The organism is Mucilaginibacter sp. 22184, from assembly GCF_052045695.1.
Taxonomy (GTDB): Bacteria; Bacteroidota; Bacteroidia; order Sphingobacteriales; family Sphingobacteriaceae; genus Mucilaginibacter.
The window spans coordinates 1,153,082-1,210,752 of sequence record NZ_JBQEPI010000001.1; the positions used below are offsets into that span (position 1 = coordinate 1,153,082).

Here is a 57,671-nt window from a genome sequence, read left to right on the forward strand (position 1 = left end):
ATACCTCGAAGGATAAAACCAAAATCCCGATGATCATCACCTATAAAAAAGGTACGGTACTGAATGGTCAAAACCCTACCTTATTATATGCCTATGGTGGTTTTGGTATCAGCTTAACACCTGCTTTCAGCACATCAAACATTATATTGCTGGAGCATGGCGGTATTTACGCCGTGCCGAACCTGCGTGGCGGCGGCGAGTATGGCGAAACCTGGCATCGCAAGGGCATCAAAATGAAAAAGCAGAACGTGTTTGATGATTTTATTGCTGCTGCCGAATACCTTATCAAAAATAAATATACCTCTAAGGAGCACCTGGCAGTATCCGGCGGTTCAAACGGTGGCCTGCTCATAGGAGCGATGATCACCCAGCGGCCTGATCTGTTTAAGGTAGCTTTCCCTGCCGTAGGCGTTTTGGATATGCTGCGTTACAACAAATTTACAGCGGGCGCGGGCTGGAGCTATGATTATGGTACCGCCGAAGATTCGAAAGAGATGTTCCAATACCTGTACAACTATTCGCCATATCATGCCTTAAAACCGCAGGAATACCCGGCCACCATGGTTACCACCGCCGATCATGACGACCGTGTAGTACCAGCGCACTCCTTTAAGTTTGCCGCACGCCTGCAGGAATATCAAAAAGGCACCGCCCCGGTACTCATCCGTATTGAAACCAAAGCGGGCCACGGTGCCGGGCAGTCAACAGCCCAGGTGATCAGCGGCCAGGTGGATAAATGGGCATTCATGTTCTGGAATATGGGCGTGAAATGGTAAGGTTGTGAGTAGTGAGTGAAAAAGCCGGGTATGTGCGGATCCCCTCTTGAGAGGATAATAGCACATGATCAGACAGAACAAGCTTTGTTAAAGAATAACAATGACGCAGAGCCGACTCACCCGATCTGCGCTTCGCTGGATCACCCTCTCTTCGCCTTTGGCGGAAAGAGGGTTGAGAAAAAAGAAATTAAAACCCCCTCTATGCGCGAAGCGGAGAGAGGGGTGACGAGCGCAGCGATGTCGGGGTGAGTCTATACTGCGTTCGACTCTTGTTGCATGGTTTTTCATGAGCGGGAAATTTGAAAAACAATATTTGAGGAACTAAATAATTTTATGAAGCATTTTTTTATAGCTGCACTATTATTCTGCAGCATTTCATCAACCTTTGCCCAATCAAAAAAGCAAAATATCAATGTTGTTTTTATCGGTAATAGCATTACGCAAGGCGTACAACTGGCTGATCCTGCTACCGAAGCGCCGCCAGCTACCGCGATCGCCTGGCTGCGTAAACAGACCAACCTGGGGACGGTTGATTTAGCAACCAGGGCCACAGCGGTTATACCACGCTTGATTTTTTACCCGGCACCAACACCTTTGCCCAGGTAGAGCAGGCCGCGGATGCTTTTACGGATAAGAAAGCCCTGCTCATATTCTCCATGAAACTGGGTACTAATGACAGCGCCATTCAAGGTCCTCATGGTTCGCCAGTTTCTCCGGTTGATTATATCCAGAATGTAAAAACGATAACGGAGAAACTACTGACCGATTTTCCGAAAGCTATCGTTATTTATCAGCATCCCCTTTGGTATAGCCCCAATACTTATAATGGTGCAAGGTATTTACAAGAAGGTTTATCCCGCCTGCAAAGCTATGTGCCTAAACTGGACAGCCTGGTATTTGCTTACGGCACCACCAACCCAAACCATGTTTTTGTGGGGGATAAAAAAGGATTCAACTATTTCAAGAAACATCACCTAACCGATCTGATACCTGAAAAGGGCAATCAGGGCACATTTTACCTGCACCCCAATAAACAAGGCGCCTTGGCTTTGGGTGAGTTCTGGGGTAAGGCGATTGAGAAGGTGTTGAGGAAGGTGGCTAAGTAATGGATTATCTTAAGTAATAAATACTATATCATGTCATTGCGAGCGCAGCGTGGACAACCGACCGCAGGGAGCACCGCCGTTGTTGGTGTTGTCACCAACAACAATCTGCACGAGTAATTAACCAGAACGTATAATGTTGGTGACAACACCAACATTGGCCGGAGGAACTTATAAAAAGTATTTTAAAGCCCTCTCCTTTGGAGAGGGTTGGGTGAGGCTTCGATACCTTCACCATTCTTTTTACAAACCATTTTTGCTTTTTAACCAAAGAGTACCCAACTTCGCAGTCCAAAGTTTACTATGATATCGCATTATAAAAAAATAGCCCAGGAGCTTTCCATTGCCGAAAAGCAGGTAAGTGCCACTGTTGAATTGCTTGATGAGGGCGCTACCGTTCCGTTTATTTCCCGCTACCGTAAAGAGGTTACCGGTACGCTCGATGAAGTACAGGTGACCGAGATCCGCGACCGTGTACAGCAACTGCGCGATCTGGATAAACGCCGGGAAGCCATCCTGAAATCGCTTACCGACATGGGTAAACTAACACCCGAACTGGAAAAGCAGATCAACGAGGCCGAAACTATGGTGACGCTGGAGGATATTTACCTGCCCTATCGCCCTAAACGCAAAACCCGTGCTACCGCGGCCCGCGAAAAAGGCTTGCAACCATTGGCCGATCTGTTATTGGAGCAAAACAAAGTCGACCTGGAAACCGCTGCAGAGGCTTATATAGATGCCGAAAAAGGGGTGAACAGTATAGAAGAAGCCCTGGCCGGTGCAAGGGATATCATCGCCGAAACCATCAGCGAAAATGCCGAGGTACGTACCCGCATCCGCGAGTTGTTTATTGAAAAGGGAACCTTTCAATCCAAAGTTGCCGAAGGTAAGGAAGAAGAAGGTATCAAGTATAAAGATTATTTCGACTGGACAGAGCCTGTAAAATCGGCACCATCACACCGTATCCTGGCTATGCGCCGGGGCGAAAAAGAGGAGATCCTGTGGCTGGATATTAAACCCGAGGAGGATGAAGCCATTGCCATACTGGAAGATACTTTTGTAAAAGGCATCAACCCATCGGCCGACCAGATTAAACAGGCCATTGCCGATGGTTACAAACGCTTGCTGAAACCATCTATGGAAACCGAAGTGCGCCTGGTTACCAAAAAGAAAGCCGACGAAGAGGCTATCCGTGTTTTTGCCGAGAATGCGCGCCAGTTGTTATTAAGCGCGCCTCTGGGGCAAAAACGGGTTATGGCTATTGACCCGGGTTTCCGCACGGGCTGTAAACTGGTTTGCCTGGATGAGCAGGGCAAGCTGCTGGAAAATACAGCTATTTACCCACATACCGGTGCTGGACAAGCTCGTGAAGCCGAAAAAACCGTTCAACATTTGTTTGAAAAATATAATATCGAAGCTATTGCTATTGGCAACGGTACCGCTGGTCGCGAAACGGAAGTTTTTGTGCGCAACCTGAATTTACCAGGCGCGGTGATTGTAATGGTGAACGAAAGCGGGGCATCTATCTACTCGGCATCTGATGTGGCTCGGGAAGAGTTCCCGGATAAGGATATCACCGTAAGAGGCGCGGTATCTATAGGTAGGCGATTAATGGATCCATTGGCCGAACTGGTAAAAATCGACCCAAAATCAATAGGTGTTGGGCAATATCAGCACGATGTGGATCAGAATAAACTGCAAACTTCGCTTGACGATACCGTAATGAGCTGTGTGAATGCCGTGGGTGTGGAGCTGAACACGGCATCCAAACAAATATTGGCATATGTATCGGGCCTTGGTCCACAATTGGCGCAAAACATTGTGGAATACCGCGATCAGAACGGTGCCTTTAAACGCCGTGATCAGCTAAAGAAAGTTCCTCGCCTGGGCGATAAAGCTTTTGAGCAGGCGGCCGGGTTTTTACGCATCCACAATGCCGAAAACCCACTGGATTCCAGCGCGGTGCACCCAGAACGTTATAGCTTGTTGGAGCAGATAGCCAAAGATATGAACTGCACGGTGAAAGACCTGATGGGCAGCGCTCCATTGCGCAAAAGCATCCCGCTGCAAAAATATACTTCAGAAACAGTGGGTTTGCCTACACTCAATGATATCATGGCCGAGCTGGCCAAACCCGGCCGCGACCCGCGCGAGCAGTTTGAGGCCTTTAGCTTTACCGATGGCGTAAATGCCATAGGCGATTTGAAAGTGGGTATGAAACTGCCGGGTATTGTAACCAACATCACCAATTTCGGCGCTTTTGTGGATATCGGCGTTCACCAGGATGGCCTGGTTCACCTGAGCCAGATCACCAATAGGTATATCAAAGATCCGAACGAGGTGCTGAAGGTACACCAGAAAGTAGAGGTTACCGTGACCGAGGTTGATGTGAACCGCAAGCGCATAGCCCTATCCATGAAAGAAAATGATAAGAGCGCCCCGCAGGAAAGGCGGAATAACGACAGAAAGCCTGCCGGCGGCAATAACAACAAGCCCGCTTATAACAAAAAACCGGCCCAGGAACCGGAAACTGATATGGCTTTAAAGCTGGCTGCTTTAAAGAGTAAGTTTAAATAAAGCAATAAAACAACGGCTGTCATCCTGAGCTTGTCGAAGCATAGTGGGTAGGGCCTCTGCGCCCTATCCTTCGACAAGCTCAGGATGACAGCCTTCGCTTTTTATATCAAGTAAAATTTTATTCCAAAGTGATCTGCCTCCTGATGCTTTCTTCAAGCGAGATGAAGGTTTCGGTGCGTTGAATACCTTTAACACCCTGGATCTGTTCGTTCAAAACCTCGCGCAGGTGGGTGGTATCATGGCATACGATCTTGGCGAAAATACTCCACTCGCCGGTGGTATAGTGCAGCTCAACAATTTCTTTTATAGTTTTCAATTGTTTAACAGCTTCGTTGTATTGCGAGCCCTTTTCGAGGTAGATACCCAGGAACGCTGTAATATCATAACCTAATTTCTGAGGATCTACTTCCAGGCTGGCTCCTTTTATTACACCCATCTCTTCCAACTTTTTCATTCGCACGTGTATGGTTCCGCCAGAAACGATTAACTCTTTAGCTATCTCGGTATACGGAGTAGTAGCATTCTTCATTAATATTGATAAAATCTGGATATCAAGATTATCAATTTCTAAATTTTGAGCTTTTCTGTGGGACATAAATTTGAATATCTATATTGAAATACAAGTTTAATTAAAATTTGAATAAAAATAAAATATTTTTGTTGAAATATTTGCAAGGAATTGATGGGTCTATTAAATTTGTATCAAGCAAATGACAATTGCTTTCTGTTCTTTAAACAAAAAAACAATGTTGGGTGGTGAAATTTTTGGCAGACACACCTCCTTGTCCCGGTGGCGGAGATCATAGAAAACCCGAAGCGGGCTAACTACTCTGTGGAGGTTCGAATCCTTCCCCAACAGCAAGTTCCTCAGCAAGTCGTGGAACTTATATCCTGTAGGATGGTGAAATTTTGGCAGACACACCTCCTTGTCGCGGTGGCGGAGAAATTGGGAAACTTTCAGCAATGAAAATAACCACTCCGTGGAGGTTCGACTCCTTCTCCTACAGCTCTTCTCATAATTTAGGTTTATAATTGGTTAGTAAAGGCCCCTGCCCATCAGGGGCTTTGCTGTTTTTAAGACTTTTTTGTAATAGATTCAAGAGATTAGAATCAAGAATTAAGACAAAAAAATAATACTTCACCTATTTTTATATTGAGCTCAGAGCATTTTTCTCTTGATTCCTGACTCTTATTTCTTGATTCTTTTCTATAATGTGTCATTTTTACGCATTGATATTATTATCTTAATATTTTTATGATAAATTTGATCGAATACTTATTATTGTAATCGATTGCGAAGCCCCTTGTTCCCGATCAATTAAACCCAAAAAAACCAACTATAATAGCACCATGAAAAAAATCCTACTTCTGTTTCTTACGGCTTGTTGCTGCATCACTTATCTTGCATTCAATATAGCCGGGCGCGGTAAACCCCGTGTGCTCATATTTTCAAAAACAATGGGCTACCACCATGCCTCCATTGATGCGGGTATCGCAGCCGTTCAGAAACTGGGAAGTGAAAATGGATTTGACGTGGATACTACTAAAGATGCCGGTATGTTTACCGATGAGAATCTTAAAAAATATGCCACCGTTATTTTTTTAAGCACCACCGGCGATGTACTCAACTACCGCCAGGAAGCCGCATTTGAACGCTACATACAAGCCGGTGGTGGTTATGTAGGTGTGCACGCTGCTACAGATACCGAGTACGACTGGGGCTGGTATGGCCGTTTGGCAGGCGCCTGGTTTTATGACCACCCGGGTATTCATGATAAAAGCCCTAACGTGCAGCCGGGTGTTTTAAATGTAGTTGATAACAATAATGCGGCCACCAAACACCTGCCCAAAGTATGGAAACATACCGACGAGTTTTACAGCTTTAAAAAAGCGCTGGCCCCCGATGTACACGTATTGGTTACTATTGACGAAAGCAGCTATACCGGAGGCAAAAGAATGGGCTATCACCCAATGGTATGGTACCATGATTTTGATGGCGGGCGTGCCTTTTATACCGAGCTTGGCCATACCGAGGAAACTTATAAAGATGCCGACTATCTTAAAATGCTGCTCGGCGGTATAAAATATGCCATCGGCGACAACAAAGACCTCAATTATTCGAAAGTTAAAACACAATTGCCGCCCGATGAAGACCGGTTTAGAAAAACGCAGTTATCAACAGGTAAGTTTTATGAGCCTACCGAGATGACTATCCTGCCCAATTTTGATATCCTGGTGCTGCAGCGCCGTGGCGAAATTATGTTGTATAACCACAGTACTCAAAAGGTAAAACAGGTAGGCGCTTTTGATGTATATTACAAAACCCTGCATACTCCCGGTGTAAATGCCGAAGAAGGGATGCTGGGCCTGGCTAAAGACCCTAACTTTGCCAAAAATCACTGGATCTATATCTATTACAGTCCGGCTGATAGCTCGGTTAATCGCTTGTCGAGATTTACTTTTGAGGGCGATACGATCACCAAAAAAACCGAGAAAGTAATACTGGAAGTAAAAGCTCAGCGCGAGATCTGCTGTCATACCGGCGGTTCTATCGCCTTTGGTCCGGGTCCCGATAAAATATTGTTCTTCTCGGCCGGTGATAACTCGACGCCATTTGACGAGAAAAAGCAGAAATATGTAACCAGTGGTTATGCGCCTTTAGACGACAGGCCAGGCCACTACCAGTTTGATGCCCGCCGCTCGGCCGGTAATACCAATGATCTGCGCGGTAAAATTATGCGTATCAAGATCAATGACGATGGTACTTATGATATTCCCAAAGGCAATCTTTTCCCGAAAGGAACGCCAAAAACCCGTCCTGAAATTTATGTAATGGGCGATAGGAACCCTTATCGTATCTCGGTCGATCAAAAGAACGGTAACCTGTACTGGGGCGAGGTTGGCCCCGACGCGCACAACGATAGTTTGGATACCCGCGGCCCAATGGGTTACGACGAAGTGAACCAGGCCCGTAAAGCCGGTAACTATGGCTGGCCGTATTTTGTGGCTGATAATAAGCCATACCATGTTTATGATTACGCCACTGGTACTTCCGGTGCAGCGTTTGACCCGGAGCATCCGGTTAATGAGTCGCGCAACAATACCGGTTTACGCGATTTGCCACCCGCGCAGCCTGCCTTTATATGGTACCCGTATGGAGCATCGGCAGAGTTTCCGCAGGTAGGTACAGGCGGCCGTAACGCTATGGCCGGTCCGGTTTATTATACCGACATGTATCCCGATTCGACACGCCTGCCCGATTATTATAACGGCAAATTTTTGGCTTATGAGTGGATGCGCGGTTGGATAAAAGCGGTTAGCATGACTCCGGAGGGCGACTTTGATAAAATGGAACCATTTTTCCCGAAACTGAAATCGAACTCTATGATCGATATGGAAGTAGGTCCGGACGGTAGGCTTTATGGTTTGGAATATGGCAGCGGCTGGTTCAGTAAGAACCCTGATGCCGGATTGTTCCGCATTGATTATATTAGTGGAAACAGGCCGCCGTCAATAGCTTTGGTGAAGGCAAATAAAACGTCGGGTAATTTACCCTTTGTTGTTAAATTAAGCGCCAAAGCAACTGATCCCGAAGGCGACAACATCACCTATTCATGGAATTTAGGTAATGGGGTTACTAAAGAAACCACAACTCCCGAATTAAACTATACATACACCAAAGCAGGCAGCTATAACATTACAGTTACCGCCAAGGACGTACACGGAGCCAAGACCAAAAGTACACCTATAAATGTATACGCCGGTAACGAAGAACCACAGGTAACGGTAAAGTTTACCGGTGGTAACAAATCTTTTTACCTTCCAGGCGTACCGGTTAAATATGCGGTTAAGGTAACCGATGGTACTAAAACAGCCAGTGTTGACCGTAGTCGCATTTTGGTGGCTGTTGATTATATTGATGATTATAAAAAGCCCGTATCGGCAACGCAATTAGAACAAACCACGCCGGAAAATAGCGGTAAAGCCATTATGCTGAGCATGGATTGCAAAAGCTGCCATAAAGAAGTGGGTAAATCAATAGGTCCATCATTTACCGAAGTATCGGCTAAATATAAAAAAGACCCGAAGGCGATGAACAAATTGATCCAAAAGGTAATCAAAGGCGGCGCCGGTGTTTGGGGTGAGGTGCCGATGTCTGCGCATCCAAGCATCAAGAAAGCCGATGTGGAGCAGATCATTACCTGGGTACTATCGATCAATAACCAAGGCAATAAAAAGAAATCATTACCAGCCGAGGGTAGCATCCTGCCAAAACCGGGCAGCAAGCAGTCAAACGCGACCATGGTATTATCAGCTGCTTATACAGATAATGGCGGTAAAAACATCAAAGCTTTAACTGGTCGTGGTGTGGCAACATTAAAGAGCAGCAACTATCAGTTTGCCGGTAACGAAAAAGTAAGCGGCTTTACCTCGTTTAAATACAACGGCATTAACCTGCTGATCATTCCGCAAAACGGTGGCTGGTTTGAGGTAGATGATATTGATTTAACCGGTGTACGCTCCGTAAACATGACCAACTTCTGGCAGGCACCACCAAGCACAAGTCTTGATTTTGAGGCCCGTTTAGATGCGCCCGATGGTGAGCTGGTAGGTAAAGGGAGCATGCCTGTACCTACAGCCGATCAGAAAGCCGGGCTTACCCATGTAACCATCAACCCGGTAACAGATGGCAAGATGCACAAGCTGTATTTTATTTACAAACCAGTAAAACAAGTGGCTTTAGTAGCTGGCGTAACAGGCTTGCAGTTTAACGCGAAGTAAATTCCCCGTACGTCATTGCGAGGAGGAATGACGTGGCAATCCCTAACTGTACAGGGCCGCTCTGCTAATCGGGGGTTGCCACGCTTCGCTCGCAATTGACGTGAAGTATAAATAAAAACAAAAGCCCCGGCAGGTTACCTGCCGGGGCTTTTGTTTTACAAAGAATGTCATCCTGAACTTGTTTCAGGATCCCACAGGGCCGTTATACATCATGTATGTAACCCTGCTGATGGGGTGCCGAAACAAGTTCGGCATGACTTCGGGTTTAAATTTTCTTTGTCATCCTGAGCGGGGCGAAGGATCTATTAACGGACTATGTATAACGGCTAACAGATGCTTCACTCCGTTCAGCATGACAAATTTATTGTGGATTAATCCTTAAAGTATCTTAAATCCTACACTAAGCGCCCAAAGATTCTGGCGTTTGGCAAAGCTGTCGCTCACCTTGGTTAGGCCGCCTTCGTAGCGCAAATCGGCTGTGATGGAGCCGATATCAACACCGGCGCCCACCTGGTAGCCGAAATTGCTTTTATTAAAATTATCGAAGGCTCCGCTCACGTTATTGCCTAAACTCACCTTGTCATCCAACTGGTAGGTGTAGATAGGACCCGCCATTACCCGAAAGTTCAGATCTTTCTGACCAAATGATCTGCCTATCAGCAAGGGTACGTTCAGGTTAGTGAATCGTACTTTACCATTAAAAGCGGTATTGTTATCGCTCGATTCAAATTTACCGCCTGTTCCGCTTAAATAAAGTTCGGGCTGAAAATACCAGGTATTACCTACACGGGCAAATAAACCGGCCTGGTAACCGGTAAGGGTCGACTCTTTTACATTATCGGTGCTGATCTTCGAAAAATTGACACCGCCTTTAATACCTAATGAAACCTGTGCTTTGGCCCCGATGCTTACCGCTATCAGTAGTGCCGTACTCCATAGTAATTTTTTCATAATCTTGATGTTGGTGATGCCGCATGAGTTTTGATTTACACACGCGACTGTTTTAAAATAAATTAGTCTATAAACGGCTTTTGTAACAAAAGCGTATACATAACTTATCAATTGACGTGCTAAAAGGTTAAATGTTGCTTGTGGAATTTGGTTTTACACCCTTCTGTAGAGATGCATATTTGTGTCTCCCGGTTTGTAATAAGGCTCATTTGGTAACCAGACGCAAGTATGCGTCTCTACAGATGAAATTGATTATTGGTTTAAATATCCCGGAGCAATTTGGCCAGAATGTCAACACTTAGCTGCAGATCTTCAACGGTAGATGAGGCAAAGCCAAGCCGGATAGCATTGGAGCCGTTGCTCTCTCCTTCAATAAATAAACCCTTTTTTAAGGCCCTTTGGGATAGTGCTGCCAGGTCAATCCGGGGATCAAATTGTGTCCACACAGCTAATCCACCGTCGGGTACTTTAAATTGTACATAATTGTGCAGTTGGCTGGTCATCAGATCGCAAAAAACATCGTGCCGTTGCCGGTACACTCGTAACGATTTGCGCAAATGGCGCTGAATGATGCCGTTTTGTAACAGCTCGGCTACCGCGCTTTCCAGTAAAGCATCACCCTGACGGTCGATAATACGGCGCAGGCGGGCCAGGTGTGTGATCACATTTTCGGGGCCGACAAGATATCCCACCCGGATAACTGGCGATATGCTTTTTGAAAAAGAACCGCAATACAACACCATACCTGCTTCATCGGCGCTGGCAAGCGGCATCAGCGGCTTGTTTTGATAGTGAAAATCGTAGTCATAATCATCTTCAAAAATAATAAAGCCATGTTTTTGAGCTAGGGCCAGCAATTGTATCCGGCGATCGGCCCGCAGCGCTACGGTGGTAGGGTAGTGGTGATGCGATGTTACATAAACCATGCGCACCGGTTGTTGGCGGCAAAGGCGGTCCAGCTCGTCTATGTCCATACCATAGTCGTCAACCGGTATTTTGACCAGATTGGCTCCTGCCTGTAAAAAATTCATTTGCGCGCCGGCCCAGCCCGGGTCCCCTGCTACTACGGTATCGCCAGGCTGCAGCAAGCCGGTACAGGTTAAATACAAACCCATCACCGTTCCGCGTACAATAAGAATATTGTTGGGCGTAATACGCAAACCCCGTGTTTGATTAAGGTACACAGCCAGTTCTTCGCGCAGCCAGGCCGTACCCCGGGTATCGCCATAACCCAAGCGGATATACGGGTCGCCGGTTAATAGTTGTGTACGGTATGCCCTTGACAGATCAAGTACCGGCGCCAGGCGAGTATCCGGAAAGCCATCGTCAAGGTGAAGAGGGGTATTCAGGTTAGCTATTTTGCGATTCAAATGCGGAGCACCATGAATGGCGAAACCAGCCACTTGATTGGTGTTTGCTGAAACGGAAACTAAAGGCTGTGGCTTAAAGGTGGGCAAGTGCCGGGCTACAAAGGTACCGCTGCCGGTTTGGCTTTCGAGCCAGCCCTGCGCCAGTAATTCGTCGTAAGCGCGTATTACTGTTTTGCGATGGACATTTAACAAAAGCGCCAGCTGCCGGGTTCCGGGTAACCTGTACCCGGCTGGCAAAGTGCCTGCCTTAATCAGCGCCATTAGCTGGTTACCAATTTGTAAATAAACCGATTGGGCAGCGTTTTTATCAATATTTAGAAGCGATGAAAGTATCTGCATAACAAACTGGACTATCCGTTTTATAAAAATTGGATGATTATGGTGATCCAATAAACGTATAATTTTATAAAAAACAAAATGGAAGACAGATTAAAGAACGGTGGATTAGTGCGAATCCCCTCTGAAGAGGGGCGGAGGGGTGTGTTCATCAAGGCGAAAAAACGGTTAATAACACACCCCTGCCACAACTAAGGCCTACGCGCCCCCTCTCAAGAGGGGAAAAGATGGCGGAAATTTAAACAGATGGGCTATTGCCCGCTCAAGTGGGGATTTAAACAAACAAAAGTATGGTAACTCAGGAATCACATCTGCTTCAATTATACCCTACGGGGCTCCTGAAAGTGATCAGGAGGTGTTTAAATCCGGCAATAACCCTGGGTAAACGTATACTGGGAGAGCCTCCTCGTGGACAAAAGAGCATTAATCATATCCTCGCTTTCTGTAACCGGTAAGCGCGGCTGTTTATAAACAATTGATCATTAAAAACATAAATAAATAAAAACAATGGCAACCCAAAAATCACCTCTCATTCCAAGCCGGTCGGCCAAAAGGGCCAATTATGAACCGGAAACCATCCATAGTATATTAGACGAGGCGCTTTATTGCACCATCAGCTATTCGTTTGAAAACAAGCCGTTTTCGATTCCTACGGCTTTTGTGCGGTATGGGGATAAAATTTATATCCACGGCTCGGTAGGCAGCCACTTTATCCGCGAACTGGAAAAAGGTATCCCGGTATGTATCACCGTAACCCTAATGGATGCCCTGGTTGTGGCCAAATCAGCTTTTCACCACTCCGTGAATTACCGCTCGGTAGTGATATTTGCACAAGCCGAAAAGGTAGAAAGGGTGCAGGATAAGATAGAAGCCTTTAAATGGCTCACCGATAAAATTGTACCCGGCAGCTGGGATTACCTGCGGCCGATAAAAGAAAATGAAGTGCGCAAAACCACGGCTTTAGCTTTCAGCATCAATGAAGCATCGGCCAAGCTCCGTACCGGTATGCCGGTTGATGATGAAGAGGACCAGTCGCTGCCCATCTGGTCGGGCTTGATCCCGCTGCAAAACGGCCGTATGGCGCCCATAGCCGATGAGTTAAGCCGGGATATAGCGTTACCAGAGCATTTGGTTGGTGTGGGGATTTAGTTGGGAGACTGAATTTTTAAGTTCAAAGTTTATAGAAAAAAGCAGAAGCACGTGCGATTCCTTCCCTCGGGAAGGAGAGGAAGGGGTTTAGCCGGGTGACTCAAAGCCCGCTGCATACGACTCACCCCGGCCACGCTTTGCTGGGCGACCCTCTCTTCAGCTTCGCTGGAAAGAGGGTTGGAGCTCCCCGCGCGTCATTCCGAGGAGGAACGACGTGGCAATCCCCGATAAGCAGAGCGACTCTGTAAAGTTAGGGATTGCCACTCTGTGCTTCAATGACGCGCAGAAAGTATTCCCCTCTTTCCGCCAAAGGCGAAGAGAGGATGACCAAGCGTAACGATGGTCGGATGAGTAGATGAGGGCATTTCCACTTCCGCCCAAAATTTCGTATATTTATATCCAACCGGCAGCCCTGGTGTCTTTTACCAGGCATCCGGGCTGTTTGGTTTAAAGAAAAATAAGTCCAAAAACCGATCGTTTGGTGTGTAGTTATTTGAAAGTCAATTTTTTAATACTTTTTAAAGTTTTAAAAACATGCCAAAACAGCGCTGAAATTTGTTAAAAAGTGTTAAAATGGATGTTTTGAATAAATTTTGGGCCGTTTTTATGTCATTTTCGCCCCAAAATTTGTTAAAATTCAAGGTTTAAAAAGTTTTTTTGCAGCAACCTGTAGGCGGCTGACATTTTAATTTTGCTGCCGTGTATTTTTTATATTTTTGCTGAAAATAATTAATCATGGCTGAGATCAGTATCACCAACAAAGATTGGGAGCGCATCAAAATAAAGGTACAACGCAAATATAACCACCTTACCGACGAGCAATTGCAATACGCAGAGGGTCAGGAAGAAAGCCTGATAACCAGATTAATGGACCTGGTGAACCGCGACCGTAAGTATGTAGTGTTCACTTTAAAGAAAGCTTTGGTAAATATTGACAATAACCGGTTGTAAATAAGGCCCGGTTTGTAAAAAACAATAAGCTTTTTTGTATTTTTATAGGCTTAATGACGAAACAGGGTATGGCGATCAATAAAAGGTACAAAAAGATAGGTTTATTTGCCGGTATAGCATTGCTGGCAGGCGGTGGGCTGGCTTTTAATGACGACCTGTTCCAGATTTCCAAAAACCTGGATGTTTTTGCCTCGGTATATAAAGAGGTGAATATCAATTATGTAGATAACATCAATTCGGCCAAAATGGTAAAAACCGGTGTCGATGCTATGCTCGATGGGCTCGACCCCTACACCGAATTTGTTCCCGAATCGGAAATTGAAGACTATAAGCTACACTATGTAAGCACCCAGTACGGAGGCATCGGTTCCAGCATTTTTGCACGTAATGGGAAGGTGTTTGTATCTGATGTTTTTGCCGGTTTCCCGGCCCAGAAGGCCGATATTCGTCCCGGCGACCAAATATTGAAAATAAATGACATTGATCTTACAGGGAAAAATAACGACCAGGTAAGCCAATTGCTCAAAGGATCTAAAGGGGCTCCTATAAAATTATTAATCAAGCGCGATAATACGCCGCAGCCCTTTGAAAAGAACCTCATCCGGGATGAGATCAAACAGCCCAATGTATCCTACTTCGGTATGGTTGACGGCAACATGGGGTACATTAAGCTGGATAAGTTCCTGGAAAACTCTGCCGCCGAGGTAACCAACGCGCTTGTAACACTAAAAAAGAGTAACCCTAACGGTATCATACTGGATTTGCGCTCAAATGGCGGCGGCATATTGCAGGAAGCGGTAAAGATAGTGAACCTGTTTGTACAGAAAGATGTAGAGGTGGTTTCGCAAAAAGGGAAAATCAAGGATAAGAACTTTACCTATAGCACAGTAAATACGCCATTAGAACCCAATTTGCCTTTGGTGGTATTGGTAAATAGTCATTCGGCATCAGCCTCGGAGATTGTGGCGGGCTCTCTGCAAGATCTTGACAGGGCTATTATTATCGGCCAACGCAGTTATGGCAAAGGCCTGGTGCAGCAAACGTTTAATCTGCCTTATAACAGCCTGGTTAAAATTACCATTGCCAAATATTATGTGCCATCGGGGCGTTGTATACAGGCGCTTGATTATACCCATCGTAAAGATGACGGCAGCGTGGTAAAAGTAGCCGACTCGCTGATACATGAGTTTAAAACAAAAAATGGCCGCTCGGTTTTTGATGGTAGCGGCATTTACCCGGATATTTTTATCAAGCAGGAAAAATTTGCCAATGTAACCCAGGCCCTGGTAGGTAAATTGCTGATATTTGACTATGCTACCGTTTACCGAGACGCACACCCTAAAATAGCCGAACCTAAAGAATTTGCCTTATCGGATGCTGATTACAGCGATTTTGTAAAATACCTGGCCGATAAAAATTACAGCTATACCACCACTGCCGAAAAGGTGCTGGCCAGTTTAAAAACCGAAGCCACCAAGGAAAAGCAGTTTAACGATATCCAGGGGGAGTACGATATTTTAAAATCAAAGCTGTTAACCAGCAAAAAGAACGATCTGCAGCAGCACAAAGTTGAAATAAAACAAGTGCTGGAAAATGAAATAGCATCCCGCTATTATTTTGAGCGCGGCCGTTACGAAACTAATTTTAAATACGATAAAGAGCTGGCCCAGGCGGTAAAAACCATGCAGGACAAGGCTCAGATCGCATCGATACTAAAAGGCGAGGGTAACTACAAAGTGATCGGAAAACCCGTGCTGGCTATGGCCGGGAAAAAGGCCGCCGATAAGGATACTGACGACGATCAGTAAGCTAATTTATTGTTTGTCAATTTGTTGTGTGTTTGTAACTGATTAGTTACTACGTGGTACAGTGTACTGGCTAAACTTTTGTTTAAGCTTGTTGTCATACATACAAACAACACGAAAAACAATGAAAAAGATCATTTTAACAGCGGCTATATTGCTAAGCTGTTTATCAGTAAAAATAGCCAGCGCTCAAATAAGTTTAAATATAAATATTGGCAGCCAGCCCGAATGGGGCCCTACAGGTTATGACCATGCCGATTATTATTACCTGCCCGATGTCGACTCTTATTACGATATCAACGCTCATCAGTACGTTTACCTGAATAATAATGTATGGGTGCATGGTGCCGCTTTGCCAGCACGCTTTGGCAATTATGATGTTTATCATAGCTATAAGGTAGTGGTAAATCAGCCTACTCCATGGGTTCATAATGATGTGATCAGGAAGAAATATATAAGCTACAGAGGCCGTCATGATCAAACCATTATCCGCGACAGTAAAGAGGTTAAATACACTAACCACTGGAGAGGTGAGCGCGGAAATAGCCGTAAGGTGGTGGTGCATAGAACTGTACGCGACAATCGTGATGATGATCATCGCGACCACCGTGGCGACGGGCACAGGAACTAATTTTTATTAAATTTTATATACAAAAACGGGTCTGTTCTTATCAGCAGGCTCGTTTTTTGTGGTGTTACCTCCATAAGGTGTATATACCTGCCGGCAATATAATTTAAACTTTTTGCGATAAATAATGTCATACATTCAAACAACGTTATAAATTAGGTGATCATGGCCTGCTAATTCAGTTAAATGATTTTTACCATGATCCTTATCAACACTTAAAAGATCTATAATGAAAAAGCTCATTTTATCAGCAGTATTACTTGTAAGCTGCTTTGCCGTTAAAACAGCCAGCGCCCAGGTTAGTGTAAGTTTAGGCGTAAACATTGGCAGTCAGCCGGCCTGGGGCCCTGTAGGGTATGATTATGCCAACTATTATTACATGCCCGATATTGATACCTATTACGATGTACCTACACATCAGTATGTATATTTTGATAACAATGTATGGGTACACCGCGCTTATTTGCCGGTACGTTATCGCCACTATAACTTATATAATGGTTATAAAGTAGTGATCAACGACCGTAACCCATGGTTAAGGCATGGCTATTACAGAGATCATTATGCTGGCTATCGTGGCCGTCATGATCAGGTGATCATCCGCAACAGTCGCGACGCACATTATGCCAACTACTGGCGTGGTAATTATGCACGCAGAACGGCCTATGTTCGCCCGCACTATAATAACGGTAACCATTGGGGTAACCGGGGTGGTAATTGGGGCGGAGGTCGTGGTCACGGAAATGGTAACTGGGGTGGCGGCCATGGAAATCACGGAGGCGATCACGGAAACCACGGCGGCGATCATGGCAACCATGGTGGCGGTCACGGTCATCACTAATCCATCATATTCAATATATAATAGAAACGGACTTCCTTTTAAGGGAAGTCCGTTTCTATTATAGCCTACTCCCATGATACTAAAAATGCAGGATAACCTTAAAGCTCAAGTTTCGCCCCATATTGTAAATACCCATATGCCCGTTGGGCGATGCCTGGTAATATTCAAAATACTTTAGCCGGTTCAAATTGGCCTGGTAAGCGGTGTCAAATAAATTATCGCCCTGTATAAAAAATTCGTAAAAGGACGATTTTGCCTTTTCGGCTTTAATGGTGAAGCCCAGCCCTGCGTTAAACAGAGTGTATCCTTTGGTAAAAGTTTCGGTATTATCCAACGCATAAAAATGGTTCTGATCAGCATAGGCATCGGCCTCAATACGGGCATTTAGTTTGGTAAATACACCGTATGTTCCGGGTAAGGTAGCCCGCAACGCCGACCGTATATGCAGTGGTGGTATAAAAGGAAGATATTTAGCTGCTTCGCCATATTTATCTATCAATGGCTGGTTTTTGTTGATGCCGTTTACGTAGGACAGGCTATTGTCCAGCGCCAGCCATTTGATGCTTCGCGGGTGCAGGTTCAGTGTCAGTTCGGCTCCATATAACCGGGCTTTTGATTGCTGGTATTGATAGGTGCTGTTGCCGGGCACAATAATAACCGGGTTACCATTGGCATCGTTCAATTTGGCCTGGTAAATATAATTGTTGATGTTATTGTTAAATACTTCGGCAATGATATCCATATCGGGCAGGTAAGCAATAAAGCCAAGATCCTGCTGCAGGCTAAATTCGGGGTTAAAGCTACGGTTACCCAGGTAAACAATGTGCGCACCCGGATCAAGCCCGTTTGAGCCAATTTCGGTGATGTTTGGCGCACGGTAGCCCCGGGCAATATTGGCTTTGAGCAACAGACGGTCGCTGATATTATAGGTAAGACCTAAACTGCCTGAAAAACCCCGGTAATTATGTTTAAAAGCCGGGAATTGCAGACTAGCGCCTGCGGTATCGGGTAAATGTGCCTGCTTACCAAAGCCAGTTTGCGCATCTGTGCCCACATAAAAATTATTCCAGGTAACGTGCCGGGTATCGTACCGTAGGCCACCGGAGATATCAACACGACCAAAACTTTTCTTGGCGAACAGGAAGCCACCGGCATCAAATAAGTTATAATCGGGTATCGGGAAGTCAGTAGCGGCTTTACTGCGGTTACTTTGATACATGCCATTGATGCCCGCTGTGGTTTCAACTCCACCAAAAGATGGAAGGTTGTACCGTACATCATAATTAATGGTATTCAGTACCACATATAGCCCCGCCTGCTCGGGAACGGTAGGGTGATTATATTCCCGGCGAATGCTTTGCTGAAAGCCCAGCGAGGTATTGATGCTGCCCTCGCCGGTTTTAAAAGAGTTGGTGTTGTATACCCGGTAATGCTGTATACGCTGGTGTAAAGGGGTAATGGAATAAGACCGCAATCCATCATTGGAGACTATAGGGCGGTTTTTGATATCGTCGTTCCCGGCTTCATAGATCTGTTTGGTAAAGAGTCGGCTGAGTGAATCGCGGCTGCCATCGGGGATCTCCTGGCGGTTATCATACAATGTAGCGCCAATTTGGGAGTAGCCCCATGATTTATCAACCCGGGCGATGCCCGACAGGTTAAATTCACGGAAACCGGTGTTATACACAAAGCCGTCGATCTTGTTCTGATAATCGTGTGCTGTTTTGGCCGTAGCCCGGAAAGCATATTTCCAGTTATTCTTTTTATAAGATAATCCTAACGACGTACCGATCATGCCGTTGTTGGTATGGTAATCGGTTATGAAATCGCCATTGAGCTTGCCATCGTCGCCGTTGGGGATGTATGGGATCAGGTTGATCACGCCTGCCAGAGCATCTGAGCCATAGGTTAAACTGGCAGGGCCTTTTACCACCTCGGCACGACCAATACCATATTGATCTATCTCGATGCCGTGTTCGTCGCCCCATTGCTGCCCTTCCTGGCGTATACCATCGTACAAGGTTAAAACCCGGTTATAGCCCAGTCCGCGTATAAAAGGTTTGGAGATATTGGGGCCGGTGGTAACCGCGCTTACTCCGGGTACGCCCTTGATAATGGCATCGATGATATTGTTGTTTACATGTTGTTCGATCTCTTTTTTGCTCATTACGGCAATAGGTACCGGGTTGCTGCGCAGCTGTGTTGCCCGTGATACCCCGGTTACCACCACTTCATTGAGTTTGGATGGCTTTTCTTTCAGGCTTACATTTCTTACCGCAGGTTCATTATTGCTGATGGTGATGCTGAGCGTTTCGGCCTCATAACCTATGCTGGTAATGGTGATGCCATAAGTACCCGGTGGGATGTTTTTAATCTCGAAATAGCCCTTGGTGTTGGTACTTACGCCTTTACCAAGCCCTTGAATATTTACCGAAGCGTAGGATAGGGGCTCATTATTGGCGGTAACATGACCCTTTAGCACACCGTTTTGCGCAAAAAGTTGATTAGTTGTGAATAATATAAAAAGTAAAAATAGTGTTCGCATAGAATTTAAATTTATGCAAACATATTTAAATTATTTGACTAATAAAATACATAAAATTAGTTAAGACTAATTTTATGTATTAACGTTATGTTTTTTTATGTTTGTGTGTAATCATAAAGGTGGATGTACACATTATCAGAAGAGAATTACCTAAAATCAATTTACCGGCTTAGTCAGCAACCTAATTTTAAGATAACACCTACGGCCATTGCCGAGTCGTTGAAGAACAACCCTGCATCGGTAGTGGATATGATCCGCAAGCTTACCGAGAAGCAATTGATAGAGTACGATAAGAAAAAAGGCGTAAAACTAACTCCGGTTGGTTTAAAAGACGCTGTATTGATCGTTCGCCGTCACCGGCTTTGGGAAGTGTTTTTGCTGGAAAAATTAGGGTATCATTGGGACGAGATCCATGATATTGCCGAAGAGCTGGAACACATCAGTGATGCTACGCTGGCCGACAGGCTGGATAAATTTTTGGGTTTCCCTGAGTACGATCCACATGGCGACCCTATCCCCAAAGCAAACGGTAAAATCCCCAAACCCTATTCGGTAACCTTAGCCGACTTGAAAACGGGAGATACCTGCCGGGTGGCCGCCGTAAAAGATACCAGCAGCTCGTTTTTGCAGTACCTGCAAAAGTTGGATATTGGGATAGGTACCAGCATCAAACTGTTGGAAAAAATTTCGTATGATAATTCGCTGGTGATCACTATCAACGGTAAAGAAAATACCACTGTGTCACAAAAGTTTGGCGAAAATATTCTGGTGGACTGAGGCACTGAAAGCCCAAGGCGCAAAGCTTAAAGCAATATAACAAATAATAGAAAGGCCCAAAACAGAGCTTTGGGCCTTTTGCTTTCTGCTTTAAGCTAGCTATTGTGTCTTTCCGTTTATCTTGGCCGATTCTTCCAGTTCATTATCAACCTGGTCGTCAAAATACAGGCGGTATATTACCCAGTCGTTTTTTGGTTTGTAAAACATAAAAGTAAAACGTACCGGCTGATTCTGGTGTTTTACCAGGTAGCTGTACAAAACCAGGCTGTTTGATGCCTTCCGCTGAACAATAAGTTCTTTACCAATATACAGGCCGATCAAAGCGCGGGTGGTATCAATTTTAGCGATCAAACCCCTCAGGCTGGTCGAATCAACCAAAGGATTGGTTTTAAAAATGTTGATGATGGCTCGTGAAGTGCCATCTTTTTCATAAGTTTTAAAGAATTTGTCGATGTAAGCAGTCGCGCCGGTAACAGTGGCGGCAGGCGTTTTGGGGGCGCTGGTTGCAGTCGCAGTCGCAGTCGCTGGCGTTTGCGCGTAGGCGCTATTACAAATAATAAAAGCTATGGCTATTAGAAATATTGACTTTAATGTTTTAGGATTTAAGTATTGCATACCGATGATTTATTAGCTAAAATAAGTAATTAAATAATATCAGTCCTGCCTGATGGTAAAATGATGGTAAATTTATTGTTAGGAGACATGACAGACCCAGTGGTTTTGTTCCCGCGAGATTAGCGTAGCGTATCGCGTGGGTGATATGCGCTAAGTTTTCAGCTTACGTCATCAGCTGAAAGCTGAGCCATGAGAACTACGGGCTGGAAGTCAGCGGTAGCGTTAGCTGGCTTAAATTTAACCAAAAAGTGGGTTTACATGTAAACCCACTTTTTTATAGTAAAATAAAGTTAATTTATTGATAATCAATTATATAAATTAATGTAAACCGTAAAAAGTGTAAACCATGTAAACCCACTTTTTTAATAAAATGACCTGTTTTTTTTAAGATTACGCTTACTTGTCTTTTAAATTATGGGCCAATAAAAAAGCCTGCTACTTGTAGCAGGCTTTTTACAATATGGTATACTGTTACTATTTAGCAACATACATTACTTCTTTAACCGCTTTAATAACACGCTCCGGATTTGGCAGGTATTCCTGGATCAGGGTTGGTGCATAAGGCAGGGGAACGTCGCCACCCATGATGCGTAATATAGGAGCATCAAGGTAATCAAACGCGTCTTTTTGTACTTTAAAAGCAACCTCAGTAGCTATTGAACCCAAAGGCCAGCTTTCTTCGATGATAACTAAACGGTTTGTTTTTTTAACCGATTCAATCACAGTAGCATAATCGATAGGGCGTACAGTACGCAGATCGATTACTTCTGCATGGATACCTTCTTTTTCCAGTTCGGCAGCAGCTGCAATAACCACTTTCATGATCTTGCCAAAGCCTACTAAGGTAACGTCAGAACCTTCTTTAACTACTTTTGCTTTACCCAGAGGTATATAATAAGTTTCTTCAGGAACCTCGCCCTTATCGCCATACATTAATTCAGATTCCATGAAAATAACAGGATCCGGATCAAGGATAGCTGATTTTAATAAACCTTTAGCATCGTAAGGGTTTGATGGCACTACCACTTTTAAACCAGGACAGTTGGCATACCAGTTTTCAAAACACTGACTGTGTTGTGAGCTTAGCATACCCGCGTTACCGGTTGGGCCGCGGAAAACGATAGGAACCGAGAACTGGCCACCGCTCATTGACATGATCTTAGCTGCACCATTGATGATCTGATCGATAGCCACTAACGAAAAGTTAAAGGTCATGAACTCGATAACAGGGCGCAATCCATTCATGGCAGAGCCAATGCCGATACCGGCAAAGCCTAATTCAGAGATGGGCGTATCAATAACGCGTTTGGCACCAAATTCATCCAGCATACCTTGGCTTACTTTGTAGGCACCATTATATTCGGCTACCTCTTCACCCATCAGGTATATTTTATCGTCGTTGCGCATTTCTTCGACCATGGCCTCTCTTAGCGCTTCTCTGAACTGTATTTCTCTCATTATATTTATATAAAATGATGTTTTTTGCGACCGCAAATATAAACACTAATGTGTAAAATGCAATCCCTAAGGGGGTACAGATAAGGTTTTACCGCATATATTTTACAAAAATCAGTACATTGGATAAATAAACCTTGTACCAATGAAATTTCCATCGTTAAAAAGTCTTGCCCAGGGTGCCCTAGACACCATAAAGCGTTATCCTTTTGAAATTTTGTTTGCCTTTGTAGGCACCATAGCTGCTACCACCGAGATAGAGTTGAAACAACTGAGCAGGTTGAACGAAGGTTGGTGTATCAGATTGATAATGGTAGCCAATTTAGGGTTGCTATTGAGCTTATCTGCATCACTATATACTAAAAGTTTAGATTTAGCTGTTAACAGGCGGCGATTGATCAAATGGGGCGCCACTTTATTTGCTGCATCCCTTATACTGATCATCAACCCTTCCGTGCGTGAAGCTGATTACCTTCGGTTTTTTCTGATGAGTCTGGCTTTTCATTTATTGGTGGCTTTTGCCGCTTTTACAGGAAAGGGACAGCTACAGGGTTTCTGGCAGTTTAATAAAACCTTGTTTTTGCGATTTTTAACAAGTGTACTGTATGGCCTGGTGTTATTTCTGGGGTTGGCCGCAGCTATAGGCGCAACTAATTTTCTGTTCAACTTTAAGTTTGAGAGCGATACTTATGCCATTTTGTGGGTATGGATAGCCGGTATATTTACTACTATATTCTTTCTGGCTGGCGTGCCCGCTGAAACCAGCTTACTTGACAGCGATCACAGCTATCCGAAAGGACTAAAAATATTCACACAATATGTACTGATTCCGTTAGCAACCGTTTACCTGATCATTTTATTGGCTTATGAAATTAAGATCCTGGTGCAATGGAACCTGCCTAAAGGTCTTGTATCAAACCTCATTTTAGGTTACGCGGTATTTGGTATCCTATCGTTGTTACTGGTTTATCCGATACGTGAGCATGCTGAAAACAAATGGCTTAAAACCTTTTCGCGCAGCTTTTACTTTTTGCTGATACCATTACTGGGCTTGCTATTTGTGGCAGTAGGTGCAAGGGTATTTAAGTATGGCGTTACAGAATACCGATATTTTTTAATTCTGCTGGCTTGCTGGTTACTGTTTATATCGGTATACTTTTTACTGTTCAAAAAGCAAAACATTAAGCTGATCCCGGTTTCATTATGCATACTCACCTTATTGGCTATTTATGGGCCCCAGAGTGCGGTTTCGGTGAGTATGTATTCGCAAAGGCGTATTATTATTAAGTTTTTTGAAAAATATAAGGCGGTTAAAGATGGTAAGCTGATGCCGGTTGACAGCAATAAAGTGAACAAAATTGATGGGAGCCATGTGGTAGCTAATCTGGATTACTTTATATCTAAATACGATATTCTACCGCTTCAGCCTTATATTAATAAAGATCTTACATTGGTTACTGATTCATTGGGCAAAAAGAAAAGCCAGTTTTACCATGGCTCTGTAAGTGATCGTTATGAATTACGCAGCGATAAGGTGGAATGGGCCAAAAACTATTTAGGGCTGCATCGTTTTCAACCCTATTATCGGGGACAGGAAGACAATGTAACTGCGGTAAACGGATACACTTTTAGATCAAATGAAGATATAACGGTGATAAAGGGATATGACTTGAGCTTGGCTGCAGACAATTCAGCAGACACGGTTGTCAATAATTACAATGGAACTAAGATCACTGAGATCCATCCGGATACCCAGGAAAGAATCATCAAAATTGGTAATGACGTTTTCAGGTTTGACGTGGAAGCACTGGCGCGTAAACTGGTAGCTGATTCTGTGAAGATGGAAAAGTATCTTCAGCGTACCAATGAAAGCTATATGCCTAAAACGTACAATTTACCTCGTGTTATGCTTGCAGTTAATCAGGAAACAGCTAAGTACCAGGTGACTTTTATGGCTGAAAGTATACAGTATAATCCACAAGGAGGGAAAACATTGCATGTTAATTTTGCGCCGGGAACTTATCTGATCAAAATCAAATAGGGATTTTCTCTACAGATTATTCAGCATACCCATATCAAACTTGGGTTTGAGCGTATATTTCAGTTGTACCAATCCGCTGCTGAACTGCTCGCTGCCGAGCAATGTGAGTTCTGTGCGCTCTTTTAGATTGCTAAAAAGTGGTTTGCCCGCACCTAAAATTACCGGATGTACAGAAAGTAACAGTTCATTGATCATATTGTGAGCTATAAATGCCGATACCAGCTCAGCTCCACCAAATAGCCAGATATTTGCTCCTGGTTGATGCCTGATTTCATCTATACGCGTTTTAAAGTCGGCCTGAGTAACGATTTCGGTATTGCCCTCTACATGTGTTAAGGTATTGGAGAAAACGTACATTTTAATTGCTGCAAATACTTCCGGGCTATCGCGCATGAGCATCTCATAGCTTTTTCGTCCCAAAAATATAGCATCGGTACTGCCTAAAAACTCGGTCATGCCATAATCCTGATCGGCAAAGCACCAGTCGTACTCGCCATTGGGACCTTCAATATATCCGTCGAGGCTTAAAGCCAGGTTCAAAATTATTTTTCGCATGATAGTTTTTTAATGTAGTACAGATTTATTCGTCGTCCTGAACGCGGTTCTTTTCCTGCCATTGTTTGCTGAATGATTTCTCGGCAACATTGGGCATATCCCGCAGGTGCCCCCAGGTTTTTTTGAAGAAGGTTTTGAGCAGATAGTTCTTCATTTTGCCGCCAAAAAAATCCATGAGCTTGCGTTTGAGCATGCCCTTTTGCCATATGCTCCAGCCCCAACGTTCCTTATTGGTAACCAGGTGTTCTTTGACCGCGTCGCGCCGGTTAAGCAAAAGCATTTTATGGATGTCGATCTTAACGGGGCAAACTTCGGTACAACGGCCGCATAAGCTGGAAGCGTAGCTTAGATGCTTAAACTCGTCCATGCCGCGGGTATGCGGAGTAATAATGGAGCCAATAGGGCCGCTATAGGTGGTATTATAGGTATGGCCGCCAATATTTTTATAAATAGGGCAAACGTTTAAACAGGCTCCACATCGGATGCAGTATAAGCCCTGGCGCTGATCTTTTTGGGCCAGCAGGTTGGTACGGCCGTTATCCAACAATATTACATACATTTCATCAGGCCCGTCGGTTTCGTTGGGTTGGCGAGGGCCGCTTAAAATGGTATTGTAAACGGTGAGATTTTGCCCGGTTCCATGTGTCGATAGGATTGGCCAGAACAAGTCAAGATCGGCGATGGATGGTATCAGCTTTTCGATACCTACAATGGCAATGTGTATTTTAGGAAAGGTAGTGCATAGGCGTGCATTACCCTCATTTTCGCTAATAGCGATACTGCCGGTGTCGGCCAGTAAAAAGTTTGCGCCTGTAATGCCTATATCAGCCTGCAAGTATTTTTCACGTAATAATTCCCGTGCTTTTAACGTAAGCTGTTCCGGGGTGGCATCGATGGGGGTACCAAAACGTTCATGAAACAGTTTGGCAATGTCCTCTTTACTGAGGTGCATAGCCGGGGTAACTATATGATAAGGTTTTTGACCCAGAAGCTGCACAATGTATTCGCCAAGATCGGTTTCCAAAGATTCTATCTGGTTGCTTTCCAGGAATTCATTTAAATGAATTTCTTCGGTAACCATCGATTTTGATTTTACAACTGTTTTGGCGTTGGCTTTGCGGATAATGCTCAGAATCTCACGATTAGCTTCTTCGGCATCATTGGCCCAGATCACTTTGCCGCCGCGTTTTTGAAAGTTGGCTTCGAACTCCGGTAAAAATTTATCCAGGTTCTCCATTACCTTCCACTTGATCACGTGGCCCTTGCGTTTGGCATTTTCAAGATTGGTAATGCGGGAAAGGCCGCGCTCAACAGCAGTACTGTATTTATCAATGTTATTATTGATAATACGGCGGTGATCAACATCAAAGGCCTTTTCTTCAGAGGCTACCAAAAACTCTTCCGCAGTGCTTCCCATATATGCGAATTTAGTTTTTTTTTATATTGGTTGATTGTTGAGAGGTTGATTAAGTTTTTAACAAAACAAAAAGAGACGCAAATTTGCGTCTCTATATTTAGATTTTTGAACTCGATTATTACCTGGTTTCTTCAGATATCTTACCATCTACAACAGGGCGTTTGTCACGGTTTGCCAGATCCCAGCCGGTATAAAATACCAGTTGCGCGCGCTTGGCCAGTAATGGAAAGTTGATCTTGCTTACTTCATCACCAGGCTGGTGGTAATCAGCATGTACCCCGTTAAAGTAGAAAATAATAGGGACACCATGTTTGGCAAAGTTGTAATGGTCGCTGCGATAGTAAAAGCGGTTTGGATCTTTGGGATCGTCATATTTATAATCTAAGTGCAGCTTGGTGTAGGTATTATTGGCATTCTCTCCAATTTCATGCAGTTGGGAACTTAGCATAGCCGAACCGATAGCATATACATAATTAGCTGAATCAGGTTTACCGATATATTCTTCACCCACGCGACCAATCATATCAATGTTCAGATCGGTAATGGTGTTAGCCAATGGGAAAACCGGGTGCTCAGAGTAATACTCCGATCCCAATAAACCCTTCTCTTCACCCACGTTGCCTAAGAAAAGGATACTGCGGCGCGGGCCGTGTCCATCCTTTTTGGCTTGTGAAAACGCGCGGGCAATTTCCAAAATTCCGGTTGTGCCAGAGCCATCATCGTCGGCGCCGTTATTTACCTTATCTTTAGCATTTGGGTCGCGGTTTAAACCAATATGATCATAGTGAGCCGAAAATACCAATACCTCATCTTTCAGATCGGTACCTGGCATATAGCCCAGTACGTCAACCGCTTTTACATCTTTCTTTTCGGTATGGTAATTCAAAACCACATCGGTTTTTACCGATAAGGCAGGAGTAGCAGCCTCTGCAGAAGCAGTCTTTAATTGATCATATGTTTTACCGCTTGCTTTTACCAGTTCATTGGCCAGTTCGGTTGTGACGTTGACTACCGGGGCATTGGTATTTGACGATGGGGCATCATCCTTTTTAATGGTTAAACGCGCACTTGCTATACTGCTGCCGAAACGGCTTAAAGCAGCAGCGATGCCAGGATTAGCCGCCAGTATGGCTAAAGGTTTTTTGCTTTGCAGGTTTTTAATGATTTTGTTACGGGCAGCCGTCATCCGGTAGCTTGTATTGGGAGTGGAGCCAGCTTCGGGTTTGTCCTCGTTTACCCAAAGCAATATTTTTCCCGTCAAATCTGTCGAGCCGATTTCACTATCGGTTCCATAACCCACAAAAACCACAGTATTGGCGGTTAAGTTATTATCCGGATACGTTCCGGTAAGGTAAAAATCTTTGGTATAAGTAAATGCTTTTCCGTTAACCGTAAAGTCGGTTACTTTTAGCGCGTTTTCGGTAAGCGGTACATCCAGGAAATAGGACCCATTTACAGGAGCTTGCAAACCTAACCTTTTAAATTCAGCCGCGATATAATTTGCTGCTTTCTCGGCGCCGGGTTTACCGGTTTCACGGCCTTCAAAAGCATCGGATGCTATGATGCTCAGGTGCTTTCTGGCATCCTCGGCGGTGATCAACTTAGCATATTTTACGATAGTTGGATTTTGTTGTTGCTGAGCGCAGGCATTTAAGGCAAATGCCGATGAAAAGGCCCATAGGTATATTTTTTTCATGTTCAGGTTTGTAAAGAGTTTATTTTAATGGTTCATAGATCATAGTAAAATGAGGTGTGACTTATATCTTTTAGTTTTCGCCTTTGTCCTTTTGCCTTAATTAGCAGGAAATTTTACCCACGCGGGTAGCGTGGCGTCCGCCTTCAAATTCTGTACTTAAAAAAGCGGCAACAATTTTTCCGGCATCCTCAATGCTGATAAAGCGGGCAGGGATACATACAATATTAGCATCGTTATGCTTGCGGGCCAGCTCGGCCAGCTCAACTGTCCAGCAAATGGCGGCGCGGACGCCCTGATGTTTATTGGCGGTGATGGCTACACCGTTGGCGCTGCCGCAAACCAGTATCCCAAGGTCAAATTCGCCGCTTTCAACGGCCGAAGCAACGGGGTGGGCAAAGTCGGGGTAATCTGCCGAGGCGTTGGAGTAGGTGCCGAAATCTTTAATCTCGGCGGCTGATACAGCGTTCAGCAAAGCTTGTTTATAATCAAAGCCGGCGTGGTCGGCACCAATGGCAATCTTTAGCCCTTCTTTCATCAGTTAAATAAGTATTAAGTTAATGTACAAATGTGCAAATTATTTAGCTGTGCAAATGTGCCAATTTCACATAGTACGGTTTTTACAATAAGCCCTGGTCAAATGCTCTCCGGGAGGGAAGCGGATTTTGCCAGCACAGGCACTTTGTTTGCGTAAAAAGTGGGTTTACATGGGTTTACACTTTTTTGGGTTAACATGATTATATATTATTGATAATAAGATAGTTGTGTTTGTTTTTGTCATAAAACAGCGAATTTATGTAAACCATGTTTTTAAATAAAAAAAGCGGTCACTTAGTGGCCGCTTTTCTATATGTCGTGTATATATCTGATTTATGACATTACCTCTTCGTGGCGTTTCAGTTTTCTTTTCTCAACCAAACCTGCTACTATAATACTTACTTCATACAGTACAAACAGCGGGATACTTACTACGGTCATGGTTAACATATCAGGTGTAGGCGTTACTACTGCCGCTATAATGAGGATGATCACAATAGCATACCTGCGTGTTTCGCGCATAAACTTGGGTGTTAAAACACCAAGGTTTGATAATATATAAACCAGGATAGGCAATTGAAATACCACACCGGTTGCCAGCGTTAAGGTAGCAACTGACGATATGTAGGAATCAATAGAGAATAAATTCTGAATTTTTGTGCTTACGGTATATCCAGATAAAAAATTAATGGACATGGGCGTAATGACATAATATCCAAACATAATACCCAGAAGAAACAGCATACAGGCATAGAAAACAAATCCGGTAGCGGCTTTACGTTCTTTTTCATGCAGGGCTGGTTTTACAAAGCGCCAGATTTCCCAGATAAGGTATGGCACACCCAAAGTAATACCAATAATAAGTGCCGAATTGATCTGGAGCGTAAACTGCCCCGCCATTTCGGTATTGATCAGCTGAATGTTGATCTTATCGATACAAAATCCGGAGCGGTGTAAAGCCGCACCAATTTCACAAAGCATACGGTAAGTCCAGAAGGTTGGTCTGGCCGGGCCCATGATCACGGTATCGAAAATCCAGTCGTAAAAGTAAAATACTACAGCAGTAAATATCACAATAGCTATTGACGCCCGTACCAAATGCCACCTTAGCGCTTCCAAATGATCGAAGAAGGACATTTCTGCCTCCATCGTTTTGCCTTTGTCTTTAATGGCCTTAATTAATTTGTTATCGCTCATGGTTTATAAATACCGCTGTACAAACGCTATTGTGCTAAGTACGTTTTATTGTATGAAGATAGTTTGAATTTATTTTAAAATTCAAAGGTTTCCATAAACTTCGTGGTGAAATTACCTGCACGGAAGTTAGGGTCCTGCAATAATTTAAGATGGAAAGGTATGGTTGTTTTTACACCTTCTATCACAAATTCGCTCAGTGCGCGCTCCATCGTACTCAATGCTTCATCACGGGTTTGCGCTACGCAGATCACCTTGGCTATCATCGAATCATAGTTTGGCGGGATCACGTAACCGGTGTACACATGCGTATCGATACGCACACCATGACCACCTGGTGAATGGAAATTGGTTATTTTACCAGGTGACGGGCGGAAACCGTTAAACGGATCTTCGGCATTGATACGGCACTCTATGGCGTGCATGGTTGGCTCGTAGTTTTTACCAGAGATAGGGATACCTGCAGCAACCTTGATCTGTTCTTTGATCAAATCAAAATTGATCACCTCTTCGGTAACCGGGTGCTCTACCTGGATACGGGTATTCATCTCCATAAAGTAGAAGTTACGGTCTTTATCAACCAAAAACTCTACGGTACCGGCACCTTCGTATTTAACAGCTTTAGCCCCTTTTATAGCAGCTTCACCCATTTTTTTACGCAGTTTCTCGGTCATGAAAGGTGATGGTGACTCCTCAACCAGTTTCTGGTGACGACGTTGAATGGAACAATCGCGCTCAGAAAGGTGGCATACTTTACCATATTGATCGCCCACTACCTGTATTTCGATGTGGCGCGGATCCTGTACATATTTTTCCAGATATAAGCCGTCGTTACCGAAAGCTGCACCCGACTCTGCACGGGCCGAATCCCAGGCGTTCTCAAATTCTTCATCTTTCCAAACTATACGCATACCACGGCCACCGCCACCGGCTGTAGCTTTTAGTATAACAGGATAGCCTATTTTGTTAGCTATGCCAATACCCTGTTTTACATCGCTAAGTAAGCCTTCGGAACCCGGAACGATAGGTACGCCGGCTTTTTTCATGGTGTCTTTAGCTGATGCCTTATCACCCATCTGGTTGATCTGCTCGGCAGTGGCACCAATAAATTTGATACCATAATCGGCACAAATAGCCGAAAACTTGGCGTTTTCAGATAAAAAGCCGTAGCCCGGATGTATAGCATCGGCATTGGTCAGTTCGGCAGCCGAAATGATATTAGGAATACTTAAGTAAGAATCGCGGCTTGGCGGTGGGCCTATACAAACAGCCTCATCAGCAAAACGTACATGAAGGCTATCACGGTCGGCAGTTGAATATACAGCTACGGTTTTAATACCCATCTCTTTACAGGTACGGATAATACGTAAAGCTATTTCACCCCGGTTAGCTATTAATATTTTTTTAAACATCTTTTTTGTAAGGATTACACTGATTGTTTTATGATTACACCGATTATTCTATGATTACACCGATTATTTTTAACGGATTACACTGATTAATTTTTATAATCAATACAATCAATTGCTATCGGTAAAATCAATTTATAATCGGTGCAATCTACTAAATAGGTTCTACTAAAAATAAAGGCTGATCGTATTCAACCGGTGAAGCATTGTCAACCAATACTTTTACAATGCGACCTGAAATTTCAGATTCGATCTCGTTGAAAAGTTTCATGGCTTCGATAATACAAACAACAGAGCCTGTTTTTATTTCATCGCCAACATTTACAAATAACGGTTTATCAGGACTTGATGAGCGGTAAAAGGTGCCGATCATGGGCGATTTGATGGTAAGATACTTTGAGGTATCGGCCGCTGCCGGGGCAGCAGGAGTAGCCACGGGTGCCGCTGCCGGGGCTGCCGGAGCAACAGGTAATGCCGCTGGGGCGGTTTGCGCCGGGATGCTTGCATGGATAACCTGTGGTTGAACCTCGTTGGTTTTTATAGTTATCTTAAAATCTTTTTGCTCAATTGACACTTCGTTTACGCCTGATTTTGAAACAAAGCGAATAAGATCCTGAATTTGTTTAATATCCATACTTTGGGATTGAGTGGTTTTGGATAAAGTTTGTTTATCTAAGTTATTTGATAATGTGCAAACTGGCAATATGCAAAATTGCAGACTGCAAATGTGCAAATGTTTTTTTATGATTTAACTATAAATTATAGTAACATATTAAAATGAACAGATGTTTTTATTTTTTAATATGCGCGTTTAGTAAGCCCATTTTAAATAGACTGAACCCCAGGTAAATCCACCGCCAAACGCTGCTAAAATAAGGTTGTCACCTTTTTTGAACTTGCTTTCCCACTCCCACAAACATAATGGTATTGTACCATTTGTAGTGTTACCATAACGTTCAATATTGATGATCACTTTATCGGCGCTCAGGCCTGTGCGGCTGGCTGTGGCATCAATGATGCGCTTATTGGCCTGATGAGGTACCAGCCAGGCAACGTCATCTGCTCCCAGGCTATTACGCTCCATTACTTCGTGAGCTACATCGGCCATATTGGTTACTGCGAATTTAAATACCGCGGGACCTTCCTGGTAGGCAAAATGTTCACGGGCTTCCACCGTTTCGTGGGTCGCCGGTTTTACAGATCCACCAGCTTTTTGGTGCAGATACTGAGCTCCGGAACCATCGCTTTTAAGGATCGAGTCTAAAACACCATAGCCTTCGGTATTAGGCTCAAGCAATACCGCGCCGCAGCCATCGCCAAAAATGATGCAGGTAGCACGATCCTGGTAATTTACTATCGAGGACATTTTATCGCCGCCTATTACCAGTACCTTTTTATGTTTACCACTTTCAATAAACTGGGCTCCTGTAGTAAGGCCATAAATAAAGCCAGAACAGGCAGCCTGTAAGTCGAAGCCCCAGGCATTAACCGCGCCAATTTTATTGGCCAGGATATTTGCTGTTGCTGGAAAAGGCATATCGGGAGTAGTTGTGCAAAAAATAACCAGATCGATCTCATCGGCGCTTATGCCCCGTTTTTTTAACAACCCGTTAACTGCAGGAACTGCCATATCAGATGTACCCAAGCCTTCGCCTTTAAGTATACGGCGCTCCTTAATGCCTGTACGGCTTACGATCCACTCATCATTGGTATCAACCAATGTTTCAAGCTCCTGGTTGGTCAGGATATAGTCGGGAACGTAACCATGTACAGCAGTAATAGCAGCATGAATTTTACTCATCTTTTATTTTTTTACTGAAAAGCTTGTTTAATTTTGTCAACCAGTTTGCTCTCAACCATGTTTTTTGATAAAAGGATCATGTTTTTGATAGCTTCGGGACTAGAGATGCCATGGCCTACAATTACGGGGGCATTTACACCCAGGATAGGGCTTCCGCCGTATTGCTCATAATTGAACCGGTCAAAAAACTCATCTTTAAGCTGTTTTTTTCGTGTTATAACATAAAACGATTCGGCCAGCTTTAATATGACATTGCCGGTAAAGCCATCACATACGTAAACATCGGCCGATTCACTGAACAGGTCGCGTCCTTCAACATTACCTATAAAGTTAAACAGCGATGTTTCTTTCATTAATGGATAAGTAGCCTGGCTAAGGATATTACCTTTTTCTTCTTCTTCGCCAATGTTCATCAGCGCTACACGAGGATTGGTAATATCATATACCGATTGGGCTAGTAAGCTGCCCAATACACCAAACTGTACCAGAACATCTGGTTTACAATCGGCATTGGCGCCTACATCCAACAAAATACCCAAACCTCCTTTAAGTTTGGGTACAATAGTGGTCATAGCCGGACGAATAACGCCGGGAATGGTTTTTACGCTGAACATGGCGCCAACAAGCATAGCACCGGTGTTACCAGCCGAAGAAAAGGCCTGTATTTGCCCCTCTTTGAGCAATTGAAAACCAACCGAAATACTTGAATCCGGTTTTTGAACAATGGCTTTTGTAGGGTGTTCGCCCATACCAATCACTTCGGTTGTGTGTACAAACTCGAAATGGTCGGGGCTTACATTGTTTTCCTGAAGAATAGTGGCTGCAACTTCTTTATCTCCAATAAGCACCAGTTTTTGGTCGGCAGATAAAGCCTTATAAGCTTCGATTGCCCCTAAAACGGCTGCTTTGGGAGCAAAATCACCGCCCATAATATCTAAGCCAATCTTCATTTTCAGAAAATTAAACTTAGGCTACTGCTGCTTTCTCTATCAGTAATTTACCGTTGTAGTAAACGTTACCATCAACAGTATAAGCTCTGTGCGGTAAATGCACGGCACCTGTAGTTTGGCAGGTAGTTAAAGTTGGAGCTTCAGCTTTGTAGTGTGTTCTACGCTTATCTCTTCTTGATTTGGATATTTTACGTTTTGGATGTGGCATGATCCTGCTTTTTTATTATTTATTTATTTTTCTGAGCACGTCCCACCGTGGGTCTGTCTGCTCATTTTGTTCGTCATTTCCCGAAAGGTTATTTAACTTTTCGAGCATCTCTTTATCACAATAGGAGGTGTTACCCTCATTGCTGCACACCGATATAAATGGCATGGCAACATTTATGTATTCATATATTAACCCCGCTATATTGATCTCATGATCATTTTTATTCAGGGTGATGATCTCATCATCTTCGTCAATCACTTCATCGCTAAACTTAGCGATCTGCTGCTCGGTGATGTTCAGCGGTTGTAAATACTGGGCCAAACACTTGTCGCAATTGGCGTTAACCGTGCCGCTGATATGAAAATCCAGTATCAGCATTGTTTCCTGTTTATCCAATTCTACCCGGCACTGCAGATTGGCTTTTTTCACAAGCGAGTAATCAAACTCGTCAAAAAAAGCATCGTCAACAGTGTATTCAAACTGGTGTTTTCCCAGTTTAAGCCCTGTAAAAGGAATCGAATATGTTCTAAGCGATTTCAATGAGCAACAATTAGCCCGCAAATGTATGGAAAAATCCCATAACTGAAAACTGTTTTTTTAATTTGATTAGTGGTAAATTATAACACTAATTATTAAAGGTAAAGATAATACTTTAATGTACAAGGCTAATTATCAAAAAGAGGGCATAATATAAACCAAATACCGTTTTGGTATTTGAAAATTAAAGAGCCATTTTTAAGCTTAAAGCGCAAAGCCAAAGGCTTAAAGCTGCTATTTACTTTCGCCTTTTGTCTTTATCCTTTCACCTCCAATTATATTTTCAGCCTGATGTTGATCTTATCCAGCAAACCGGTGAGCCAAACCATTACAAATGCGAACAGGATACATTTGATCAATCCACCGGTGCCCTGGCTCAGGTATTCCGGATAGCCCAGGTTGCTCATTTCATACATAGGGTAAAATAAAAACGGTACAATATAACAGGTAAACGTATTGGTGCCGGCCGGCTCAATGATCTTGAACCAGTTGTATTTATGCTTAAAATCAACCACGTAAATAAAAATAGCGTACATGATTAAGCTGATACCCGTACAAATGAGTACCCATGAAGGGGTATCGCGTGCTTTGGAAATACCACCGCTAAAATAACGTACAATAAAGCCCATATTAAACATGATAATGGCAATCATGAGCAGGGCGGCCCACAATAACTTAAGCTCGTTATTAGCCTTAAGTCGCATATACAATACCGATACAAACACCCCGGCCATAGTAAAAGCCTGCATAGCGCCGTTGCCTGCTATCCAAACATATTTTTGCAGAGGAGCCAGGAAATTCAAAAAGCCGAAGTGAAAATCGATGTTAAAGAACATGAAGAATATCCATGCCGCTGCCTGGATCCAGAGATATCCTCCGGAGTAATAATAGATCAGCGCGCAAAGTAGGTACGCCCAGCCTATCAGCCCCAGGATACCCCACCAGGTAAAATGTAGCCAGGTATGCCCCGGATCGCTGGTTTTGTAGAGGATAGACATGGCCAGGAGCAAGGCTATGCCAAATCCTTGTAAAATATACCGTTTAAGATTGGAGGTATCTTTACCATAATCTAAAAAGATAAAAAAGAAGCTAAACGTAACCAGGCTTTCCCAAACGGGCTTGGGCAGCAGGGTAGTAACCTCGTTGTAGGTTTCCATGTTGGCATGATAAAAGCCAATGAATACCAGGGCGAAAGAGCGGGTGGCAATACGCCAAAGCAGTTTATAATCGCCTTTTTTAAGCCGGTTTTGAAATGCGAAGGGTATAGATAAGCCCACGATAAATAGAAACGCAGGGAAAATAGTATCGGCTAAGCCTAAAGCATCAACGTTTTCGCCCGCATGCTTGAGCCAGTTGGGTGTATTTGGAATACCGTCGAGGTCATTCACAAATATCATCAGGAACATGGTTACCGCACGAAAAGCGTCAATGGATCGGACTCGACTAAAAAAATCATTCATTAAAGTGGTAAATGCGATAACTAAGCAAATGTTTTAATCTAACGTTAATTAAATTGAAACATTATTATTACAGACCATATTTTAGTCCCTGTCGCGGCTCAGCTTAGTAAATACCAGCGGATTTTCGTTCAATTCCAGCGTTTCGCGGCGGTGTTTTACTATATGTATGGCTGTGAACAGGGCCTCGCGGAATGATATCTCCGAAGCCTGATTTTTACCGGCTATATCATACGCGGTGCCATGATCTGGAGAGGTGCGTACAAAATTTAAACCTGCGGTAAAATTAACTCCCGATTCAAAAGCTATTTGCTTAAAAGGAATAAGTCCCTGGTCATGATACATGGCCAGCACGGCATCAAATTGCAAATATGTTCCATTGGCAAAAAAACCATCGGCTGAGTAGGGGCCAAAGGCCATTATATCGTTGTTGCGGGCCTCTTCAATAGCTGGGATGATCACTTCTTTTTCTTCGCTGCCAATCAGACCATTATCGCTGGCATGAGGATTAAGACCCAGCACCGCGATTTTTGGTTTGCGGATCCAGAAATCATTCTGCAAACTATGGTTCATCAGCTTAAGCTTAGCCAGTATTTTTTCGCCGGTAATACTTGAGGCTACTTTACTGATGGGAATATGCCCGGTAACTACACCAACCCTCAAGGTATCGCTCACTAAAAACATTAATGATTCGGCAGCGCCGTCGCGTTGCTGCAGGTATTCTGTATGGCCTGGGAAGTTAAACTGGTCGTTTTGTATATTATCTTTATTGATAGGCGCCGTGATTAGGGCATCGATATATCCCTCTTTCAGATCAAAAGTAGCACGTTCCAGGGAAATGAAGGCATATTTGCCACCAGCCTCGGTCACCTGGCCCATCTCTATCTTTACATCCTCTTCCCAGCAATTGATCATATTAGGCTTTTTTGCCTGCGCTTGTGACGGATCATTAATAACATGAAAATTAAGCTCATTAACTTGGGTTGCGCGGCGGTGAAACGAGGCTACCTTGGTATGCCCGTATACAATGGGGGTACAATAATCGTAAATGCGGGCATCTGCCAGTGTTTTTATAATTATTTCTAATCCTATGCCATTTACATCACCTATGCTTATCCCTACTTTAATTTTTTCGCTCATGTTATTATGTATGATTACACTGATCATTACAGGATTTCACCGGTTTTTGGAGTGATTTCACTGATGCTGATCTGTGATTATTTTTTTTTATAATTTACGGTCCAGGCGTTACCTTTTACCCTTAACCTTTCAGCTTTTACCCGACTTTTTTACTGCAAATAAAAGATTTTAAGCTTATAGTTCCCGAATAAAGCACAAATATGCCTTAATTTGCTCAAATATTTGATTAATAATGACGTTGGTAAGGGCAAAAAAACATTTAGGGCAACATTTTCTGACAGATAAAAATATCGCTGCCAAAATTGTGGACAGCCTGAAACCCGATGGCCGTTATCAACACGTGCTGGAAGTTGGCCCGGGTATGGGTATCCTGTCTGACTTTTTATTGCAGAAGACCGAATACGAAGTATCCCTGATCGACATTGACGAGGAATCATACCAGTTTCTGCAAAAAAAATACCCCCATTTAGGTAGCCGCCTTATTAATGCCGATTTTCTGGAGATGGATTTTAAAGGCGTATTTAATGGTCCGCTGGCTATTATTGGCAATTTCCCGTATAATATTTCTTCCCAGATATTATTTAAAGTGCTCGATAACCGCCAGCAAGTGGTTGAGGTGGTGGGCATGTTCCAAAAGGAAGTAGCCGAACGCTGTACCGCCAAAGCCGGTAGCAAGGAATATGGTATTCTGAGCGTTTTTTTGCAGGCCTATTATAAGGTAGAATACTTGTTTACCGTGAAAGCCGGCGTGTTTAATCCACCACCCAAGGTGCTTTCGGCAGTGATCAGGCTCACAAGAAATAGCGCTGAAGCCCTGGACTGCGATGAAAAGCTTTTCTGGCAAATTGTCAAAGCGGGTTTTAACCAGCGCCGCAAAACGCTGCGCAATGCCATATCATCATTAATCAACAAAGAACAGATGGCAGGGAATACAACCCTCGATCTGCGCGCCGAGCGGCTCACCGTTGCCGATTTTGTAAAGCTCACCAATGAGGTGGCGACAGGGCGGAGTACTCAGTAATTTCTTTTCAAAAAAACTTTTTAAACCCCGGATTTTAACAAATTTTTGATCAAAAACTGGAAAAATGGATTCAAAAAAGTGCTGAAAAATTCTATTTCATCGCTTTTTAACAAATTTCAGCCCGATTTTGATGTGTTTTAAAAACTTTAAGAAGTATTAATTAGTTGTATTCAAAATAGGATGCTCGGGGGCTTTTGTTTCTTAACTGAACAGGCCTGCTCCCTTGAAAAAGAAAGCAGGCCTGTTGTGTATTTAAATATACACCAATTTTGTCGGATTTTGAAGTTCCGGGGAATCATAGGTACTACAACCTTAAGGCGCATACCTACGGCATGCTAAATGCTTATTGTTTGTTTTCTACAAAGCTTTTACTCCTACGGAGTAGCCCTAAATAATGATATTGCCAAAAGTTCCGTCTTCAGGGGGTTAGGGGGCTATCGGTATAACCACCGGGGTATCCTGCATTTTTTTGACCATCTCGGCCATGCGTTTAATGAACAGGTAGTTGGCTGTGCCGCCAATTACAGCGCCCACTACGGGTACCATTCTTTCGGCGGTACGGGTACCCAGTACCATCAGGAATTTTTCGGCAATGCCCTCCATCATGGTTTTGGATATGGCTACTCCGGCCTCTACCCGCAACGAGGTAGCTACCAGGCCCATGAATTCGTTAAATTCCATTTGATAACTACCCTTGTTATAATACATAATGGCCATAGTTACCCTAAATTGTTGCGTAATGAGGTTGGCAAAATCAAGAGGTAAACCGGCTATCAGCGTAACCATGCCACCGCTGCCGGCAACAGCACCCGAGCCCGCGGCCATTAGCGCGCACTGATTTATAAATTTATCCAGCCCCAGTTTATCAACCCCTTTTTTAATCTTAAATTGGTCAATATGATTAAATATCTGCTTAAAACCGTTGTCGGCTAGTTTTTCGGCCTGATGTTTTATATCGGTACCCAGTTTTTTTATCTTGATTAATTTCATCTCTGTAATTAGTTTTAAGTTGTGGGTATTGAGTTGCAGGAAAAAACTCCATGCTTAATACTCACAACTCCAGACTTATAAAGCCATTCCCGTGCCAGTTTTTAAAATTGTTCAAAATGGCAGGTAACTTAAATAGTCGCTGCAATTTTTCTGGAAGTGAGATTACAGAGCCGACTATTGGTCTGCGCTTTTTAATTCACACGTCATTGGGAGGGTACGAAGTAAGAGTCCCTCTAATCCAATAGCTATCGGATCTCCACAAAGGGGGAGACTTAAAAAAAATTAAAGCGCTCTTTTCCGATAGCTATCGGGATGGAGAGGGTTGGGTGAGGCTCTTGCTCCGTACTTCGCAATACAGCGTTCAATTCATTGTCTTATTTCGATGCCACTACCTGGCCTTTATCATTTAGCGTTTCTATAACGGGTTGGTTTTGCTGGTTGATATAAATTCGGAGGCGGGGCCTGCCTTTATCATCACGCAAAAACAAGCCTACTTCGCCTTTGGTATTTTTGCCCACAAAAAGCCGTTCGGCGGTTAATACCCCTGGTTGTTGCAGTTTTTTGATACCGGCAGCGTAGGCAGCAGCATTATTCAATTGCTTTAATGAATCAACATAGGCCACTACCTTAGCCGATGGAAAGTTGTCGTACTTATCCCACAGTTTTAAACCATAGCTGCGTTTCAAGCCGTCGGTATCCTTATCCTGGCTGTATTGGATCTGCATGATCTGGTCGTTCTGATACTGATCGACGGAATAGGTCATACCGGCGCTTTTTTTATTGCCATCGTACACCAGCCCGCCGCATTCATCGCCATCGTCATTAAAAAATATCATACCGGCTGGGCGGTCGCGTTTAGGTAGTTCTTTGCCGCCAATGGTTCCGGGGTGCTGACGATCGTGATTACTAATAGCCATGCGGATCTGGCCATTGGCATCAACAATATCGATACGTTCGGCGGTGATGTGTTTAAAATGTTCGTTGATGCTGGCAGTCTGTCTGAAAGCTGTCACTATTAATACCAATACCAGCAGGGTTAACATGCCTGAGTATATTTTTAATGCTTTAACCTGTTTTTGTAAGTTTTCCATAAAATATTGATTGCTGCTAAACAAATATATTTAAATGAGGGGAAATTGACTCGCCCGGTTTACTTGCGCTGTGGATTGTAGCGAGTGCAAGATCGGATGATGCAGAGTCGACTCACGGTCTACACTTCGCTGGACCACCCTCTCTTCGCCTTTGGCGGAAAGAGGGTTAAGAAATTCCCTCTATGCGCGAAGCGATGTCGGGGTGAGCCATTACCGGCGTTCAAAATACAGCATGCTCCATGTGCCTTGCAATTATATCCAAACTGTAAAAATCTATCGTACCATAAATAGCTGATGGTGAATAATGGTAGGTTTTGTAAATTTGCCCTTTCCTAATATTTCGAAATTGAAAAATAACATTCTTATAGTTGACGATGTGCATCCCATATTTATGGAGATGGCCACCGCCAAAGGTTACCAATGCGATTATCAACCCCTGATCAAAGCCGACGAAGCACTGCAGATCATAGGCGATTATGCCGGACTGGTGATCCGTTCCAAATTCAGGGTTGATAAACATGTGATAGATGCCGGGGCCAATCTGCGCTTTGTAGCCCGTGCCGGTGCCGGGATGGATAATATTGACGAAGCCTATGCGGCCGAAAAAGGTATCAGCCTCATCAACGCGCCCGAGGGCAATTCAGACGCCGTTGGCGAACATGCCATTGGTTTGTTGTTATCCTTAATGAACAATTTAAATAAAGGTGATGCTGAAATACGCGGCGGCAGCTGGCAACGAGAAGCTAATCGCGGCTTTGAACTTAAAGGCAAAACCGTGGGGATTATTGGTTATGGCCATATGGGGCATAGCTTTGCCCGCAAGCTATCGGGTTTCCAGGTAGAGGTGATTGCTTATGATAAGTACAAGACCGGCTTTAGCGATCGTTATGCTCGCGAAGTAAGTATGGAAGACATCGTGAAACATAGCGATGTGTTGAGTCTGCATATACCGCTTACGCCCGAAACCAATGGATTGGTGGATGATGAATACTTGTTCCATTTTAAAAAACCGATATTTTTTCTGAATACCTCGCGTGGTAAAACCGCCAAAGTGAGCGCTGTGCTGAATGCTATTAAACAAGGCAAAATACTGGGTGCCGGGCTGGATGTGCTGGAGGTAGAAAAATTCCCGGCCCTGGCCGAGCAGGTGTGGTTTGATGAGCTGCGTCAAAGCGGCAGGGTACTGCTAAGTCCGCATGTAGCAGGCTGGACATTTGACTCGTACCGCAAAATAAGCGAGGTAATGGCCGAGAAGCTGGTGGCTTTTTAGTCGATGGTCAATAGTCCATGGTCCATAGTAAAAGAAAACGTATGATTCTTTATGGTCATGGTCTATCGACTATGGACTAATTAACCATTGGTGCCGGTAAAAAAATTTGGATATTAAAATTTAAATAACTTATCTTCGTTAAATACAAAAGCAAGACTATGTAGGCTCGGGCCCATGTAGTCTTGTTTGTTTTTAGAGTCATTGCGTCCTTCTTAAAACAAGGGGGGCGGTTTTTTTTGAATGACCAACGAAGTGAACATTAAATAATTTATTGTTATGGCAGAGGTATCATACTTTACCAAAGATGGTTTAGAGAAATTAAAAGAAGAATTACAAAAATTAAAAACAACCGGACGTGCGGATATATCAAGAGCTATAGCCGAAGCCCGGGATAAAGGTGACCTTTCTGAGAACGCCGAATACGATGCTGCTAAAGAAGCGCAGGGTTTGCACGAAGCTAAAATAGCACAGATGCAGGAAACCCTGGCCAATGCGCGCTTGCTTGATGAGTCAAAACTGGATGTATCAAAAGTGCTGGCTTTATCTGTAGTAAAGATCAAAAATATTAAAAACGGAGCTACCATGAGCTACCAGCTGGTATCAGAAAGCGAAGCTGATATGAAAGCCGGTAAAATATCGGTAACATCACCTATAGCTAAAGGTCTGCTGGGTAAAAAAGTTGGCGAAACTGCCGAGATCACTGTTCCTGCAGGTGTAATTGAATTTGAGATACTGGAAATTAGCAGATAAGTTCATTGGTGAATGGTTGATTGGGTGAGTGGTTGATGAAGTTGTCTGAACCTTGATTTTTCTGATTAAGGGATTATCAGGATTTTTTAACTGCTAAAACTTAATTAACCATTTCAACCACTTACTTAATAAACCACGCACCAATCATGAGCATTTTTTCAAAAATAATAGCAGGCGAAATACCTGCGCATGTAGTAGCTGAAAGTAATGAGTTTTTGGCTTTTTTGGATATTAGTCCGCTGGCCGAAGGGCATGTGCTGGTGATACCCAAAAAAGAGGTTGATTATATATTTGACCTGGATGATGAAACCTACACCGGGCTGCACATTTTTGCGAAAATTGTGGCCACAGCGCTAAAAAAGGCTATCCCCTGTAAAAAGGTTGGTGTCGCGGTGATCGGGTTGGAAGTACCCCATGCCCATATCCACCTGATACCCATGAACCGGGTTGACGACATGAACTTTGCCCGCCCAAAGCTTAGCTTTACCTCCGAAGAACTGAGCGCTACCAAAGAAAAGATCAAAGCGGCGCTAAGGGATTAAGGGAATTGATGTGCGGATGTGCAAATGTGCGGATGTGCAGATAAAAAACCATTGTCATTCTGAGCGAAGCGAAGAATCTGATCTACAGTATGCAGGTCGGCGAATAGATCCTTCGCTTCGCTCAGGATGACAAACTTTTATAATCAAATTTAATCTCCCCTGCATTAATCTCACGAAAGCCTAAAATTATCAAAGATGAATCCACTGACAGCAGGCGAATTTCAAATTGACATTTTTCCTGATCCCGATTTTCGGCGTGACTCAATAGCTAATGTTCATGCGTATAATGCCGTTTATGTCAATGAGGATGGTTATCAATCTACATCAGCTTTTGGAATAAAGATTTATCAAGATGCTTCGCTTTTAAGCAGCGCAATTATAGGTTCATCCGGAGGTGCTACGGATATATATCCAAATTCGTTGATCGTTGAACCTGGCAGGTTGGTGATTTGCTGTTCGGACAGCGTATTTTGCCTAACTATACCAACTCTGTTGTTACAGTGGAAAACAAAAGCCGATTTTGCCACCTGTTTTGAAATATTCAAATACAAGTTGGATTATATCGTTCATGGCGAAGTAGAAATCAGTCGTTTAAGCGCAGATGGTGATTTGATCTGGCAACAGAGCGGTGCTGATATTTTTGTAACGCCTAAAAGCAATGAAGATGATTTTGTTGTTACCGACGACTATATTTTAGCCACCGACTGGGACAACAGAAAATATAGGTTTGATTTTGACGGGAACGTTATTCCGTGAACCTTTAAAAAAAACAATTGTCATTCTGAGCGGAGCGAAGAATCTATTCGCCGATTTACATGCTGTAGATTAGATCCTTCGCTCCGCTCAGGATGACAAACTTTTATATTGTAGGAAGATCATCATCCGCGCATCTACTTCATAATCCTCTTCGCATTATCCTTTACAAACGTATCCCAGCCGGAGTATGATTTTTTGCTGCCGGTTTTGCTGCTGCCCGTGGATATGCGTTGGAAAGAATGACAAACGGCAACGGCCAGGCCGTCGGTAGCATCCAGAAAATCGGGGGTTTCGCTAAACTTTAGTAGGGTTTGCAGCATGGCGGCTACCTGTTCTTTAGTGGCGTTGCCATTACCTGTGATGGATTGCTTTATTTTACGTGGCGCGTATTCGGTAATATCGATATTGCGCGTTAAGGCGGCAGCCATGGCTACACCCTGCGCTCTGCCCAGTTTAAGCATCACTTGTATGTTTTTGCCATAGAAAGGAGCTTCGATGGCCAGGCAATCGGGTTTGTAATTATCAATAAGGGCTACTGTTTTTTCGAATATGCGCTGCAGCTTGAGCATATGGTCATCCAGCTTCTCCATTTTCACTACACCCAGGGCAATGAGTTCAATTTTTGGTCCGGTTTCTTTCACCAGGCCGTAGCCCATTACGGCCGTTCCGGGGTCGATGCCTAAAATGATACGTTCTTTGGTATTTGCTTGCTGCACGTTTCAAAGGTAACTATATAGTAGCTAAAAGCGGAAGGCTTAAGGCCGAAAGCTTTTTTAATTTTCGGGGTTTAAAATGGCCATATACTCCGCCCTGCTGATCATGCGTGCGCCCATTGATTCCATATGATCGGTATGTACCTGGCAATCTACCAGTTTGTATAAGCCACTTTGGCATACATGTATCAGCGCCGTTTTGGAGGCATTGCTTAATTTGCTAAACATGCTTTCGCCGCAAAAAACATCGCCTACCTTTACGCCGTAAATACCGCCAACCAATTCGTCGTTTTGCCAAACTTCAACCGAGTGGGCATAACCTTCGGCATGAAGTTGGTTATAAGCCGCTTTCATACCGGCGGTGATCCAGGTGCCATCCTGTCCCTCGCGCGGAACGGTGGAGCAGGCCGCGATCACTTCGTTGAAACAAGTATCGGCAGTAACCCTAAACCTACCCGAGTTAAGTACCCGGCGCATGGACCGGGATATATTAAGTTCCTGCGGATAAAGCACAAAACGTTCATGCGGCGAATACCAGAGGATAGGGGTATCATCACTATACCAGGGGAAAATCCCATTTTGATAGGCCAGCAGCAGACGTTGGGTGGAAAGGTCGCCACCAACAGCCAAAAGCCCGTCTGGTTCTGCCAGATCGGGCTCAGGAAATACTAAACGTTTATCGAGCCTGAATATCATCAGGCGCAAATTTAAGCTTTGCGGCGGATCACCAGTTTTTTATTTTGCGCTTTGGCTACGGCATCCATATAAACCTGCATTTCGGTGTATTTGGCGGCTGGGATCAGCTGGTTGGTCAGGTTGAACTTAGCTGTACTGATCACCTGGTTTTTGGCGGCATCATATTTATATTTTACCTCGTAACTGCCGTAGGTAAACTTTAGACTTTGATCGGTGGGGAGCGTTTCCATCTCAAAACCGGTTGGAAGATCGATAGTGGTTACGCAGGTTTTAGCAACCGGCGCCGGGAAATAGTAATTGCTTTTTCTTTTCTCTTCGGCCGGCAGGGTAACATCCCAAAGCAAAAAGGCCATTGGGCGATAGAATTGCTTGTCGCCGGTGGCAATGTCACAAAACTTATCGTACTCCAGGTCAATACTTATTTCTTTAAAGCCTTTTGCATCATCGGCAGGCTTAAAGGTAAAAACCGAGGGTTGCTTTATATCCAGGTGTTTTAACAGATACTCCTTTTGTTCGTCGGCTTTGTAGGTGGGTAGCACATCAACAAACATGCTACGATACTCGCCGCTGCTTAAAATACCGATGTGGGCTTTGGCTCCGCCATCGGCATCCAGTACCAGGTGTACCTGGCTGTTCAGCTGGTTATCCTCGGGGGCGCTACGGGGCGTATTTACCAGTTTGCCGCCTTCGTTTGTGATCAACAGGGCATTGCGATTTTCGGTAAAGGGCCCCAGTTTGCCAAACGCGGTTGTACTGCTGGTACACTCCAGCCAGGTGGTATCATTTTTAAAAGGGATACACAATATGGCATGGTTAAATGAATTACTGGGAAAGGCCAGGCTGGCGGGTTCAGCATTGTAGCCAGCCCGGATAATAGCATAATTTGATGGGATATTTACCGCGCTGAGCAGGGCACGCATATAGTTGGAAAGCGCCTTGCAATCACCGTATTTCTTTTGATCAACAAAGGTAGCAGGGAATGGCTTGAAGCCCCCGATGCCTAACTGGATACCAACATAACGCATGCTTTTTTGCATATAATTATACAAAAAGCGGGCTTTCTCTTTATCGGTTTTGATGGTATCGGTCATCTGTTTTATCTGGGCTATGCGTTCGGGGCTAAGGGAAGAAACATCGTCATTTAATGATTTGATCCAGTTGCCGAATGATTGCCAGCTGGTAAAATCGCCGGGATAGCCGTAGCAGTTAAAGGTGTTTACCGCGAAGTTGATCCTGGGGATGATGGTCCAGCTTAAAACATGTTCCTGTTTTTTAATGGCCTTAAGGTTTTTAGCCGTCCAGGTATAGGTATCCAAGCCGTCGGCATTGCCTTTAACAGGTTTAATATTGGTATTGCTGGCCTGGTACCGGAAACCAACAGAGGGGTTTACCGAGATCTTACAGTATTCGTTTTGTACAGCTTGCTCCATTTTATCCTGCACATACCAGCTGTTCAGGCCAATAAAACTGCTTTCGTTTTCTTCATACTGAATTTCGATAGTTGTTGGATAGCTGGCTATAGCATGCTTGATAGCCAAATAGCGCTGATCTGTTACCATGGTTTCGTCATCAGCCGCCGAGCCATCGTACATATCACTTTTATGATATTTTTTAATCAGGAGGCCGGCAGCATTATAAATGTTTATTTCGATGCCGCTGTACGAGTCGTATTTTTTGTTGTAAGGCAACATAAAGATAGCATCATCATCGCCTTTGTCATTGAGTACGGTTACAATACTGTGCTCTTTGGTTGTTTGCCTGCCTGCTTCCTTTACTATGGTTTCACGTGCTTCGTACCGAATTACCACATTGGCATCCTCTTTTAACGAATCGGGTATGGTTGCGGCCACGTACAGATCTTTAGGGATGTTTTTATCCTGGCCGTAGCTGTGGCTATATATTGTGCATAAGGCTGCCAGGATTAGTAGCAGCCTGTGATATTTTTTTATAAACATGATTTATCAGCCTTTTTTAAGTACTACCTGTTCATTCAACATTTCGTACATTTTTTTACAGAATTCATGAAACTCCGGGTAGTTCTCTTTAAAGTACAGTGATTGTTTAAAATCAACATTGAGCCTGATCATGATAGAGCCATCCTGCTCGGCCACAATGCGCTTAAAAACAATGCTTTTATCTGGGATCATCATGGTGATGCTTTTAGGCATGGCGTCAATTTTATAACCGGCGGGCAGTTTAAATATGCCTGTTATAGCGTAGTTGTCGCGATAGCCAAAGTCGATATCGGTAACCCGGTTTTCGTTCAGGAATGGATTGGTTTTAAGATCGGTGAACAGGTTGGAGTTAAAGTAAATATAGTTCTCATCGGCCCCAGTAAGATCCAGGTTAAAGTCCATTTTTTGTTGTAGCGGCAACGTGTCAACCTCCATATTCTCGAACTTAACAGCTGCTATCTTCATACTATTGTTATCGTTACGCAAATAATCGATGTATTTTTTTTCGCCATCGGTTTTGTACTTCTTGATGCAGTTAATACGGTTATAAGCAAAGCTACTGATATCGGCAGTTCCGCTCATTTTGCCTTCAGGTTTTATTTCGGCATTGATGAGTACAACCTGTCTAACGGGAATTTTATCATCTAAAAAGGCGAGGTCATAAACCTGGTCGTCCTTATTGATATACAAGCCAAACGAGTTCAGATAGGTATTGGGTACCTGGTTGTAGATATTGTACTTGTTGGTAGCATCAAGCACGTAGTATTTATTGCTATCTACAGGAATATAGGCTACCGAGGTATTAAACTGGTAAAAACTTGGATAAGCCGGGTTAACGCGGCCATTACTGCGGGTACTTACCAGCATAGGATATACCTTGATACCCGATTTTTTGAGCAAATGGGTGAGTATAAGATTAATTTCGGTGGAGTTGCCTATCTTTTTTTCCCAGGCTTTTACGGTGCCGTCATTGGTGTAACGGGCATAGGAGTCGTTCCATTTAAGGGTGTTTTTAACCTCGTTAAATAAATAGGCTATCTTATCGTCATCGGTTTTCATGCTTTTGGCTTTGGCAATAATTGCTTCTTCGCCGGCAAGTTTGCGGTTTATCTGGCCGCCAAAATCTTCATCTTCAGACTTATTTTCGCCAACCTTTTTCCAGGTATCCTGGTAAGTATGTGTAAAGCCATTGGTTGGTTTAATACTTAATAGTTGAAACAGGATACGTTCTGAGTTATCATTACGGGAATTCATAAAAGGTTCGTCCTTTAATGATGGTATATTAGCCAGGGCCTGGATATGCGCGTTGCTTGAATTGGTTTTATCTACAACGTAAGGCGAGTGCACGTTAACCAGTTGTTTATAATATAAAACATCAGGTACATTGGTGCTTAGCTCGCTGTAGCGTGTAGGCAGATCGCTCTGAAAATACCAATCCGGGAAATCGCCAATAGAAGCAGATGTTAAGCGGTATTTATACTCCAGGATGGAGCCTGGTTTTACGTTAGGGAAAGAAAATACCATGGCCGAGCGGTATTTGTCCATCACTTCAGTAAATATTTGCTTCTTATCAACTTTTATAATTTCAGGAGCACCGCTGGCTGGGTTGATGGTTTGGGCCTGCAGGCCGGTAATATATTGAAGATGGTTGGCGCTGTAATATTCTATACGGATGTTGGCTTCTGATTTGCCATTATCGTTAAATACTTTGATGCGTTTATGCCTTTCGGTCACAATATTATAGGTTTGGTCAAAGTAAACCTCGGCTTTATCAAAAAGGATTTCGGCATTGGCATCCTTTTCAAATTCGCAGGCTTTAAGGTCCAGATCAGCTTTATCAACTTTGCCAAATGCTTGTGCGGTGGGTACAGGCGCGTGTGTTTGCGCTTGGGCAGCAACTGCCATACACCCTAAAAGGAGTAGGGTAAAGATCTTGTTCATGTGCTAAGGTTTAAATCGTCGTTACAAATAAGTTGCAGCAATTTAATAAAATGAAAATAAAAAAAACAATTTAATATATTTAATTGTATCCATTTGCCTTTTGATTAAAAGGTATAACTGGTAAATATGTAATGATTTGAAAGGCTGGCGCGTATAGTAAATAACAATAGTAATTTATATATTACTTTACTGTAATTTTGGCATCAGTAAACGGGGTATTTGCCCTGATATATGCTATGAGTTAAACTGGCATTTGGATTGATATACAATAATTAATGAAGCAAAAATTTTACGATACTGCTGTGAAGCAGGAAAAAGCTGTTCTGGTTGGTGTAATGACACCGCACGAAACCGAAGAACAGGAAAAAGAATACTTAGAAGAGCTGGAATTTTTAGTGGCAACAGCCGGTGGCGAAACCGTGAAGAGCTTTACCCAAAAGCTACAACGCCCCGACAGGGCAACTTTTGTAGGCTCGGGTAAGCTGGAAGATATTAAAGCTTTTGTTATAGAAGAAGAGATTGATATGGTGGTTTTTGACGATGAACTATCACCATCGCAACTGCGTAATATCGAGCGGGAGCTGGGGGTAAAGATCCTCGACCGGAATAACCTGATACTGGATATTTTTGCCAACCGGGCGCAAACCGCACAAGCCAAAACCCAGGTTGAGCTGGCCCAACTGCAATATTTACTGCCCCGCCTTACCCGTTTATGGACACATTTAGAGCGCCAGAAGGGTGGTATTGGTATGCGTGGCCCGGGTGAATCACAGATAGAGACCGACAGGCGTTTGATCCTGAATAAAATAGCATTGCTGAAAGAAAGACTAAAGCAGATCGATAAACAGAACGAAACACAGCGCAAAAACCGTAACCAGATGGTGCGTGCCGCCTTGGTGGGTTATACCAACGTAGGTAAATCAACCATCATGAACATGATATCCAAATCAGATGTGTTTGCTGAGAATAAGCTGTTCGCTACGCTAGATACTACCGTGAGGAAAGTGGTAATTGAAAATGTGCCTTTCCTGTTATCGGATACGGTTGGTTTTATCCGTAAACTGCCTCACCATTTGGTAGAGTGCTTTAAATCGACGCTTGATGAAGTACGCGAGGCCGATATCCTGGTGCATGTGGTGGATGTATCGCACCCTAATTTTGAGGATCAGATACGTACCGTTAATGAAACCCTGAAAGATATTGGCGCTATTGATAAACGAATGATCACGGTGTTTAATAAAATAGATGCTTTTAGGCCCGAAGAACACCAGATTGAACCGCAAACAGAACCGCTTACTTTAGAGGATTTTAAACATAGCTGGATGGCGAAGAATAATAGTCCGGCGATATTTATATCGGCTACCAAAAAGGAAAATGTCGACGAGTTTCGGGATTTGTTGTATAACGAAGTAAAGGCCATACATACCGAAAGGTACCCGTATGACCAGTTGTTGTATTGAGAACCGGTATAGTGATCTTTAAAAACTAATGATGGGCAAGAGTTTTGCATTAGCCATATTAGCCTGTATTATGATGCTTATGCATGCACGTGTAAATGCACAGGCACACAGCGGTATTGGCCTGGGCGCCGGTGTTAATGTGCCATTTGCATCAGGTTACAGTACCGGGGCTGATGTAAGCCTGCAGGGTAATATACGCCTGGGCAATAGATTTGCGCTGGTGCCCGCAATAGGCGCTAAGCAGATAAAAGGCGATGGGGCCATTATTCATGAGGGTTACCAGGGTTATAGCACCTATACCCGTGGCGATCTGGGCGGAATTAGCCTTGCACTTAGCGGCAAATATTATTTTACGCAACAATGGTTTGCAAGTGCCGGAGTTTTAGGGATCATTAATGCCGACAGATCCAGCAGCGGCGGTCTATTGGCTATAGGTTATCAGATCCCCTTTGATAATCAAAATAACGTAGAGTTTGATTTGAGTGGCAGCGTTTTAAAGTGGAGCCGTACAAGCGGCAGCACCACTGTAGCAGTGGCCGGTTTAAGAATTGCTTATAATTTCAATTTCAGAAAATAGTTACTTGCCAGATTATAGCTCCCGAGGGTAAAAAAGTGATGCCGAATTTATTTCGGCATCCAATATAACAGGTTGTAAGCGTGATGTCCACCCCTCTCGTGGAATCCTGATGGATAACAAAATAGCTGCATTTTTTTAACACCTACAAGATACAATATTCTGCTTTGTTAAAGATAAAGTGATTTAAGGTCATTTGGCAGATGGTTTTAGGCTCGATGAATCTACTTTATGCCATTGCGAGGAAGAACGACGAAGCAATCGCGAATAATGTAAGGTAACTTGTATTCTACGAGATTGCCGCGCTGCGCTCGCAATGACATATATCTAATTTTAGGCGGTAACAGTTACCAGCAATTCCTCCAGGCGTGCGTGCGAGTCCTGGACGCCTTGCTCCATGCCCGATTGCAGCATGCCGTCGCGATCAGCAACTGATTGAAATACGGATTGTGTAACTACCCTTGTCCGGTTATTGGGTAAGGCTTCAAATTTTGTAGTTTCCAGTGCTACATGCCCTGCTTCTGGTAAGCCTTCAAACTCAAATGTTTGGATAATGCGCTCGGGGGCGGTACTTTCATGGCAAACTCCATGAAAGCCATATTCATTTCCGGCCGGATCGGTATGGATATAACGATAGGAGCCGCCTGCTTTGGCTTCAAATTTTTCTATCCGCATGGTGAGGTCGCATTGGCCGCCCAACCATTGTAACAGTAATTCAGGGTCGGTATATGCTTTAAACACGAGCTCGCGTGGAGCCTCAAATTCCCGGGTGATGAAAATTTCCTGTTTGCCGGGTACGGCTGCGATGGTTGTTTTATTCTTTTCCATTTTTTTAATTTTTAATTGGTGCTTCTTTATTTTTTATCATTTGATTTATTTTCCTTTTGCATACGTGCCAGCAGGTCATCCATTTTGTTAAACCGTTCTTCCAGGCTCCGGCGGTATGGTTCTATCCATTGCGCCACCTCGTTCAAGGGTTCAAGCCTCACTTCACAATACCTTTCCCGACCGTTCTTTTTAACATCTATCAAGCCACATTCAATGAGGATTTTGATATGTTGAGATATGGCGGGCCTGCTTACCTCAAAATTGTCGGCAATGGCATTCAGGTTCAGGGGCTGCTGCATGATCAGGTTAATGATCTGGCGGCGGGTGGGGTCGGCTATGGCCTGGAATACATCTCTTCTGGTACTTGTCATGATATGTAAGCATTTGCTTACTCAAATATATATGTAAGTATTTACTTACGCAAATTTTATTTGAAATTTTTTTTTGAAGAAGGAAAATGGAAAGACGAAGTAAGGGTTGCTTACATAGCAAGTGGCGGGTGATAAAAAGCGCGTCGTTGTGAGCGCGGCGTGGCAATCCCCGATTAGCAGAGCGGCTCTGTATAGTTAGGGATTGCTTCATGCCTCGCAATGACGCGTGGAGGAGCACGTTGGGTAGGCCTCTGCGCGCAATCCTTCGACGAGCTCAGGATTACAGGCCATTTATTTGCAGGTAAAATTCCCCCTTCAGGGGGTTAGGGGGCTCAAAAACAATTCTTCTTCTATAGCTGGGATTGTATTGTTTTTGAGCGCCGTATCAAAAAGCAGATTAATGGCTTTGCGCCCTTCTTCGCCCAAATCAATGGAGTATTTATTTACGTAAAGTTCAATGTGTTTGTACATCACCTCTTCGCTCATTTCCTGGGCGTGAGAACGGATAAATTCCAAACCAGATTTTGGATTGGCAAAGGCAAACTCAACAGATTTGCGCAGTACCCGGTTCAGTTTATGCTGTACATCAACTGGTAAATCACGATTGGCTACAATGCCTCCCAAAGGTATGGCGCAACCGGTTTGTTTTTCCCAGTAATCGCCCAGGTCAAGGATCTTTTTTAAACCTTTATCCTGGTAGGTGAAACGGTTTTCGTGGATGATGAGCCCCACATCAACGCGGCCTTCCAGCACAGCATTTTCAATGTCAGAGAATACCAGCTCCACTTTATTGGTAGCATTAGGAAAAGCATAGCTCAATAAAAAGTTGGCGGTGGTGTATTTGCCGGGAATACCGATGGTGAGTGGTGAGTTGAGAGTGGTGAGTTGTGTGTGGAGTTGTTCGGGATGGTCCTTGCAAATCAGCATTGGTCCAACACCGTAGCCCAGTGCACTGCCTGAGTCGAGCAGTACATATTTATCGGCTACGTAGGCGAAGGCATGATAGCTTAATTTGGTTACATCCAGTTCGCCGCGAAAGGCTTTCTGGTTCAGGGTTTCCACATCATCATAAAAAACCTCAAACTCCAGGCCTTCGGTATCAATTTTATGGTGTATCAGCGCGTCGAAAATAAAAGTATCGTTGGGGCATGGCGAAAAGCCGAGTGTTAGTTTCATGGTAAGTGCGTGTTGCAGGTGCGAAGAGCGAGTGCGAAGAATGAAGCTATCAGATCAATCTGTCTCTGTCACTCACACTAACTTCTCACACCTCAATTTAATTATTAATGATCCGGCTAACCAGTTCGATGGCAAAGTTATTCAGATTTTTAATGGCAAGTTGTATGTCCCAGTTGTCGCGGTTACGTTTTTCTACATAATTTGACACTGACCTGATCTGCAGGCAGGGCGTATTGAACTGGCGGCAGCCATAAAAAAAGGCGGCGCCTTCCATGGTCTCTATCTGCGGGTTCAGCCTTCGCTGTATTTTTTGGATTGATTCCTCATTGCCATGAACGGTATTTACGGTAATGGCCTTTGCTTTAGCCAGGTAAAGGCTGCTGCACACCTGCTCCAGGGTAGTAGTTGGCTTAAAGGTGTTTTCGCCAAAGCCCAGAGTGGTGATGGGGATAAACTCCTGGTCGTCCTCGGCACCTGTTTCGGCAAAGGTATCTTCGGTAATTTCAACCACGTAGCCCGGGGTAATTTCGCGGTCGAAACTGCCCGCGATACCCAGGTTAATCACCAGGTCGTACTTGTGCATATTAAACTGCCGGCCCAGGGCAAAGGCGGTGGGCACCATGCCGGCGCCGGTTATCAATACATCAAGCTTATTTCCGAAACGATTTACTAAAGGTTCAACCTCAAAAGAGGTGGCTGCTACAATTAATATGAGCATATTGCATTTTTTTGAGTGCTAAGATAAAACAACTCGGCTATTTTTGTTTTGTATATTTGCACCCACGAATATTATGATGATACATATTACGCGCAAGGAACATTTTAATGCCGCTCACCGGATGTACCGTGAGGAATGGAGCGCTGAAAAAAATTTTGAGGTGTTTGGCAAATGCGCCAATCCCAACTGGCATGGGCACAACTACAACCTGTTTGTAACCGTAAAAGGCGAGGTTACGCATGCTACAGGCTATCTTATTGACCTGAAAGAGCTTAAAGGTATTATTAACGAGTATGTGATCGAAAAGCTCGATCATAAGAACATTAATAAGGATGTGCCTTTTATGGAAGGTAAAATGGCATCAACAGAATTACTATGCATTGAGATATTTAACCAGCTTAAAGCGCCTATTGAAGCGTATGAGGGTGTTTTTTTACACTCGGTTAAATTGTATGAAACCGAAAACAACTCTGCCGAATACTTTGGCGGATAATTTGATAAAATGATAGATAAAGAGAACCTCCCTCATCGCGATGATGATGACGATCTGGATGGCTATACCAAGGTTGACCGTTATAACCCCTCTTTGATCAAAAACCTTTCTGGCAACTACCTCGACGTTTTAAAGCAAATTGGTGAAAACCCTGAGCGCGAAGGTTTGTTAAAAACACCTGAGCGTATGGCTAAAGCTATGCTGTATCTTACCCACGGTTATGATCTGGATGCTAAAGAGATCCTGAACTCGGCCATGTTTAAAGAGGACTACAGCCAGATGGTAATTGTAAAGGATATAGAAGTATACTCCATGTGCGAGCACCATATGCTGCCTTTTTTTGGTAAAGCGCATATTGCCTACATACCCAATGGTTATGTGGTTGGTTTGAGCAAAATACCGCGCATTGTTGATGTTTTTGCCCGCCGCCTGCAGGTGCAGGAACGATTGACCAACGAGATACGGGATTGTATACAGGATACCCTGAACCCAATTGGCGTAGGTGTTGTTATTGAATGCCGCCACCTATGCATGAGCATGCGCGGTGTACAAAAACAAAACTCGGTAACTACCACATCGGCATTTACCGGCGAGTTTTTAAAAGAGAAAACCCGTACCGAATTTTTAAATTTGATATCAGCCAAATTGGGTTAAGCCTGGGATGAGAAGCAAGAGATAAGAATCAAGAACCAAGAGAAGATAAAAACAGGAGACCGGAGCTGGATAGCAAATCCGAATTCGAACATCCGACATCCGAAATAAAAAATGAAAGCATATATTTTTCCGGGACAGGGTTCCCAGTTTCCAGGTATGGGTAAAGATCTGTATGAACAATCAGAAAAGGCCCGTGCATTATTTGAAAAAGCTAATGAGATATTAGGGTTCCGTATCACCGATGTGATGTTTGATGGCACCGCCGATGACCTGGTGCAAACCAATGTTACCCAACCGGCCATTTTTTTACACTCGGTTATTTTAGCTGCGGTTTTAGGCGATGATTTTAAACCTGAAATGGTTGCCGGCCACTCATTGGGCGAATTTTCGGCCTTGGTAGCCGCAGGGGCCTTATCATTTGAAGATGGTTTACGTTTAGTGGCCGCACGTGCCAATGCTATGCAAAAAGCCTGTGAGCTGCAGCCATCAACCATGGCCGCTATTTTGGGCCTGGATGATTTTACAGTAGAAGATGTTTGCCAACGGGCAGCTGGTGTAGTGGTTACCGCTAATTATAACTGTCCCGGGCAGCTGGTAATTTCGGGTAGTATTGAAGGTATTGACGAAGCCTGCGAAAAACTATTGGCAGCAGGAGCAAAAAGAGCGCTGAAGCTTAAAGTTGGCGGCGCTTTTCATTCACCGCTGATGGAATCGGCAAGAGTGGAGCTTGAGGCTGCTATTGTGGCCACCGAGATCAAAGACCCTGTTTGCCCTGTTTACCAAAATATTGATGCCAAACCTTACACAGATACGGCATCCATAAAACAAAATTTAATAGCCCAGCTTACCGGGCCGGTGAGATGGACGCAAACCGTAAAACATATGCTGGAAGATGGAGCCACATCGTTTACCGAAGTAGGACCGGGCAAAGTGCTGCAGGGACTGGTAAAAAAGGTAGATGTGGCGGTGCCCACCAGTAGCGCGGTTTTACAATAAATATTTTGGTATCAGGTAGCGAGCGTATCAAGCATCAAGACTTTTACGGATTCTAAATCTGTATTTAAGAGGTTTTGATACTTGATACCAATTACTTGATACTAACTAAAACATACAGCAAATTTGACTACCGCAGGAAAAATACGCTTGTTGCTTACCTTAATAGGCCTTAGTTTATTAGCTACGGCCATTATTGTTCAAAAAGCGTATACGCCTGTAAACAACCTGGTAAAAGCCGGCACCACGCTGGAAGAAAACCTGCATAAAAAAGAAGCTTATGTAAATGCACTGATCAACAGTAAGCTGAATCTCAGGCTGTTTAAATACCTGCCCGATAATGAGCAGGATGCCCTTAATGATATTAATGAAATTACGGTTAACAACCGTATACCTTTTATTACACTGCAAAACAATAATTTACGGTTTTGGAGTGGTATAAGGGTTATTCCCGACAATTTTGGGGCTATAAAAGAGGGCCACTCCTTTATTAAGCAACCCAATGGCTATTATGAAGCGATAAGAAAAACCAAAGGCGATTTTTCCGTCATTTTTTTTATCCCGATAAAGATCAACTACGCATTTGAGAACCAGTATCTGCAAAACACCTTTGATAAAGATCTGGTTAAATATAACAATATTGAAATTGCTGATTTTGCCGATAACAATGTTTACGAGGTACATAGCAGCAACCATCATTATTTATTTTCTATAAAGTTAAAGGCCAATAGCATTAATTATGCCTTTGTTTATTATGAGCTGGCGTTCTGGATATTAACCGTTATGGTGCTGTGCGTGTTGATGCACAGGGTATGCAGCTATATTGCACTCAAAGGCTACGCGGTGTTATCCATCATATTACTGGCAGCGTTTATAGTGTTGTTCAGATATATTAATCTGCATTACAACCTACCCGATTTTGCCTATACCCTGTCGGTATTTAACCCCATATTTTATGCATCCAGTGTAGTATATCCTTCCCTGGGCGATTTTTGTATCAATATCATGTGCATATGCTGGTTTGTTACCTTTATATATCTGCAGAGGCGAAGGTTATTTACGGTTATACCCGGGAAGGT

Annotated in this window: 52 protein-coding genes and 1 tRNA gene (2 of these 53 running past the window's edge); 24 read left to right on the forward strand and 29 right to left on the reverse strand. The window is 43.7% G+C overall.

Annotated elements, in window-relative coordinates:
* The 4 genes from ACTJKG_RS04985 to ACTJKG_RS05000 all read left to right on the forward strand — a co-directional run.
* Positions 1-776, forward strand: the 3' portion of a protein-coding gene (locus ACTJKG_RS04985) for a prolyl oligopeptidase family serine peptidase (protein WP_440738509.1). Its footprint begins 1,348 nt before the window's first position; only the last 776 of its 2,124 coding nucleotides appear in the window; its start codon lies beyond the left edge, outside the window; the stop codon is at positions 774-776.
* A 333-nt stretch (positions 777-1,109) separates the two neighbouring features.
* Positions 1,110-1,382: a hypothetical protein gene (locus ACTJKG_RS04990; RefSeq protein ID WP_440738510.1), complete on the forward strand. Its 273-nt coding sequence runs from the start codon at positions 1,110-1,112 to the stop codon at positions 1,380-1,382.
* A 50-nt stretch (positions 1,383-1,432) separates the two neighbouring features.
* On the forward strand, positions 1,433-1,882 hold the full coding sequence (locus tag ACTJKG_RS04995; protein ID WP_440738511.1) for a hypothetical protein: 450 nt from the start codon (positions 1,433-1,435) through the stop codon (positions 1,880-1,882).
* 300 nt (positions 1,883-2,182) lie between these two features.
* Positions 2,183-4,456, forward strand: coding sequence for a Tex family protein (locus tag ACTJKG_RS05000; protein ID WP_440738512.1), 2,274 nt, complete (start codon positions 2,183-2,185; stop codon positions 4,454-4,456).
* A gap of 118 nt (positions 4,457-4,574) precedes the next feature.
* Here ACTJKG_RS05000 and ACTJKG_RS05005 read toward each other — a convergent pair whose 3' ends face one another.
* On the reverse strand, positions 4,575-5,051 hold the full coding sequence (locus tag ACTJKG_RS05005) for an Lrp/AsnC ligand binding domain-containing protein (protein ID WP_076373882.1): 477 nt from the start codon (positions 5,049-5,051) through the stop codon (positions 4,575-4,577).
* A gap of 152 nt (positions 5,052-5,203) precedes the next feature.
* Here ACTJKG_RS05005 and ACTJKG_RS05010 point away from each other — a divergent pair.
* Together ACTJKG_RS05010 and ACTJKG_RS05015 are read left to right on the forward strand one after the other, a co-directional pair.
* A tRNA-Asp gene (locus ACTJKG_RS05010) sits at positions 5,204-5,315 on the forward strand.
* A gap of 491 nt (positions 5,316-5,806) precedes the next feature.
* Positions 5,807-9,238 carry a ThuA domain-containing protein gene (locus ACTJKG_RS05015; protein ID WP_172333944.1) on the forward strand — a complete coding sequence of 1,144 codons (3,432 nt, stop codon included), beginning with the start codon at positions 5,807-5,809 and terminating at the stop codon, positions 9,236-9,238.
* 378 nt (positions 9,239-9,616) lie between these two features.
* On the opposite strand, the gene ACTJKG_RS05020 is transcribed toward ACTJKG_RS05015, so the two are convergent.
* Positions 9,617-10,189, reverse strand: a complete 573-nt coding sequence (locus ACTJKG_RS05020) for a porin family protein (RefSeq protein ID WP_172333943.1) — start codon at positions 10,187-10,189, stop codon at positions 9,617-9,619.
* A gap of 260 nt (positions 10,190-10,449) precedes the next feature.
* A complete protein-coding gene (locus ACTJKG_RS05025; protein ID WP_440738513.1) occupies positions 10,450-11,898 on the reverse strand; it encodes a PLP-dependent aminotransferase family protein in 1,449 nt (482 codons plus the stop codon).
* A 504-nt stretch (positions 11,899-12,402) separates the two neighbouring features.
* On the opposite strand from ACTJKG_RS05025, the gene ACTJKG_RS05030 reads away from it, so the two are divergent.
* The 5 genes from ACTJKG_RS05030 to ACTJKG_RS05050 all read left to right on the forward strand — a co-directional run bounded on the left by ACTJKG_RS05030 (position 12,403) and on the right by ACTJKG_RS05050 (position 17,269).
* Entirely contained in the window at positions 12,403-13,044 is a 642-nt protein-coding gene (locus ACTJKG_RS05030) for a pyridoxamine 5'-phosphate oxidase family protein (RefSeq protein ID WP_440738514.1), read from the forward strand.
* Between the two features lie 735 nt (positions 13,045-13,779).
* Positions 13,780-13,995: a hypothetical protein gene (locus ACTJKG_RS05035; RefSeq protein ID WP_172333940.1), complete on the forward strand. Its 216-nt coding sequence runs from the start codon at positions 13,780-13,782 to the stop codon at positions 13,993-13,995.
* A 53-nt stretch (positions 13,996-14,048) separates the two neighbouring features.
* Positions 14,049-15,803, forward strand: coding sequence for a S41 family peptidase (locus tag ACTJKG_RS05040; protein WP_172333939.1), 1,755 nt, complete (start codon positions 14,049-14,051; stop codon positions 15,801-15,803).
* Between the two features lie 121 nt (positions 15,804-15,924).
* Entirely contained in the window at positions 15,925-16,431 is a 507-nt protein-coding gene (locus ACTJKG_RS05045) for a hypothetical protein (RefSeq protein WP_440738515.1), read from the forward strand.
* 226 nt (positions 16,432-16,657) lie between these two features.
* Positions 16,658-17,269, forward strand: coding sequence for a hypothetical protein (locus ACTJKG_RS05050; RefSeq protein ID WP_172333837.1), 612 nt, complete (start codon positions 16,658-16,660; stop codon positions 17,267-17,269).
* A gap of 79 nt (positions 17,270-17,348) precedes the next feature.
* On the opposite strand, the gene ACTJKG_RS05055 is transcribed toward ACTJKG_RS05050, so the two are convergent.
* The gene (locus ACTJKG_RS05055; RefSeq protein WP_440738516.1) at positions 17,349-19,814 is read right to left on the reverse strand and encodes a TonB-dependent receptor; all 2,466 of its coding nucleotides are present in this window, start codon (positions 19,812-19,814) and stop codon (positions 17,349-17,351) included.
* 123 nt (positions 19,815-19,937) lie between these two features.
* Here ACTJKG_RS05055 and ACTJKG_RS05060 point away from each other — a divergent pair, with 123 nt between their 5' ends.
* The gene (locus ACTJKG_RS05060; protein WP_172333936.1) at positions 19,938-20,591 is read left to right on the forward strand and encodes a metal-dependent transcriptional regulator; all 654 of its coding nucleotides are present in this window, start codon (positions 19,938-19,940) and stop codon (positions 20,589-20,591) included.
* A gap of 99 nt (positions 20,592-20,690) precedes the next feature.
* Here the strand turns inward: ACTJKG_RS05060 and ACTJKG_RS05065 are convergent, their stop codons facing one another.
* Both ACTJKG_RS05065 and ACTJKG_RS05070 read right to left on the reverse strand, forming a co-directional pair.
* Positions 20,691-21,206, reverse strand: a complete 516-nt coding sequence (locus ACTJKG_RS05065) for a hypothetical protein (protein WP_440738517.1) — start codon at positions 21,204-21,206, stop codon at positions 20,691-20,693.
* Between the two features lie 474 nt (positions 21,207-21,680).
* Complete coding sequence (locus ACTJKG_RS05070) at positions 21,681-22,664, reverse strand: pyruvate dehydrogenase complex E1 component subunit beta (RefSeq protein ID WP_172333934.1); 984 nt, start codon at positions 22,662-22,664, stop codon at positions 21,681-21,683.
* Between the two features lie 142 nt (positions 22,665-22,806).
* Here ACTJKG_RS05070 and ACTJKG_RS05075 point away from each other — a divergent pair, with 142 nt between their 5' ends.
* Entirely contained in the window at positions 22,807-24,702 is a 1,896-nt protein-coding gene (locus tag ACTJKG_RS05075) for a DUF4153 domain-containing protein (RefSeq protein WP_440738518.1), read from the forward strand.
* A 9-nt stretch (positions 24,703-24,711) separates the two neighbouring features.
* Here the strand turns inward: ACTJKG_RS05075 and ACTJKG_RS05080 are convergent, their stop codons facing one another.
* The 13 genes from ACTJKG_RS05080 to pdxA all read right to left on the reverse strand — a co-directional run bounded on the left by ACTJKG_RS05080 (position 24,712) and on the right by pdxA (position 37,600).
* On the reverse strand, positions 24,712-25,257 hold the full coding sequence (locus tag ACTJKG_RS05080; protein WP_440738519.1) for a dihydrofolate reductase family protein: 546 nt from the start codon (positions 25,255-25,257) through the stop codon (positions 24,712-24,714).
* A gap of 25 nt (positions 25,258-25,282) precedes the next feature.
* Positions 25,283-26,674, reverse strand: a complete 1,392-nt coding sequence (locus tag ACTJKG_RS05085) for a LutB/LldF family L-lactate oxidation iron-sulfur protein (RefSeq protein WP_440738520.1) — start codon at positions 26,672-26,674, stop codon at positions 25,283-25,285.
* A gap of 118 nt (positions 26,675-26,792) precedes the next feature.
* Complete coding sequence (locus ACTJKG_RS05090; protein WP_440738521.1) at positions 26,793-28,370, reverse strand: M28 family peptidase; 1,578 nt, start codon at positions 28,368-28,370, stop codon at positions 26,793-26,795.
* 100 nt (positions 28,371-28,470) lie between these two features.
* Positions 28,471-28,905, reverse strand: a complete 435-nt coding sequence (rpiB, locus tag ACTJKG_RS05095) for a ribose 5-phosphate isomerase B (protein ID WP_172333929.1) — start codon at positions 28,903-28,905, stop codon at positions 28,471-28,473.
* A 332-nt stretch (positions 28,906-29,237) separates the two neighbouring features.
* The gene (gene tatC / locus ACTJKG_RS05100) at positions 29,238-30,101 is read right to left on the reverse strand and encodes a twin-arginine translocase subunit TatC (protein WP_172333928.1); all 864 of its coding nucleotides are present in this window, start codon (positions 30,099-30,101) and stop codon (positions 29,238-29,240) included.
* Between the two features lie 74 nt (positions 30,102-30,175).
* The gene (accC, locus tag ACTJKG_RS05105; RefSeq protein WP_172333927.1) at positions 30,176-31,510 is read right to left on the reverse strand and encodes an acetyl-CoA carboxylase biotin carboxylase subunit; all 1,335 of its coding nucleotides are present in this window, start codon (positions 31,508-31,510) and stop codon (positions 30,176-30,178) included.
* A 151-nt stretch (positions 31,511-31,661) separates the two neighbouring features.
* A complete protein-coding gene (gene accB, locus ACTJKG_RS05110) occupies positions 31,662-32,141 on the reverse strand; it encodes an acetyl-CoA carboxylase biotin carboxyl carrier protein (protein ID WP_440738522.1) in 480 nt (159 codons plus the stop codon).
* Between the two features lie 177 nt (positions 32,142-32,318).
* Positions 32,319-33,308, reverse strand: coding sequence for a beta-ketoacyl-ACP synthase III (locus ACTJKG_RS05115; RefSeq protein WP_172333925.1), 990 nt, complete (start codon positions 33,306-33,308; stop codon positions 32,319-32,321).
* An 11-nt stretch (positions 33,309-33,319) separates the two neighbouring features.
* The gene (gene plsX, locus ACTJKG_RS05120; protein WP_440738523.1) at positions 33,320-34,258 is read right to left on the reverse strand and encodes a phosphate acyltransferase PlsX; all 939 of its coding nucleotides are present in this window, start codon (positions 34,256-34,258) and stop codon (positions 33,320-33,322) included.
* A 16-nt stretch (positions 34,259-34,274) separates the two neighbouring features.
* Complete coding sequence (gene rpmF, locus ACTJKG_RS05125) at positions 34,275-34,466, reverse strand: 50S ribosomal protein L32 (protein ID WP_076373869.1); 192 nt, start codon at positions 34,464-34,466, stop codon at positions 34,275-34,277.
* 15 nt (positions 34,467-34,481) lie between these two features.
* Positions 34,482-35,006 carry a YceD family protein gene (locus ACTJKG_RS05130; protein ID WP_172333923.1) on the reverse strand — a complete coding sequence of 175 codons (525 nt, stop codon included), beginning with the start codon at positions 35,004-35,006 and terminating at the stop codon, positions 34,482-34,484.
* Positions 35,007-35,278: 272 nt separating this feature from the next.
* Positions 35,279-36,463, reverse strand: coding sequence for a DUF5009 domain-containing protein (locus ACTJKG_RS05135; RefSeq protein ID WP_172333922.1), 1,185 nt, complete (start codon positions 36,461-36,463; stop codon positions 35,279-35,281).
* 81 nt (positions 36,464-36,544) lie between these two features.
* Positions 36,545-37,600 carry a 4-hydroxythreonine-4-phosphate dehydrogenase PdxA gene (gene pdxA / locus ACTJKG_RS05140; protein WP_440738524.1) on the reverse strand — a complete coding sequence of 352 codons (1,056 nt, stop codon included), beginning with the start codon at positions 37,598-37,600 and terminating at the stop codon, positions 36,545-36,547.
* Between the two features lie 232 nt (positions 37,601-37,832).
* Here pdxA and rsmA point away from each other — a divergent pair, with 232 nt between their 5' ends.
* Positions 37,833-38,621, forward strand: a complete 789-nt coding sequence (gene rsmA / locus ACTJKG_RS05145) for a 16S rRNA (adenine(1518)-N(6)/adenine(1519)-N(6))-dimethyltransferase RsmA (protein ID WP_172333920.1) — start codon at positions 37,833-37,835, stop codon at positions 38,619-38,621.
* Positions 38,622-39,047: 426 nt separating this feature from the next.
* Here the strand turns inward: rsmA and ACTJKG_RS05150 are convergent, their stop codons facing one another.
* Positions 39,048-39,611 (reverse strand): hypothetical protein, encoded by a 564-nt coding sequence (locus ACTJKG_RS05150; RefSeq protein WP_172333919.1) that lies wholly within the window; start codon positions 39,609-39,611, stop codon positions 39,048-39,050.
* Positions 39,612-39,985: 374 nt separating this feature from the next.
* Positions 39,986-40,702 (reverse strand): hypothetical protein, encoded by a 717-nt coding sequence (locus ACTJKG_RS05155; RefSeq protein WP_172333918.1) that lies wholly within the window; start codon positions 40,700-40,702, stop codon positions 39,986-39,988.
* Positions 40,703-41,048: 346 nt separating this feature from the next.
* Between ACTJKG_RS05155 and ACTJKG_RS05160 the strand changes: the two genes are divergently transcribed.
* The 4 genes from ACTJKG_RS05160 to ACTJKG_RS05175 all read left to right on the forward strand — a co-directional run bounded on the left by ACTJKG_RS05160 (position 41,049) and on the right by ACTJKG_RS05175 (position 44,020).
* Positions 41,049-41,972, forward strand: coding sequence for an NAD(P)-dependent oxidoreductase (locus tag ACTJKG_RS05160; RefSeq protein WP_253952173.1), 924 nt, complete (start codon positions 41,049-41,051; stop codon positions 41,970-41,972).
* Between the two features lie 276 nt (positions 41,973-42,248).
* The gene (gene greA / locus ACTJKG_RS05165) at positions 42,249-42,722 is read left to right on the forward strand and encodes a transcription elongation factor GreA (protein ID WP_172333916.1); all 474 of its coding nucleotides are present in this window, start codon (positions 42,249-42,251) and stop codon (positions 42,720-42,722) included.
* Positions 42,723-42,865: 143 nt separating this feature from the next.
* Entirely contained in the window at positions 42,866-43,264 is a 399-nt protein-coding gene (locus tag ACTJKG_RS05170) for an HIT family protein (protein WP_172334434.1), read from the forward strand.
* Between the two features lie 195 nt (positions 43,265-43,459).
* The gene (locus tag ACTJKG_RS05175; RefSeq protein WP_440738525.1) at positions 43,460-44,020 is read left to right on the forward strand and encodes a hypothetical protein; all 561 of its coding nucleotides are present in this window, start codon (positions 43,460-43,462) and stop codon (positions 44,018-44,020) included.
* 134 nt (positions 44,021-44,154) lie between these two features.
* On the opposite strand, the gene ruvC is transcribed toward ACTJKG_RS05175, so the two are convergent.
* Genes ruvC through ACTJKG_RS05195 form a run of 4 tightly spaced genes read right to left on the reverse strand, consistent with a single transcriptional unit; the run spans position 44,155 to position 49,325 of the window.
* Positions 44,155-44,736, reverse strand: a complete 582-nt coding sequence (gene ruvC, locus ACTJKG_RS05180) for a crossover junction endodeoxyribonuclease RuvC (RefSeq protein WP_172333915.1) — start codon at positions 44,734-44,736, stop codon at positions 44,155-44,157.
* Positions 44,737-44,793: 57 nt separating this feature from the next.
* Complete coding sequence (gene aat, locus ACTJKG_RS05185; protein WP_172333914.1) at positions 44,794-45,429, reverse strand: leucyl/phenylalanyl-tRNA--protein transferase; 636 nt, start codon at positions 45,427-45,429, stop codon at positions 44,794-44,796.
* A gap of 11 nt (positions 45,430-45,440) precedes the next feature.
* Positions 45,441-47,384, reverse strand: a complete 1,944-nt coding sequence (locus ACTJKG_RS05190) for a DUF3857 domain-containing protein (RefSeq protein WP_440738526.1) — start codon at positions 47,382-47,384, stop codon at positions 45,441-45,443.
* A gap of 6 nt (positions 47,385-47,390) precedes the next feature.
* Positions 47,391-49,325 (reverse strand): DUF3857 domain-containing protein, encoded by a 1,935-nt coding sequence (locus tag ACTJKG_RS05195; RefSeq protein ID WP_172333912.1) that lies wholly within the window; start codon positions 49,323-49,325, stop codon positions 47,391-47,393.
* A 275-nt stretch (positions 49,326-49,600) separates the two neighbouring features.
* Here ACTJKG_RS05195 and hflX point away from each other — a divergent pair, with 275 nt between their 5' ends.
* Both hflX and ACTJKG_RS05205 read left to right on the forward strand, forming a co-directional pair.
* Complete coding sequence (hflX, locus tag ACTJKG_RS05200; protein WP_172333911.1) at positions 49,601-50,785, forward strand: GTPase HflX; 1,185 nt, start codon at positions 49,601-49,603, stop codon at positions 50,783-50,785.
* Positions 50,786-50,813: 28 nt separating this feature from the next.
* The gene (locus ACTJKG_RS05205; protein ID WP_172333910.1) at positions 50,814-51,362 is read left to right on the forward strand and encodes a hypothetical protein; all 549 of its coding nucleotides are present in this window, start codon (positions 50,814-50,816) and stop codon (positions 51,360-51,362) included.
* A 330-nt stretch (positions 51,363-51,692) separates the two neighbouring features.
* On the opposite strand, the gene ACTJKG_RS05210 is transcribed toward ACTJKG_RS05205, so the two are convergent.
* From ACTJKG_RS05210 to mqnB, 4 genes are all read right to left on the reverse strand, one after another.
* On the reverse strand, positions 51,693-52,187 hold the full coding sequence (locus tag ACTJKG_RS05210; protein WP_172333909.1) for an SRPBCC family protein: 495 nt from the start codon (positions 52,185-52,187) through the stop codon (positions 51,693-51,695).
* 26 nt (positions 52,188-52,213) lie between these two features.
* Entirely contained in the window at positions 52,214-52,558 is a 345-nt protein-coding gene (locus ACTJKG_RS05215) for an ArsR/SmtB family transcription factor (protein WP_172333908.1), read from the reverse strand.
* 315 nt (positions 52,559-52,873) lie between these two features.
* The gene (locus ACTJKG_RS05220) at positions 52,874-53,734 is read right to left on the reverse strand and encodes a menaquinone biosynthesis family protein (RefSeq protein WP_172333907.1); all 861 of its coding nucleotides are present in this window, start codon (positions 53,732-53,734) and stop codon (positions 52,874-52,876) included.
* Positions 53,735-53,831: 97 nt separating this feature from the next.
* Positions 53,832-54,452, reverse strand: a complete 621-nt coding sequence (gene mqnB, locus ACTJKG_RS05225) for a futalosine hydrolase (RefSeq protein WP_172333906.1) — start codon at positions 54,450-54,452, stop codon at positions 53,832-53,834.
* 76 nt (positions 54,453-54,528) lie between these two features.
* Here mqnB and ACTJKG_RS05230 point away from each other — a divergent pair, with 76 nt between their 5' ends.
* The 4 genes from ACTJKG_RS05230 to ACTJKG_RS05245 all read left to right on the forward strand — a co-directional run.
* Positions 54,529-54,945 carry a 6-pyruvoyl trahydropterin synthase family protein gene (locus ACTJKG_RS05230; RefSeq protein WP_172334433.1) on the forward strand — a complete coding sequence of 139 codons (417 nt, stop codon included), beginning with the start codon at positions 54,529-54,531 and terminating at the stop codon, positions 54,943-54,945.
* Positions 54,946-54,954: 9 nt separating this feature from the next.
* Positions 54,955-55,599, forward strand: coding sequence for a GTP cyclohydrolase I FolE (folE, locus tag ACTJKG_RS05235; RefSeq protein ID WP_172333905.1), 645 nt, complete (start codon positions 54,955-54,957; stop codon positions 55,597-55,599).
* 111 nt (positions 55,600-55,710) lie between these two features.
* Positions 55,711-56,595 carry an ACP S-malonyltransferase gene (fabD, locus tag ACTJKG_RS05240; protein WP_172333904.1) on the forward strand — a complete coding sequence of 295 codons (885 nt, stop codon included), beginning with the start codon at positions 55,711-55,713 and terminating at the stop codon, positions 56,593-56,595.
* A 123-nt stretch (positions 56,596-56,718) separates the two neighbouring features.
* Positions 56,719-57,671 carry the 5' end (the start) of an ATP-binding protein gene (locus tag ACTJKG_RS05245; protein ID WP_440738527.1) on the forward strand. It continues 2,779 nt past the right edge of the window, so only the first 953 of its 3,732 coding nucleotides appear in the window; its start codon is at positions 56,719-56,721; its stop codon lies off the right edge, out of view.

What these genes read in the sequence shown, in the direction of transcription:
- ACTJKG_RS05060 (WP_172333936.1), top strand. Translation starts at nt 19,938, where the DNA reads ATGTACACATTATCAGAAGAGAATTACCTAAAATCAATTTACCGGCTT.
- ACTJKG_RS05090 (WP_440738521.1), bottom strand. Translation starts at nt 28,370, where the DNA reads ATGAAAAAAATATACCTATGGGCCTTTTCATCGGCATTTGCCTTAAAT.
- ACTJKG_RS05190 (WP_440738526.1), bottom strand. Translation starts at nt 47,384, where the DNA reads ATGTTTATAAAAAAATATCACAGGCTGCTACTAATCCTGGCAGCCTTA.
- ACTJKG_RS05065 (WP_440738517.1), bottom strand. Translation starts at nt 21,206, where the DNA reads ATGCAATACTTAAATCCTAAAACATTAAAGTCAATATTTCTAATAGCC.
- ACTJKG_RS05015 (WP_172333944.1), top strand. Translation starts at nt 5,807, where the DNA reads ATGAAAAAAATCCTACTTCTGTTTCTTACGGCTTGTTGCTGCATCACT.
- mqnB (WP_172333906.1), bottom strand. Translation starts at nt 54,452, where the DNA reads ATGCTCATATTAATTGTAGCAGCCACCTCTTTTGAGGTTGAACCTTTA.
- ACTJKG_RS04995 (WP_440738511.1), top strand. Translation starts at nt 1,433, where the DNA reads ATGAAACTGGGTACTAATGACAGCGCCATTCAAGGTCCTCATGGTTCG.
- ACTJKG_RS05195 (WP_172333912.1), bottom strand. Translation starts at nt 49,325, where the DNA reads ATGAACAAGATCTTTACCCTACTCCTTTTAGGGTGTATGGCAGTTGCT.
- rsmA (WP_172333920.1), top strand. Translation starts at nt 37,833, where the DNA reads ATGACGTTGGTAAGGGCAAAAAAACATTTAGGGCAACATTTTCTGACA.
- ACTJKG_RS05115 (WP_172333925.1), bottom strand. Translation starts at nt 33,308, where the DNA reads ATGAGTAAAATTCATGCTGCTATTACTGCTGTACATGGTTACGTTCCC.
- ACTJKG_RS05220 (WP_172333907.1), bottom strand. Translation starts at nt 53,734, where the DNA reads ATGAAACTAACACTCGGCTTTTCGCCATGCCCCAACGATACTTTTATT.
- rpiB (WP_172333929.1), bottom strand. Translation starts at nt 28,905, where the DNA reads ATGAAAGAAGGGCTAAAGATTGCCATTGGTGCCGACCACGCCGGCTTT.
- ACTJKG_RS05020 (WP_172333943.1), bottom strand. Translation starts at nt 10,189, where the DNA reads ATGAAAAAATTACTATGGAGTACGGCACTACTGATAGCGGTAAGCATC.
- accC (WP_172333927.1), bottom strand. Translation starts at nt 31,510, where the DNA reads ATGTTTAAAAAAATATTAATAGCTAACCGGGGTGAAATAGCTTTACGT.
- ACTJKG_RS05210 (WP_172333909.1), bottom strand. Translation starts at nt 52,187, where the DNA reads ATGGAAAAGAATAAAACAACCATCGCAGCCGTACCCGGCAAACAGGAA.
- rpmF (WP_076373869.1), bottom strand. Translation starts at nt 34,466, where the DNA reads ATGCCACATCCAAAACGTAAAATATCCAAATCAAGAAGAGATAAGCGT.
- folE (WP_172333905.1), top strand. Translation starts at nt 54,955, where the DNA reads ATGATAGATAAAGAGAACCTCCCTCATCGCGATGATGATGACGATCTG.
- ACTJKG_RS05005 (WP_076373882.1), bottom strand. Translation starts at nt 5,051, where the DNA reads ATGTCCCACAGAAAAGCTCAAAATTTAGAAATTGATAATCTTGATATC.
- ACTJKG_RS05025 (WP_440738513.1), bottom strand. Translation starts at nt 11,898, where the DNA reads ATGCAGATACTTTCATCGCTTCTAAATATTGATAAAAACGCTGCCCAA.
- hflX (WP_172333911.1), top strand. Translation starts at nt 49,601, where the DNA reads ATGAAGCAAAAATTTTACGATACTGCTGTGAAGCAGGAAAAAGCTGTT.
- ACTJKG_RS05230 (WP_172334433.1), top strand. Translation starts at nt 54,529, where the DNA reads ATGATACATATTACGCGCAAGGAACATTTTAATGCCGCTCACCGGATG.
- ACTJKG_RS05045 (WP_440738515.1), top strand. Translation starts at nt 15,925, where the DNA reads ATGAAAAAGATCATTTTAACAGCGGCTATATTGCTAAGCTGTTTATCA.
- ACTJKG_RS05080 (WP_440738519.1), bottom strand. Translation starts at nt 25,257, where the DNA reads ATGCGAAAAATAATTTTGAACCTGGCTTTAAGCCTCGACGGATATATT.
- tatC (WP_172333928.1), bottom strand. Translation starts at nt 30,101, where the DNA reads ATGAGCGATAACAAATTAATTAAGGCCATTAAAGACAAAGGCAAAACG.
- ACTJKG_RS05075 (WP_440738518.1), top strand. Translation starts at nt 22,807, where the DNA reads ATGAAATTTCCATCGTTAAAAAGTCTTGCCCAGGGTGCCCTAGACACC.
- greA (WP_172333916.1), top strand. Translation starts at nt 42,249, where the DNA reads ATGGCAGAGGTATCATACTTTACCAAAGATGGTTTAGAGAAATTAAAA.
- ACTJKG_RS05135 (WP_172333922.1), bottom strand. Translation starts at nt 36,463, where the DNA reads ATGAATGATTTTTTTAGTCGAGTCCGATCCATTGACGCTTTTCGTGCG.
- aat (WP_172333914.1), bottom strand. Translation starts at nt 45,429, where the DNA reads ATGATATTCAGGCTCGATAAACGTTTAGTATTTCCTGAGCCCGATCTG.
- ACTJKG_RS05175 (WP_440738525.1), top strand. Translation starts at nt 43,460, where the DNA reads ATGAATCCACTGACAGCAGGCGAATTTCAAATTGACATTTTTCCTGAT.
- pdxA (WP_440738524.1), bottom strand. Translation starts at nt 37,600, where the DNA reads ATGAGCGAAAAAATTAAAGTAGGGATAAGCATAGGTGATGTAAATGGC.
- ACTJKG_RS04990 (WP_440738510.1), top strand. Translation starts at nt 1,110, where the DNA reads ATGAAGCATTTTTTTATAGCTGCACTATTATTCTGCAGCATTTCATCA.
- ACTJKG_RS05055 (WP_440738516.1), bottom strand. Translation starts at nt 19,814, where the DNA reads ATGCGAACACTATTTTTACTTTTTATATTATTCACAACTAATCAACTT.
- ACTJKG_RS05000 (WP_440738512.1), top strand. Translation starts at nt 2,183, where the DNA reads ATGATATCGCATTATAAAAAAATAGCCCAGGAGCTTTCCATTGCCGAA.
- ACTJKG_RS05040 (WP_172333939.1), top strand. Translation starts at nt 14,049, where the DNA reads ATGACGAAACAGGGTATGGCGATCAATAAAAGGTACAAAAAGATAGGT.
- plsX (WP_440738523.1), bottom strand. Translation starts at nt 34,258, where the DNA reads ATGAAGATTGGCTTAGATATTATGGGCGGTGATTTTGCTCCCAAAGCA.
- ACTJKG_RS05150 (WP_172333919.1), bottom strand. Translation starts at nt 39,611, where the DNA reads ATGAAATTAATCAAGATAAAAAAACTGGGTACCGATATAAAACATCAG.
- ACTJKG_RS05035 (WP_172333940.1), top strand. Translation starts at nt 13,780, where the DNA reads ATGGCTGAGATCAGTATCACCAACAAAGATTGGGAGCGCATCAAAATA.
- ACTJKG_RS05215 (WP_172333908.1), bottom strand. Translation starts at nt 52,558, where the DNA reads ATGACAAGTACCAGAAGAGATGTATTCCAGGCCATAGCCGACCCCACC.
- ACTJKG_RS05155 (WP_172333918.1), bottom strand. Translation starts at nt 40,702, where the DNA reads ATGGAAAACTTACAAAAACAGGTTAAAGCATTAAAAATATACTCAGGC.
- ACTJKG_RS05050 (WP_172333837.1), top strand. Translation starts at nt 16,658, where the DNA reads ATGAAAAAGCTCATTTTATCAGCAGTATTACTTGTAAGCTGCTTTGCC.
- ACTJKG_RS05030 (WP_440738514.1), top strand. Translation starts at nt 12,403, where the DNA reads ATGGCAACCCAAAAATCACCTCTCATTCCAAGCCGGTCGGCCAAAAGG.
- ACTJKG_RS05205 (WP_172333910.1), top strand. Translation starts at nt 50,814, where the DNA reads ATGATGGGCAAGAGTTTTGCATTAGCCATATTAGCCTGTATTATGATG.
- fabD (WP_172333904.1), top strand. Translation starts at nt 55,711, where the DNA reads ATGAAAGCATATATTTTTCCGGGACAGGGTTCCCAGTTTCCAGGTATG.
- accB (WP_440738522.1), bottom strand. Translation starts at nt 32,141, where the DNA reads ATGGATATTAAACAAATTCAGGATCTTATTCGCTTTGTTTCAAAATCA.
- ACTJKG_RS05070 (WP_172333934.1), bottom strand. Translation starts at nt 22,664, where the DNA reads ATGAGAGAAATACAGTTCAGAGAAGCGCTAAGAGAGGCCATGGTCGAA.
- ACTJKG_RS05085 (WP_440738520.1), bottom strand. Translation starts at nt 26,674, where the DNA reads ATGGGAAGCACTGCGGAAGAGTTTTTGGTAGCCTCTGAAGAAAAGGCC.